We start from the raw sequence: 56,413 nt of genomic DNA on the forward strand, positions 1-56,413 counted from the left end.
TGACGGGCGCGGTTCATCTCCTGGACCCAGCCCAGCCGGACGAACCGGGCGCACATCCAGTCGCTGATGACGATCAGGTCGCGGCCGGTGGACTGGTGGTTCATCAGCGCGGGACTGATCTTGCCGAAGAACTCGTCGTTGTCGTTGATCTCCTCGACGTAGTCCACCCGGATCCCGGTGCGCTTCCCGAACGCCTCCAGCGTGGGCCGCCGGTTCGGGTTGTCGTCGTCGGTGTCGATGTACAGCGGCCAGTTCGCCCAGGTCAGCTTCTTGTCGGCCGCGGACTCGTCGGCGACGGCCCGGTCGCCGGGCGCGACATAGGCGGCGGGCACCCCGCAGCCGGCGAGGGCACCGAGCGCGGCGGTGCCGCCGAGGGCGCGCAGGAGGGAACGGCGGGACGGCACGGTCGTACGGGGGGAAGTCTGGGGCACCTCGGAAGGATGCCGTCCCACGCGGTGGGCGGGCAATCGACGCTGCGTCGAGCAAGGCCCGGCCTGTCCGACACCTTGTCGATCAGTGCTGTTCACGCACCGTCCGGTCCCCAGCTGCCGACCAGCCCCAGCGCCTCGCCCGCTCCGGTGTCCGGCGCTGGAAGATAGCTGACCAGGACCTGGCCGGGTTCGTTGGTGTGCAGCACCTCGAAGTCCAGGGTGAGCGGGCCGACCAGCGGGTGGTGCAGGGTGTAGCGGCCGGGGCCCTTGTCCGCCACGTCCTGCCTGGCCCACAGCGCGGCGAACTCCTCGCTCCTCATGGCGAGCGTGCCGATGAGCGAGGCCAGCGCCGGATCGTCGGGGTACCGGCCCACGCTCATCCGCAGAAAGGCCACGGTCGACTCGGCCTTCGACCGCCAGCTGTCCGCGAACAGCTCGAGGTAACGGGCGTCGAAGAAGACCAGGTGCGCGAACGTCCGCCGCTCACGGGGCAGTTCACCGAAGTCGCCGAAGACGGCGGCGGCGAGCGGGTTCCAGGCGAGCACCTGGGTGAGGTGACCGCAGACGTACGCGGGTCCGGGCTGGGAGTCGATCAGCCGGCGCAGGGAGGGCCGTACGGTCTCGGTGGCCGGTGCCGTGTCCGGCAGCGCGCGGTCGGGGCGGGCCAGGTTGCGCAGGTGCGCGCGCTCGGCCGGGTCCAGGCGCAGCGCCCGGCCGACGGCCTCCAGCACGCCGTCCGACACATGCGGGTTGCGTCCCTGCTCCAGGCGCACGTAGTACTCGACGCTCACCCCGGCCAGCTGCGCCAGTTCCTCGCGCCGCAGCCCGGGCACGCGCCGGGTCCCGTACGCCGTCAGCCCCACGTCGGCCGGGGTGAGCCGGGCCCGCCGGGACCTGAGGAACTGGCTGAGTTCGGAGCGCCGTTCGCCGGGTGTCGTCATGCCCCGAGTATCCGGGACGCGCGCCGAACCAGGGTGGTCAAGTCTTTCCCCCCTATAAAACGTGCCTGTTGAGGGGGGGTACCGGGGGCGCAGAGTCATGGACGTCAGCCAACGACGAGTGCGACAAGGACGTACGACGATGACTCTCCCCCTCCGCCCCCTCGGCACCTCCGGCCTCGACATCTCCGTGATCGGGCTCGGCGGCTGGACGTTCGGCGGCGACGGTTGGCGCTTCACGTGGGGCGCGCAGGACGACCGGCGGTCGATCGAGACCGTGCACCGGGCGGTCGAGCTGGGCGTCAACTGGATCGACACGGCGGCCGTGTACGGGCTCGGCCACTCCGAGGAGGTGGTCGGCAAGGCGCTGGCCGAGCTGCCGCGGGCCGACCGCCCGTATGTGTTCACGAAGGTGGGGCTGGTCTGGGACCCGGAGAACCCGGCTGCGGCGCCCCTGCGGATCATGCGGCCCGACAGCGTACGGCGCGAGGTCGAGGACTCGCTGCGCCGGCTCGGTGTCGAGGCGATCGACCTGTACCAGGTGCACTGGCCGGACACCGGCGCGTCCCTGAACTGGGACGGCACCGAGCCCCCCGAGGACGCGCGGACCACCCCGCTGGAGGAGTACTGGCAGGTGATGGCCGACCTGAAGGCGGAGGGCAAGGTGCGGGCGATCGGGTTGTCCAACCACACGCCCGAGCAGCTCGCGGCGGCGCACCGCATCGCTCCGGTCGACGCCGTCCAGCCCCCGCTGTCCCTCCTCAACCGCTCCGCCGAACCGGAGATCGACTGGGCCGCCGACCACGGCGTCGGTGTGATCCCCTACCAGCCGCTCCACTCGGGCCTGCTGGGCGGCACCTTCACCCGGGAGCGGCTCGCCTCGCTGGACCCGTCCGACTGGCGCCGCACCCACCCGGACTTCACCACGCACCTGGACACCCACCTCCGTACGGTGGACCGGCTGCGGAAGGTCGCCCAGGCGCACGGGACGACGGTGGGAGCGGTGGCGATCGCCTGGGTGCTGGCCCGCAGGGGCGTCACGGGGGCGATCGCGGGAGCGCGGCGCCCGGAGCAGACGGCGGACTGGGAGCAGGCGGCACGGCTGGAACTGACCGGCGGGGAACTGGAGTTCGTCGTCCAGGGAGGCGCGGGGGAAGGCGCGGCGGAATGAGACGGCGCGGCCCCGGACGGTGAGGTGAACCCGTCCGGGGCCGCGCTGTCGTGCGCCGTGCTGTCGCGCGCCGTGCCTATGCGTCCAGGGACGTCATCACGTGCTTGATCCGCGTGTAGTCCTCGAAGCCGTACGCCGACAGGTCCTTGCCGTAGCCGGACTTCTTGAAGCCGCCGTGGGGCATCTCGGCGACCAGCGGGATGTGGGTGTTGATCCACACGCAGCCGAAGTCGAGCTTCTTGGACATCCGCATCGCGCGGGCGTGGTCCTTGGTCCACACCGAGGAGGCGAGGGCGTACTCGACGCCGTTGGCCCACTGAACGGCCTGGTCCTCGTCGGCGAAGGACTGGACGGTGATGACCGGGCCGAAGACCTCGTTCTGGATGATCTCGTCGTCCTGCTTCAGGCCGGAGACGACGGTCGGGGCGTAGAAGTAGCCCTTGTCGCCGACCTGCTGGCCGCCCGCCTCGACCTTGGCGTGCGCGGGCAGGCGCTCGATGAAGCCGGCGACCTGCTTGAGCTGGTTCGGGTTGTTCAGCGGGCCGAAGAGCACGTCCTCGTCGTCCGGCTGGCCGGTCTTGGTCTCGGACGCCGCCTTGGCGAGCGCGGCCACGAACTCGTCGTGGATCGACTCCTGGACGAGGACGCGGGTCGCGGCCGTACAGTCCTGGCCGGCGTTGAAGAAGCCCGCGACGGAGATGTCCTCGACGGCCTTGGCGATGTCGGTGTCCTCGAAGACGACGACCGGGGCCTTGCCGCCCAGCTCCAGGTGGACCCGCTTGAGGTCCTTCGAGGCCGACTCGGCCACCGACATGCCGGCGCGGACCGAGCCGGTGATGGAGGCCATGGCCGGGGTGCCGTGCTCGACCATCAGGCGGCCGGTGTCACGGTCGCCGCAGATGACGTTGAAGACACCCTTGGGCAGGATCGAACCGATGATGTCGGCGATCAGGACCGTGGAGGCCGGGGTGGTGTCCGACGGCTTGAGGACGACCGTGTTGCCCGCGGCGATGGCCGGGGCGAACTTCCACACGGCCATCATCATCGGGTAGTTCCAGGGGGCGACCTGGGCGCAGACGCCGACCGGCTCGCGGCGGATGATCGAGGTCATCCCCTCCATGTACTCGCCGGCCGAGCGGCCCTCCAGCAGTCGCGCCGCGCCCGCGAAGAAGCGGATCTGGTCGACCATCGGCGGGATCTCCTCGGAGCGGGTGAGCCCGGTCGGCTTGCCCGTGTTCTCCACCTCGGCCGCGATCAGCTCCTCGGCGCGCTCCTCGAACGCGTCGGCGATCTTCAGGAGCGCCTTCTGCCGCTCGGCGGGGGTCGTGTCGCGCCAGGCCGGGAAGGCGCGGGCGGCGGCCTCCATGGCGGCGTCCACGTCCGCCTCGCCGGACAGCGGCGCGGTCGCGTACGCCTCGCCCGTCGCGGGGTTGACCACCTCGGTGGTCCGTCCGTCGGCGGCGTCCCGGAACTCACCGTCGATGTAGTTGCGCAGACGACGCAGCTCGGTGCTCACTGCCGGCCTCCTGATCAGGTTCTTTGCGTCCACTTACTGAGACACCCACCCTAGCCGCCGGGCCCACGTTTTCAACACCCCCGCCGCCCACACTTCTGCGAAATCCGCAAGACATGGACTCTTAAACAACGAATTTCATCGATCGGGCCTTGCGAAACTGTCGAGACGTCGTGCACAGTGAGGTCGTGGCCAGTCGAAGCGCAGACCAGAGGGACTCCTCCCGCGAGTCCAGGAACGGCAACAGCCCCCAGCTGGACGCCGTCTCCCTCGCCATCATCCAGCAGCTCCAGGAGGACGGCCGCCGGCCGTACGCCGCGATCGGCAAGGCCGTCGGCCTGTCCGAGGCGGCCGTGCGCCAGCGCGTGCAGAAGCTGCTGGACCAGGGCGTGATGCAGATCGTCGCCGTCACGGACCCGCTCACCGTGGGCTTCCGCCGGCAGGCGATGGTCGGGATCAACGTCGAGGGCGATGTCGAGTCGATCGCGGACGCGCTGACCGGCATGTCGGAAGTCGAGTACGTGGTGATGACCGCGGGCTCGTTCGACATCCTCGCCGAGATCGTCTGCGAGGACGACGACCACCTGCTGGACGTCATCAACAAACGCATCCGGTCCCTGCCCGGAGTGCGCTCCACCGAAAGCTTCGTCTACCTGAAGCTGAAGAAGCAGACCTACATGTGGGGAACCCGATAACCGTGAGGACCCGATAACCGTGAGCAGCAAGGACCTCAGCCGCACCGCGTACGACCACCTGTGGATGCACTTCACCCGCATGTCCTCGTACGAGAACTCCCCCGTCCCGACCATCGTCCGGGGTGAGGGCACCTACATCTACGACGACAAGGGCAAGCGCTACCTCGACGGTCTCGCGGGTCTGTTCGTGGTCCAGGCCGGTCACGGCCGCACGGAACTCGCCGAGACCGCCTTCAAGCAGGCCCAGGAGCTCGCCTTCTTCCCGGTGTGGTCCTATGCCCACCCCAAGGCCGTCGAGCTGGCCGAGCGTCTGGCCGACCACGCCCCGGGCGACCTGAACAAGGTCTTCTTCACCACGGGTGGCGGCGAGGCCGTCGAGACCGCCTGGAAGCTCGCCAAGCAGTACTTCAAGCTGCAGGGCAAGCCGACCAAGTACAAGGTCATCTCGCGTGCGGTCGCCTACCACGGCACCCCGCAGGGCGCCCTGTCCATCACGGGTCTGCCCGGTCTGAAGGCGCCGTTCGAGCCGCTCGTCCCGGGCGCGCACAAGGTGCCGAACACCAACATCTACCGCGCCCCGATCTTCGGCGACGACCCGGAGGCCTTCGGCCGCTGGGCCGCCGACCAGATCGAGCAGCAGATCCTCTTCGAGGGCCCGGACACCGTCGCCGCGGTCTTCCTGGAGCCGGTGCAGAACGCCGGCGGCTGCTTCCCGCCGCCCCCCGGCTACTTCCAGCGCGTGCGCGAGATCTGCGACCAGTACGACGTCCTGCTCGTGTCGGACGAGGTCATCTGCGCCTTCGGCCGCCTGGGCACGATGTTCGCCTGTGACAAGTTCGGCTACGTCCCGGACATGATCACCTGCGCCAAGGGCATGACCTCGGGCTACTCCCCGATCGGCGCCTGCATCATCTCCGACCGGCTCGCCGAGCCGTTCTACAAGGGCGACAACACCTTCCTGCACGGCTACACCTTCGGCGGCCACCCGGTCTCCGCGGCCGTGGGTCTCGCCAACCTCGACCTGTTCGAGCGCGAGAACCTCAACCAGCACGTGCTGGACAACGAGGGCGCCTTCCTGCAGACCCTGCAGAAGCTGCACGACCTGCCGATCGTCGGCGACGTCCGCGGCAACGGCTTCTTCTACGGCATCGAGCTGGTGAAGGACAAGCACACCAAGGAGTCCTTCAACGAGGAGGAGACCGAGCGGGTCCTGTACGGCTTCCTCTCCAAGGCCCTCTTCGACAACGGCCTGTACTGCCGTGCCGACGACCGCGGCGACCCGGTCGTCCAGCTCGCCCCGCCGCTGATCTCCAACCAGGAGACCTTCGACGAGATCGAGCAGATACTGCGCGCCACCCTCACGGAGGCGTGGACGAAGCTCTGAGCCTTCCCGGGAGGTCTGCACCTCCCCCTGGAAGGTCCGATCATCCGACCGGCTGATCGACACCGGCCCCGGTGCCTCCGTTCGAGTGGGAACGGAGGCCCGGGGCCGTGTGCTGTCCGGGCTGCCGCAGGGGACCTGCCTAGCGTTCCAGTGACCGATCGGCCCAGCCTTCGTTCCCCCGCACGAGGGACCAGGCAGGGAAAAACGGATCAGAACCGAGGTGTACGCACATGGAGGCCCCGCCGGACAACGACGTGCTCTGGGCACGCTCGCTGCACTTCAGGTACCCGGACGGGTCGCCCGGGCTCGCCGGGGTCGCGCTCGCCGTGCGCGAGGGCGAGATCGTCGCCGTAGCCGGACCGCGGGGCAGCGGCAAGACGACCCTCCTGCGCTGTCTGTCGGGCCTGCTGCCGGTGCGGCACGGCGAGGTGTGGTTCAACAGCACGCCCCTGCACACCCTCGGCCCGATGCGCCGGGAGCGGCTGCGCCGGGACCGCTTCGGCTGGATCGACTCCGCACCCGTCCTGGTACCCGAGCTGAACGCCTGGGAGAACGTCGCGCTGCCGCTGATGCTGCGCGGTGCCGGCCGCCGCAGGGCCAAGGTGGCCGCGCTGGAGTGGCTGGAACGGCTCGACGTCGGTGAGAAGGCCCGCAACCGCCCGCACGCACTCCAGCAGGCCGAACGCCAGCGGGTGTCCATCGCCCGGGCGCTGGCCGCCGCACCCATGATCCTCTTCGCCGACGAGCCGACGGCGCCGCTGCACCGCGCCGACCGCATCCAGGTCCTGCGCACTCTCATCACGGCCGCGCGCTCGCACGGCATCACCGTGGTCCTCGCCACGCACGACCCCGAGACCGCCGCCCTCGCCGACCGGGCCGTGGGCCTGCTGGACGGCCGGAGCGTGCGCACCGTACACCTGCCGGAGGCACCCGAGACGGAAGGCCGCGCCGCGTGGTCGCTCTCCGTCTGACCCGTACGGGTCGCCCCGCCGTCCAGCTGCGCCGCCTGCTGGTGGTCGCGGCCTCGGCGGGCACCGGCTTCCTGCTCCTGTCCTGCCTCGGCTACGCCCTGGACCACCCCGAGTCCGCGGACGCCGCCACGCTGCGCCTAGCCTGGTGCACGGTGCCGCTCGCCGCGGCGGTCTACCTGGCGCTCGCCGTCGCCCGCACCGACCCCGGCACCCGGCCACGCCCCGGCCTGTCCGCCGTGGGCCTCGGCCCGGCACGCCTGATGGCCGTCTCCGCGCTGACGACGGCCCTGTCCTGCGCCCTGGGCTCGCTGCTGGCGCTGCTGGTCTTCCTCCATCTGCGCGGCGACCCGACGGGCATGCCCTTCGACGGCGCCGCGGCGGACGTCCTGGCCGCGGACCAGCCCCTCCCCGCCCCGGCCGCCCTGACCCTCCTGGCCCTGCCCCCCGCCGTGGCCTCGGCGACGGTGGCCCTGGCCCTGCGCCCGAAGGACCCCCGGCCCGCCGCCCCGGCTCCCCACAGGTACGGCCGCTTCGGGGCGTACGGCTCGCTGGCCCGGGAGACGTTCGGCACGTACGCGCGGTTCGGCGCCCGGTTCGGCCGACAGAGCGGAACCGACGGCGAGCGCCCCGGAGCCCGGCCCGCGGGCGACCGCACCGCCGGGACGGCCGACGGCGGCACACAGGCCCGTCCGTATCCGGCGGCCACTCGTGCCACCGGGCCGGCCGACCACGACGCACAGCCCCCACCGCACCCCACGCGCGACCGCGCGACCGGGCCGGCCGGCCACGGCGCACAGGCCCACCCGTATCCCGCGGGCAACCGCGCCACGGGGGCGGCTGCCGACCCCGAGCAGGGCGGCACCCCGCCGGCGCCGGGCAGCGCGACCCACCCCGAGCCCCAGGCACCGGCCACCGACTCGGCCGACGTCGCCCCCGGGCCTCCCAGGGAAGCCCCCGTCGGCTTCCCCTGGGGCATCGCCCTCCTCGCCACCGGTCTGACGGCCCAGGCGTACGCCGACCGGTCGGCCCTCGCGGTACTCACCGGCTGGCTCCTCACCACCACCGGCCTCGTCCTCACCGCCCCCGGCCTCACCCACCTGTGCGGCCGACTCCTGCAGTCCGCCCGCCCCGGCGCCCTCCGCCTCCTCGCCGGCCGGGTCCTCATGGCGGAGGCCACCCGCATCGGCCGCCCCCTGGGGGTCGTCTGCGCGGTCGCGTCCGCCGGCCTGGCCAGGACCACCCCGTACGCCGGCTCGGTACCGGCGTTCGGCCCGCTGACCACCTTCGGCACCCTGTTCGTCGCCGCCTGCACGGTCGCCACCCTCCTCACCGCGGCCGTGGAGACCCGCCAGGCCCGGGCCGGCACGACCGCCGCCCTGCTCCGCCTCGGCGCTCCGGCCACGATGCTGCGCACGGCCGCGGCCCTCCGTGCGGCGGCCCTGCTGGCGTTCTTCGGCCCCCTCACGCTCGGCGTGGCCGCCCTGGCGGCGCTCCCCGTGACCCGCTGAGCGGCCCGCCGCAAAAAAATCTCCCGCGACCGATGAGTTCTCCCGGGGCCCGGGGTCTACCCCGCCGAACACGCCGACCCCAAGGCGACACACGGAAGCGAGCACCTCATGTACCAGCAGATGATCTTCGTGAACCTGCCCGTGAACGACCTCGACGCCTCGAAGAGGTTCTTCACCGAGCTCGGCTACACGATCAACCCGCAGTTCAGCGACGAGAACGCCGCATCCGTGGTGATCAGCGACACCATCGTCGCGATGCTGCTCACCAGGCCGTTCTACGCGACCTTCACCAAGAAGGAGATCGCCGACGCCACCACGACCAGCGAGGTGCTGGTCTGTCTGAGCGCCGAGAGCCGCGAGAAGGTCGACGAGCTGGTCGACAAGGCCATCGCGGCGGGCGGCACACCGAGCGGCCCGACCCAGGACCACGGCTTCATGTACGGGCGCGCCTTCGACGACCTCGACGGCCACACCTGGGAGATCATGTGGATGGACCCGGCCGCGATCGAGGGTCAGGGCTGAACCGGGATCAAACGTAACGGCGGTTAATAAACAGGTAAAGCCAACTGCCCTGGGCGGCATATGCATTGACACTGCTTACGGAGCGCTTATAGACCTGTGAGCCTCCTGGGGGTGATGGGGCCTCACCTCATCCGTAGCTCCAACTCCCCCTTCAGCCCCCCGCAGTTGTGCACTCTGTAAAGGACAAACGTGTCCATAACTCGCCGTAGCGCGCGCCGTTCCGTGCGCATCCTGGGTGTCGCCTCCGCCTCGGCCGCCGTGGTGCTGGGTCTGTCCAGCTCCGCGCTCGCCTGCAACATCCGTGACTTCAAGGCCGAAGCCAAGTGCGACGGCGAAAAGGGCGTCATCGTCGTCACCGACACCGACGCCTCCGCCACCCCCGCCACCATCTCGGTGTTCCTCAAGGGCGGCAGTGGCGTCGAGACCAAGGTGGGCGAGCAGAAGGCCAAGGGCTCGGCTCTGGGCACTCCGGTCAGCTTCCCGGGCGACTGGAAGCCGAACGCGACGTACCGCGTGCACGTCACGGCCGCCCACAAGGTCGTCGACGAGGACATCCAGCCCGACCTGGTGACCCCGTCGACCGCCTGCGCGACCAAGAGCTCGACCCCGACGCCCCCGGCCAAGACGCCGAAGCCGAAGCCGAAGCCGAAGCCGTCGACGTCCGCCCCGGCGGAGTCGGCGACCCCGACTCCGTCGGCCTCCGAGTCCAGCTCCGCCCCGGCGACCGCGCCGAGCAACGCGCCGTCCCCGGCGGCCGGTAGCTCCAACCTCGCCGAGACCGGTGCCAGCTCCAACACCGGCCTGATCGCCGGCATCGCGGGCGCGCTGGTCGTCGTCGGCGGTGGCGCGGTCTTCTTCGGCATGCGCCGTCGTGGGACGCGCGGCAACGGCTGACGCCTCGCCCTCCGTACACCGCCGCGGCCCGTCCTCCTATCCCCAGGGGACGGGCCGCGGTCGTTTCCCCGTCCGGCTCAGCCGAAGGTCGCCCGCTCCAGCCAGAACTCCAGTACCGCCCGCTCGCCGAGGACTTCGAGGCCGGGGCCGTCCAGCGGCAGCCGCCGGTAGAAGGCCAGCAGCACGGAGGTGAGCGGGCCGCGCAGGGCGACCGTGGCCTTCTCATGACCGCGCCGCCAGCGCGCCCCCTCCTCGGCCAGTTCGATCAGCCACTCCGCGTTCAGCGCCGGGTCGGCGTCGGTGGCGTGCAGGTGGATGCTGCTGCCCGGCCGGCGCAGGTCCCTCCCGGGGTCCCGCGGCAGCGTCCGCTGTCCCCACTCCACGATCTGGAGCCACTCGTCCACCGCGTCGGCGGCGATGTCGGGGGCGACCTCGTAGGGGAGCCCGGCGGCGAGCGTGGCATCGGCACGGTGAACGGTGATCTCGTGGGCCATACGGCGCGCCCAGAAGCCGGAGTTCAGCACCCCGGCCCACGCCCACACCGAGGTGTCCGGTCCCGCCTCCCGCAGCGCGCCCACGACCAGCTCGCCGGTCTCCGCGAGCCACGTGTCCAGGGCGGCCCCGTCGCCCCGCGCCTCCGGTCCGCCCACCAGCGGGATCCCCTCCTCCGGGAGGTGCTCCTGCGCCCGGCTGCGCACCAGGGCGTCCACCCAGCGCAGGGCGCCGCCCACATGCCGCACGAGGTCCTCCAGCGACCAGTCCGGGCAGGTCGGCACGGTCGCGGACAGGTCGGCCCCGGAGGTGACCACCTCTCTCAACTGCTCTGTCTGATGGGCGATTTCGTCGCAGTACCGGTCATGCGCGAGAACGGTCATGCCCCTCACCCTAGGGGCCCGGTGATCAGTCGAGTACGACGGTTTCGGCCGCGTCGAACTCCACACCCACCCCGTCCCCGACCTCCGGCGCGTCCCGCAGCGCGCAGGCCGCCTCCAGGCGCGGCCCGTCCTGGGGCTGGAGGTGCACGGCCACATGGGTGCCCTTGAAGGTGCGGGCGGTCACCGTGCAGGGCAGACCGGTGCCGGCCGCCACGAGCCGTACCCCGGCGGGCCGGACCAGCAGGCTGCGGGCACCCTGCGGGGAGCCCTCCGGCACCGGCAGCTTGCCCCAGGGGCTGTCGGCGGCCGTCCCCACGACGGTCGCCGGGACCACGTTGTCGAAGCCGAGGAAGCGGGCCACGAACGCGTCGGCGGGCCGCTGCCACACCTCGAGCGGTGCGCCGGACTGCGCGATCCGCCCGTCCCGCATCACCACCACCCGGTCGGCCAGCGCGAAGGCCTCACCCTGGTCGTGGGTCACGGCGAGCACGGTGGTGCCGAGCCGGCCGAACAGCTCCCGCAGTTCGACCACCAGCCGTTCCCTGAGCGAGCGGTCGAGCTGGCCGAGCGGCTCGTCCAGCATGAGCAGCCGGGGCCGGGGCGCGAGCGCCCGGGCGAGGGCCACGCGCTGCTGCTCGCCGCCGGACAGCGAGGCCACGGCCCGCCGGGCGGCCCCCGGCAGCCCGACCAGCTCCAGCAACGTGCCGACCTCGGCGTCCCGTTCGCCCTTGGCGACACCGTGCATGCGCAGCCCGAACGCCACGTTCGCGCCGACGTCCCGCTGCGGGAAGAGCTGGTGGTCCTGGAACATCAGGCCCACGCCGCGCTTGTGCGCGGGAACGCCGGACTGGTCGCGGCCGTCGAGCAGCACCCGTCCGCCGGACAGGGCCTGGAGCCCGGCGACCGCCCGCAGCAGCGTGGACTTCCCGCTCCCGCTGGGCCCCAGCACACACACCACCTCGTGCTCGGCGACGTCGAGGCCGACCGCGTCCAGCACGGCCCGCCCGCCGAAGCACACGGTCGCGGCATCCAGGCTCAGCAGCATCGGGAACTCCCCCGTCGGGCCGGCAGCATCTAGAACTCTCCCGTCCGGTCGGTGCGCAGCCGCTCCAAGGTCAGCAGCGCGGCGGCGCACACCACCATGAGAATCGTCGAAAGGGCCATCGCCTGGCCGTAGTTGAGGTCTCCGGGGCGGCTGAGCAGCCGGGCCACGGCGACCGGGAGGGTCGGGTTGTCGGGCCGGGCGATGAACACGGTCGCCCCGAACTCACCGAGCGAGACGGCGAACGCGAACCCGGCCGCGACCAGCAGCGCCCGTCGCACCAGCGGCAGGTCCACCTCCCGCCACACCCGCCAGGGCGAGGCACCCAGCACGGCGGCGGCCTCCCTCAGCCGCGCGTCCACCGCGCGCAGCACCGGCAGCATCGTCCGTACGACGAAGGGGGCGCCGACCAGCGCCTGCGCGAGCGGGACGAGCATCCAGGACTGTCTGAGGTCCAGCGGCGGCCTGTCGAGGGCGATCAGGAAACCGAAGCCCACGGTCACGGCGGACACGCCGAGCGGCAGCATCAGCAGCGCGTCGAAGCCCCGCACCAGCCGTCCGGCGTCCCGGCGGGCCAGGGCGGCGGCGGCGAGACCTCCGATCAGGACGGCGACGGCGGTGGCGGCGACGGCGTACTGCAGGGAGGTCCACACCGCGTGCACGGGCGCCACCAGGAACGTACCTCCGTCGGAGTGCGCGAGCGCCCGGTAGTAGCCGAAGCCGGGCGCGTCGAGGGAACGGCGGACGAGGACGGCGAGGGGCAGGACGAGGAGCAGCGCGATGGTGGCGAGGACACCGGCGAGCAGGGCCCACTGTCCGGCGCCGCGCGGCCGGCGGGCGGTCGCCTTCGGGTCGACGAGCCGCAGGGCGGCCTCCCGCCGCCGTACCGTCCAGGCGTGCACGGCGAGGATCGCGCCGACGGCGACGAACTGGACGAGCGTGAGGACGGCGGCGGCGGAGAGGTCGAAGACCTCGGAGGTCTGCCGGTAGATCTCCACTTCGAGGGTGGAGAAGGTGGGGCCGCCGAGGATCTGGACGACGCCGAAGGAGGTGAAGGTGAACAGGAACACCATCAGGGCGGCGGCGGCCACGGCGGGCGCCAGGGCGGGCAGGGTGACCTTCCGCCAGGCGTGCCACGAAGACGCGCCCAGCATCCGGGCCGCCTCCTCCTGCCGGGGGTCGAGCTGGGACCACAGCCCGCCGACGGTCCGTACGACGACCGCGTAGTTGAAGAAGACATGGGCCAGCAGGATCGCCCACACCGTGGTGTCCAGCCGTACGCCCCACAGCTGGTCGAGTAGTCCGCCGTGCCCGACGAGGGCGAGGAACGCGCTGCCGGCGACGACGGTCGGCAGCACGAACGGGACGGTGACGACGGCCCGCAGCAGCCGCTTGCCCGGGAAGTCGAAGCGGGCGAGGACATGGGCGGCGGGCAGGGCGAGCAGCAGGGTGAGCGCGGTGGACGCCAGCGCCTGCCAGGTGGTGAACCACAGCACGTGCCGGATGTCCGGCTGGGTCACCACGTCCGCGAGCCGCCCCAACCGCCAGGCGCCGTCCACCTTCAGCCCGCGCGCGACGATCGCGGCGACGGGCCAGGCGAAGAACAGCGCGAAGAACGCGACGGGCAGGGCCATGAGCCCGAGCCGCGCCGCGTTCCCCCGCCGGGGTTTCGCTACTTCAGTACGAGCGAGGTCCACGACTTGACCCACTGGTCACGGTTGGCGGCGATCTTGCCGGGGGCCATGGTCTCGGGGTGCTCGGCGGCCTTGCCGTACTCGGTGAACTCGGCGGGCACCTTCGCGCCCCGCACCACCGGGTAGACGTACATGTTCAGCGGCATGTCCTCCTGGAACTCCTTGGAGACCAGGAAGTCGATGAACGCCTTGGCGCCCTTGGGGTTCTTGGCGTTGCCGAGCAGCCCGGCGAACTCGATCTGCCGGAAGCAGGTGCCGTACGCCACCCCCGTCGGGGCGGTGCTGGGCCGCTTCTTGGCGTAGATGACCTCGGCGGGCGGGGAGGACGCGTACGACACGACGAGCGGCCGGTCACCGCCGGCCTTCCTGCCCTCGGACGATCCCGAGAACTCCTGGTAGTAGGCCTGCTCCCAGCCGTCGACGACCTTGACGCCGTTGGCCTTGAGCTTCTTCCAGTAACCCTGCCAGCTGTTGTCCCCGAACTGGGCGGCGCTGCCGAGCAGGAAGCCGAGGCCCGGCGAGGAGGTGGCGGCGTTCTCGGTGACGAGGAGGTTCTTGTACTCGGGCTTGGCGAGGTCGGCGAAGGTCTGCGGCGGGGTCAGACGGTGGTCGGCGAAGTACTTCTTGTCGTAGTTGACGCAGATGTCGCCGTAGTCGATCGGCGTGACCCGGTGCTTGGCCTGGTCGAGCTGGTAGGCGGCGCCGGTCCTGTCGAGGCCCTTGGCGGTGTACGGCTGGAAGAGGCCGTTGTCGAGGGCGCGGGACAGCAGGGTGTTGTCGACGCCGAAGAAGACGTCTCCCTGCGGGTTGTCCTTGGTCAGGATCGCCTTGTTGACGGCCTGCCCGGCGTCGCCGTCCTTGAGGACGTGGACCTTGTACCCGGTCTTCTTCTCGAAGTCCTGGAGCACGTTCTTGGACACGGCCCACGAGTCGTGGCTGACGAGGGTCACGGTCTTGGAGTCCGCGGACGACGTACTGTCGCCGGAACCGCACGCGGCCAGGCTGATCAGGCCGAGCCCGACCGCCACGGCCACGAAGGTCTTGTTCTGCACTGGATGTCCTCCTGGGGTTGGCCAGGAAGAGACGCGGCCCTGCCCGGGCTCCACGAGGAAGGCCCGGGCAGGGCGCAACAGCTTGAGTGATGACCGAACTCCCTACCCAGAATGACCTGGGCGAGGTTCAGAGGGTCTGCGGCCCTGTCCGCCGCACTCTCAGCGCTGTGGCGCTCCCCTGTCGGAATGTGAAGATGTGTGGACCCGGCCAGATTACCGCTCGGTGGCGGCCAGCTGACCACAGGCCCCGTCGATCTCCTGCCCCCGGGTGTCCCGGATGGTGACGGGCACCCCGTGAGCGGCGATGGCCTCGACGAACGCCTTCTCGTCCTCCGGCCGGGAGGCGGTCCACTTCGACCCCGGCGTCGGGTTCAGCGGAATGAGATTGACGTGCACGGGCTTGCCCTTGAGGAGCCGCCCGAGCCTGTCCCCCCGCCACGCCTGGTCGTTGATGTCCCGGATGAGGGCGTACTCGATGGACAGCCGTCGTCCGCTCTTCTCCACGTACTCGAACCCGGCGTCCAGCACCTCGCGCACCTTCCACCGCGTGTTCACGGGGACGAGGGTGTCGCGCAGCTCGTCGTCGGGAGCGTGCAGGGAGATCGCGAGCCGGCACTTGAAGCCCTCGTCGGAGAACCGGTGGATGGCCGGCACGAGCCCGACGGTGGACACGGTGATCCCGCGCTGCGACAGCCCGAGCCCGTCCGGGGCGGGGTCGGTCAGCGCCCGGATCGCACCCACGACCCGCTTGTAGTTGGCGAGCGGCTCGCCCATGCCCATGAAGACGATGTTGGACAGCCGGGCGGGTCCGCCGGGCACGTCCCCGTCCCTCAGGGCCCGCATCCCGTCGACGATCTGGTGGACGATCTCGGCCGTGGACAGGTTCCGGTCCAGCCCGGCCTGCCCCGTGGCGCAGAACGGACAGTTCATGCCGCAGCCCGCCTGCGAGCTGATGCACATGGTGACCCGGTCCGGATACCGCATCAGCACGGACTCGACGAGGGTCCCGTCGAACAGCCGCCACAGCGTCTTGCGGGTGGTCCCCTGGTCGGTGGACAGATGCCGTACGACGGTCATCAGCTCCGGGAACAGCGCTTCCTGCAGCCTGCCGCGCGACCCGGCGGGGATGTCGGTCCACTGCTCCGGGTCGTGCGCGTACCGCGCGAAGTAGTGCTGCGAGAGCTGCTTGGCACGGAACGGCTTCTCACCGATCTCGGCCACCGCGTCCTTGCGCTCGGCGGGCGTGAGGTCGGCGAGATGCCGCGGCGGCTTCTTGGCTCCGCGCGGCGCGACGAAAGTGAGTTCTCCGGGCTTAGGCATAGCCTTACCAGTGTCGCAGATCCAAATGGGTGACCTGCGGGTGTCGCTCGCTACGACTGCCGTTAGTAGGCGTCACCGGTCGCCACCGAGCGGCCTCGGACGGCCCAGGGACGATCACTCGTCGGCTGCCCGCCACTCATCGAGCCGGACCCTGACCTGGTGGTTGTGGCCATGCCAGAAGACCTCACCCTGACGACGGCCCCGAGGGCCGGGAGTTCCATCCCCTGTGGCATGGCTGTAACCTCCGCCAGCGCCACAGCGGGCGGTCCAGGGCCCGTGGGCCATGCGTACTCATCCATCGCTCGATCTTGAGGCCCTGGACGACTGGGGGCCAAGACGTGTTGATCACGACCCGTGCAAGAGGGCTGGTGTCGGCTCGCCGCGGCAAGGACGATGGCCCGAAGCGCCGAAGAACAGCACCTCGGTGATGACGCTGACGACTGCGATGTCTCGGGTGGCGTCAGTGATGATCGCCATGATGATCCCACCAGAGACCCAGGCGAACCAGATCCGGAACACCCCGTTCATGGCGATCAGCAGCCGGTCTACTGATCACCGGTCCCGCCGACCAGCGAGGCTGAGGAAGCCCACGGCTCTGAACTGCTCAGATGCCGTGGGCTTCTGTCGTTGTCGGTCAGCGTCAGCTGACCTCGGACGGCCCAGAGACGGCCCAGGGTCGGCTGGCGCCAACGCCGGTCGCACCAAGCCTTCTCGAGCTACTCGTCGATCGGGCGCACGAATTCCAGGGTCCATGTCTGCTGGAACTCGGGCTTGGGTGGAGTGAGTTCGATCTGCGCGCCGCGGTGGCTAGCGGACCAAGCTAGGCCCTTCTCCGAGAGGATCTTGACGCCGCCGAGAACCGGCTCGAAGGTGAACCTCGCCCACTCGCTGCTGGGGACGTTGTTGACCCAGAGTTTGTCCTCGGCGATCACCAGCCCCGCGGTCTCGTGGGCGGCGAGGCGAATCATGTAGGGCGCTCCCGGCTCCGGCTCGACGGGCTCGATGACCCACTCCTGTTCGATCGGGAGGGGATTGAGGCGGTCGGTGATGACAGGGGCGCCGTGCTTCGTGGCGTACTCGGTGGCAGTCACCAAGGAGCTGGGGCCAATGATGTGGGCGTGAAGCTTGTAGACGCCAGGTTTCAGTGGGATCGGAGGCATGGGCAGGCTTCCCTTTCTCGCGGCTTGTTGTGAATGAGTGACTTAATGTCACCAACACAGTCCCAACATCACCATGAGTCCAGCGCCAACGCACGAGGGGTACCGCCATGCTGGGTACGGCAGGCTGTGCTGCGACGCCAGGTCGGCGGAACGATTTTTGGGCGGGAGCTGCCTCGGCGCGAGTGATCATGGCCCCTTACGCTGGCCCGCGGATCGGGCAGGCGTGTGGACCTGCCCGTTAGTGCCCGATGTGGGGCCATGATCTTCGAGGCTCGCGCCAAGGTGGCTTCCTGAAAGCCGTGGAGCCGACCGCCCCAGCCACGACGTGTTCTGGCCTCATGCGCTGTGCGCCCGGAGGAGCGGAGCGACGACGGGTGCTTGATGAACCGCCCTGGTCGACACCAGGCCGATGCGGGTCCCGGTCGCCCTTGGGCGGCGTGCCAGATGACCGCACTTCCGTAGCGATCCGGCAAGCACGCCGGTCGTCTCACCTCGCCTGGTAGAAATACCGAGAAGGCGAGACTGGCGGTCCTGACTGAACTGCTTTCTCATAAGCGTCATGCACTATGCGGACGAACTTCCGGTGGCCTCTCTCCTTGGAATGTTCAGCTTCTGCTATCCAGTGGGGCCCACGAAGCTGTCAAGCTCAAGGGCCAGATCAGCGTCGGAGGAGATGTCGAGCATGTAAGCCGAGTACATTCCCAGGGTGAACAGCCTGATGGATCAGCGATGCCGCAACACCAATGAGAGCCAAGGCGGCGAAGGTGGACGTGTATATCTGGCTCCTTAACGATGATCGGCACTGTGATCAACAGAAGTGTTGCAGGGGTACTGGCAGCCCCGGCCGGGGCCGTGATGACCACACTCATCGGAGTGTTCGCCGGGAGCATGGCATGCCGGCCCCGACCACAGTGGACTCGCGCTGTACTGCCACGGCCCGGAGATGACCCCGACCACACTGAGCTGAGGGGATGGATGGTGTCGCTACCGGGGGGTGAGCTTCACCTGAACACCGCCGATGGTCGAACCCCATGCTTGACCGCTCTCCAGCGCTTTCGCGCCCTCATCCAGTAGTTGGATCTTCACGGCATCGGCCGACGTCTTCAGCGCCTGCCACGCTCGATCGGAGTCGAAGACCCGTCGTGATCGTGCCACTGAGATGTCCAGTGCTCGGATAGCAGTGTCTACGTCAGCCACGTCCTCCCCCGCGCTGCCGACGCCATCGAGGGACCAGTCCAGCCAGAAGCCCATGCACTTACGTTCCCATGGCAGCCTCACAGTAGCGAGTTCGGATGATCCTTCGATGCCTCGCCACGGCCTCCACCACCACTCGCCCCAGCTCCCCTCCCGTACGCCGTCGACCCAGACACCGTGGACCGGGCACGGGCCGCGCCTGCCGTCGGCCGGTGGCCTGGTGCGGGATCAGCGGGCCGTGCGAACGCCCGCGCGTCTGGCAGCGTCGGCCCGCATGCCGCCGCCACCACGATCCGACTTCTCGATAAAAAAGGAGTGCGCGGTGACCCCGGTAGCGGGGCGTTGGGTCGAGCTGCTGTTGCGTCCTTCCCTTCCTGAGGCCGGATCGTGGTGGCGGCGGCGTGAGGGCCGGGCGCGGCCGTTGATGCGCTTGGGCGGATGGTGCGGGGGCCGGGTTGGCGATGATCCAAGAGTGCCGTTGGCCGCCGGACCAGCGAGCGAAGCGAGCCTTGACTGGTCTCGCTGATCCCTCAACTGCCTAGAACCCGTTCTGCGTTCGGCTTCCTGGGAGACCACTGGCGCGGCAACAATGCCGGTTGTGGACGCCTGGGTGACGCTGCTCGCGACTGTTGTTGGTGCTGCCATCGCGTTGCTGGGGCAACACCTCATGAAGCGCGCTGAGGATAGAGCACGCCTGTCGGAGTTGCTCTTGGAGCAGTGTTCGTTGGTCGCGGCGTCGGCAGCAGACTTCGAGAATGTAATCAGGCGTTATGACCGGCACCACACCGCCATAGCGGAGTTCATCGCTGTGAGTGGCGAGGTGGTTCCCCGCCGTCTCGCGTCGGCGTAACTCGGAACACTCTCACGGCCCAGGCACGGCCCAGCTGCGGGCGATCCACTTCACCGACCGCTCCGGATCCAGGGCGACGGCCTCCAGGTCCCCGGACGCGTCGCGGATCTGCTGGAGAGTCCACCCCGGCGGGAGCTGTGCGTCGGCCATCCACGGATGATCCCATCCAGCGGGAGGTGCCGAGGGCGAGGGGCAGGGGGCGGAGGCCGGGGGACGACGATCACCGGAAGCAGGAGCGGCAGCGCTGTGAGCTGTCGGTCAGACCCTCGCTCGGATCGCCCACGGTCAACTCCGGCCGTCGCGCGAGCGCCTCGGCGTGCCGCAGGTCCCGTCGGGTGGCCCCGCTGTGCGTGTGTGACGGGTGCGGGTGGTGAGCTGTGAAGTTCTGCTGACGAACGGTCGGGTTTCCTGGTCGGGCCTTGTCCCGCCCCGTGGCCTGCCGTAACCACATGATCCATGAACCTTTTCGGCCGCAACTCCTTCCAGCGGCGCGCGCAGCCGTCCCCCACCCCTGTGACGACCGCCGGCCCGGTGGCCAGAGACACCGCCGTCCTGCCCGATCCCGAGCTGGCGGGACTCAGCGGCGAGTGGCTGATCGATCCCGCACACAGCAGGATCGGGTTCTCCGTGCGGCACGCGATGGTGACGACGGTGCGCGGCGCCTTCACGGAGTACGAGAGCCGTCTGTACTTCGACGGCCGTGACCCGGCCCGCTCCCGTGCCGACCTGGTGCTGTACACCGCCAGCGTCGACACGGGTGTCGAGCAGCGCGACGCCCATCTGCTCGGCCGCCAGTTCCTGGACTCGGCGACGTACCCGCGGATGACCTTCACGAGCACCACGGTGCGGCTCGCGGGCAGGGACGTCTATCTGATGACCGGCGACCTCACCATCAAGGACACCACCCGCCCCGTCGACCTGGAGCTCACCTACATCGGCCATGTGACCGACGCGTTCGGTGACGAACGGGTCGGCTTCGACGGCACCACCACCATCAACCGTTCCGACTGGGGCCTGTCCTACGACGCCAGGCTGGCCCAGGGCGGCTCCATGGTGAGCGAGAAGGTCCGCCTCCAGTTCGACATCGCCGCCATCCGGACCACGCCATCGGCCTGAGAGCCCCGAGAGCCCGAGAGACCTGAGCGCCGGAGAGCCTGAGCGCCTGAGGGCCTTGGAAGCTGCCGTACGCAACGGGCCCCCGCCCTGCACCAGGGACGGGGGCCCGTACACGTAAGCCGTACGGCGCGGGACTCACGCCTCACGCGGAGCCGACGAAGAGCACCAGCAGGAGCCAGACCACCGGCGCCGTCGGCAACAGTGAGTCCAGCCGGTCCATGATGCCTCCGTGGCCGGGGAGCAGGGTGCCCATGTCCTTGATCCCCAGGTCCCGCTTGATCATGGACTCCCCGAGGTCGCCCAGCGTGGCGCTGGCCGCGACCGCGAGGCCCAGCAGCAGGCCCTGCCACCAGGAGCCGTGGTTGATCAGGAACTGCATGCACAGCGCGCCCGCCACCATCGCGAACAGCACCGCTCCGAGCAGGCCCTCGCGGGTCTTGCCGGGGCTGATGCGCGGGGCCAGCTTGTGCCTGCCGAACCGCCAGCCGACCGCGTAGGCGCCGGTGTCGCTGACGACCGTGAGAAGGAGGAAGGTCAGGACACGCCAGGGACCGTCCGCAGCCGTCAGCATCATCGCGACGAACGTGGCCAGGAACGGCACGTAGAACGCCGCGAAGACCCCTGCCGTGACGTCCTTGAGATAACCCTCCGGGGACTCCGTCATGCGCCAGACCAGGACGGCCAGGGCCGTGAGGGCCATGGCGACCCACGCGCCCTCGGCACCGCGGACGTACCCGGCGACGACCATCGCGGCACCGCCGACCGCGAGCGGCACCAGTGGCGCCTTGATGCCCTTGCGCTCCCGCAGCCTGCTGGTCAGTTCCCACAGGCCGACGACGACGGCGACCGCGATGACGCCGACGAACACGGGCTTCCAGACGAACAGGGAGGCGACGATCACCACACCGAGCCCGACGCCGACCCCTATGGCCGCGCTCAGGTCACGGCCCGCGCTCTTCTTCTGCGGCGCTGGCGCCGGCTGGTGGGCGTCGGGCATGGGCTCCGGATTCTGGTTCTCGGCCGGGACTGTCCGGGTCGGCGCGGACTCGGAGCGGAACTCGTCCTGGAACAGGGAGCCGCTCACCCGAGCGGCCCCCCGGTCGTCGGCTCCGCCCTGGGCGGATTCGTCGGGCACGATGGGCATGGGGCGAGTCTGCTGCGCCACAGGCGCATCGTACGCGGGACCCGCCGGGGCGGCCCCCTGGACAGGCCCACCCTCGGTGGGCCCCCAGTAGCGGGCCTGCCCCGCCGGTGGCGGTGCCCCCCAGGAAGAGTCGCTCATCAGACTTCGAGCAGTTCCGCTTCCTTGTGCTTCAGGAGCTCGTCCACCTGGGCAACGTACTTCGCCGTGGTGTCGTCGAGCTCCTTCTCCGCACGACGGCCCTCGTCCTCGCCGACCTCGCCGTCCTTGATCAGCTTGTCGATGGCGTCCTTGGCCTTGCGGCGCACGGAACGGATCGAGACCTTCGCGTCCTCGCCCTTGCCCTTGGCGACCTTGATGTACTCGCGGCGGCGCTCCTCGGTCAGTTCGGGGAACACCACACGGATGATGTTGCCGTCGTTGCTGGGGTTGACGCCCAGGTCGGAGTCGCGGATCGCCTGCTCGATGTTGCGCAGGGCGCTCTTGTCGAACGGCGTCACGACCGCCATGCGCGGCTCCGGCACGGAGAACGAGGCCAGCTGGTTGATCGGCGTCGGGGCACCGTAGTAGTCGGCCACGATCTTGTTGAACATCGCCGGGTGCGCACGGCCGGTGCGGATCGCGGCGAAGTCCTCCTTGGCGACCACGACGGCCTTCTCCATCTTCTCCTCGGCCTCGAGGAGGGTCTCTTCGATCACCACTTGCTCCTGCGTGTCTTGAGTAAGGCCCGGCTGCGGTTCCTGAAGTGGGTCTGCGGCCGGCTGCGTCGCGTCTTCTTCCTGCACGGTTCCCGACCGGCAGGACATTGTCCATCCCCCGGCCAGGGTCCGGCCCCTTACAGGGCCGCACAGCACCGGCCGGGTTGATCCCGGGTCAGTCCCGGCTGCCCTGGTCACCCACCAGGGTGCCGATCTTCTCACCCTTGACGGCGCGGGCGATATTGCCCTCCGCGAGAAGCTCGAAGACGAGGATCGGGAGCTTGTTGTCGCGGCACAGCGTGATGGCGGTGGCGTCGGCGACCTTGAGGTCGCGGGTGATGACCTCGCCGTAGCCGAGAGCGTCGAACTTGACGGCGTCCGGATTGGTCTTGGGGTCGGAGTCGTAGACCCCGTCCACGCCGTTCTTGCCCATGAGCAGCGCCTCGGCGTCGATCTCCAGGGCGCGCTGGGCGGCGGTGGTGTCGGTGGAGAAGTACGGCATGCCCATACCGGCGCCGAAGATGACCACGCGGCCCTTCTCCAGGTGGCGCACGGCGCGCAGCGGGATGTACGGCTCGGCGACCTGGCCCATGGTGATGGCGGTCTGCACCCGGCTGTCGATGCCCTCCTTCTCCAGGAAGTCCTGGAGGGCGAGGCAGTTCATCACGGTGCCGAGCATGCCCATGTAGTCGGAGCGGGCGCGGTCCATGCCGCGCTGCTGGAGTTCGGCGCCGCGGAAGAAGTTGCCGCCGCCGATGACGACCGCGATCTCGGCGCCGTCCCGGACGACGGCCGCGATCTCACGGGCGATCTTGTGCACCACGTCCGGGTCCACGCCCAGGCCCCCGCCGCCGGAGAAGGCTTCTCCGGACAGCTTCAGCAGAAACCGGCCGCGTACTTTGCCGTCGTCGCTCTTCTGGGCCTTGGTGGTCATGGGGATCCCGCCTCTTTCACGTGTTGCACATACGAAGAAGGCCATTGCCGATGGGGTCGCTTTTCGCTCCCATGCGCGGCAATGGCCTCCTCGTCAGATCTGCTGCCGTCCGCCCCACGCCGGGGTGTGGCGGTGTGCGCGGACGACTGCTTACGACCCTATCCGGATTTCTCCCGGGATTGGTCCCGAAATCTCTCCGTGGGTCGTGCGTCGATCGCGGTACGGGCTCAGATGCCGACCTTGATGCGCGAGAAGCGCTTCAGGGTGACACCGGCCTCGTCCAGCACCTTCTGGACCGACTTCTTGTTGTCCAGCGCGTACGGCTGGCCGAGCAGCGTGGCGTCCTTGAAGAAGCCGTTGAGGCGACCCTCGACGATCTTGGCGATCGCGGCCTCGGGCTTGCCCTCGGCGCGGGTGGTCTCCTCGGCGATACGACGCTCGGACTCGACGACGTCGGCCGGCACCTCGTCCTTGGAGAGGTACTTCGGCGCGAAGGCGGCGATGTGCTGGGCGACGCCCTTGGCGACCTCGGCGTTCGGCTTGTCCAGCTCGACCAGGACACCGATCTGCGGGGGCAGGTCGGGCATGGTGCGGTGCATGTAGGCGAGCACGAAGCCGTCGGCGAACTGCGCGAAGCGGTCCAGGACGATCTTCTCGCCGAGGTTGGCGTTGGCCTCGTCCACGAACGCCTGGACGGTCTTGCCGGCCTCGATCTCGGAGGCGAGCAGGGCCTCGAGGTCCGCCGGGTTCGTCTTGGCGACGTGCTCGGCGATGGCCTTGGCCACGGCCTGGAACTTCTCGCCCTTGGCGACGAAGTCCGTCTCGCACTTCAGCTCGACCAGGACACCGGAGGAGTTGTCGTCGGCGATGATGGAGACCACGGCGCCGTTCTCGGCGGAGCGGCCCTCGCGCTTGGCGACGCCCTTCTGGCCCTTGATGCGCAGCGCCTCGACGGCCTTCTCGACGTTGCCCTCGGCCTCGTCCAGCGCCTTCTTGCAGTCCATCATGCCGGCGCCGGTGAGCTCACGGAGCTTCTTGACGTCGGCGGCGGTGTAGTTCGCCATGAGTCTGTGAGTCTTTCTCGAAGTCTGGAGGTCTTCAGATCCGCACGGTTCGTGATCCACATGTAGCCGCGGATCCCGTACGCAGTGCCGACCTACGGGTGAACAGCGGGGGCGGACTTGATGTCACCGCCCCCGCCGTCAACGCTGACGTCAGGCCTGCTCGCCCTCGGCGGCCTTCTCGCCCTCGGCGGCCTTCTCGCCCTCGGCCGGAGCGGCCTCGGCAGCCGGAGCGGCCTCGGCGGCCGGCGCCTCGTCCTTCTTCTCACCCTCGAGCAGGTCGCGCTCCCACTCGGCGAGCGGCTCGCCCGCGGCCTTCTCGCCCTTGTCACCGGTGGCGACACGGGAGCGGGAGATGAGGCCCTCGGCGACCGCGTCGGCGATCACGCGGGTGAGCAGGGTGACGGAGCGGATCGCGTCGTCGTTGCCCGGGATCTTGTAGTCGACCTCGTCGGGGTCGCAGTTGGTGTCGAGGATCGCGACGACCGGGATGTTCAGCTTCCGGGCCTCACCAACGGCGATGTGCTCCTTCTTGGTGTCCACGATCCAGACGGCGCTGGGCACCTTCTGCATCTCGCGGATACCACCGAGGGTCTTCTCCAGCTTGGCCTTCTCGCGCGAGAGCACGAGAAGCTCCTTCTTGGTCAGACCGGACGCGGCGACGTCCTCGAAGTCGATCTGCTCGAGCTCCTTGAGGCGCTGCAGACGCTTGTAGACGGTCGAGAAGTTGGTGAGCATGCCGCCCAGCCAGCGCTGGTTGACGTAGGGCATGCCGACGCGGGTGGCCTGCTCGGCGATGGCCTCCTGCGCCTGCTTCTTGGTGCCGACGAACATGACCGTGCCGCCGTGGGCGACGGTCTCCTTGACGAACTCGTAGGCGCGGTCGATGTACGACAGCGACTGGAGCAGGTCGATGATGTAGATGCCGTTGCGCTCGGTGAAGATGAAGCGCTTCATCTTCGGGTTCCAGCGACGGGTCTGGTGACCGAAGTGGACGCCGCTCTCCAGCAGCTCCCGCATCGTGACGACGGCCATGGCCGTTTCTCCTTGTTTTTCTCGGTTGTGCCGCGGATGCCGGACGGCTCCCGCGCCTGACGCCCGCGTGCGCCGTGCCACGAAGGACCGAGGGGCGCTGACAGGGACCGTTGCCGGCCGCCGTGTCGGGGCGTGCGAAGTCGACCCGGTGACCCGGATCGCCAGAAGAAGTGTACGGGACCGCCGGGGCGCCGGGTGACGCCGATGTCCACAACCGGGGAGTGGTCCACAGACTCCAGCCATGATCGGCGGGGGTGCGGGACGGTTGTCGCATGCGACGAGTGAGGCGATGCGTGTCGGTGTGGGCGGTGGTGTTGCTGGGCCTGCCGGCGGCGGTGCTCACCCCGCCGGCCTGGGCGGATCCCCCGCCCCCGGGGGCACCGCCGCCCCCGCGGGCCCCGGTCCCGGCCATCGCCCGCACCTGGCCGGTGGGCGTACACCCCTTGGTGGTACAGGGCTGGGAGCCCCCGGAGACGGCGTACGGCCCCGGCCACCGCGGAGTGGACCTGTCGGCGCCGGCCGGTTCTCCGGTACGGGCGCTCGCCCCGGGCCGGGTGTCCTTCGCGGGCCGGGTGGCGGGCAGGGGGGTGATCTCGGTCGACCTGACGGGCACGGATCTTCGTACGACCTACGAACCGGTGACGCCGTCGGTGCGCGCGGGGGACGCGGTGGGGCCGGGCGAGGTCGTGGGGACGGTGGAGCGGACGGGCTCCCACTGCGCCACGGTGACCTGCGTCCACTGGGGCCTGCGGAGAGGTGGGACGTACCTGAATCCCCTGTCCCTCCTCCCGCCGTGGCTCCTGCACAGGGGGCCGCCGAGACTGCTGCCGGTGCTGGGGGTGCCGCTGCCGGGGTAGCCAGGCGCTCGGCTGCGGCCCAGTGGGGCTGATCGAGCGGTTCCCCGCGCTCCTTCGAAGCGCTGGCGCGGCTGCGTCCGCCCAACGGCAGCTCACCAGCAGCCCAGAGGCAGCCGGGGTCAGCCCTTCACACCTCGCAGCACCATCGCCACCGCCGCGTCCGTCACCACGGAAGGATCCTCGGCGGCACCCAGCTCGATGCGCCGCACCGCCGCATCCACCACGCCCTGCAGCAGCATCGCCCCCAGTCGGGGCTGCTCGTGCCCGATCTCCCCGAGCGCCTCGACGATCATCGCGACCAGCCCCCCGTGGGCCGCCCGGATCTTCTCCCGCGCCCCGGCGTCCAGCTCACTCGCGGAGATGGCGACGACCGCGCGGTGCCGCCGGTCCCCGACCAGCGCCAGCTGCTGCCGTACATACGCCTCGACCTTGTCCTCGGCGGTCCCGGCCCGCTCCATCGCGGCAGCCACCTCGGCCGCCCACAACGGAAAGTCGACCTCGCACAGTTCCTCGACCACGGCGGCCCGCGACCTGAAGTACTCGTACACGGAGGACCGCGCCAGCCCCGTCCGCTCGGCCAGCGCGGGAAAGGTCAGGGCTTCGGTCCCGCCCTCGGACAGCAGGGACCGAGCCGCGTCCAGCAGGGCGGCTCGCTGCATCGACCGGTGCTCGGCCACGGAGGCCGCTCGAATCCTTGGCACGTCAACCACTTTACGGACGACCCCACCCGAACGGGAGCCTCTCACCACCGCGCCGCCGGTTCTCACACCCGCGCCGACGCCCCTCAGCGCCCGAAGCTCGCCAGCTTGGCCCGCAGCTGCAGTACCGACTTGGTGTGGATCTGGCTGACCCTGCTCTCGGTGACTCCGAGCACATTGCCGATCTCGGCGAGGGTGAGCCCTTCGTAGTAGTACAGGGTGACCACGGTCTTCTCCCGCTCGGGCAGCGTGTTGATCGCCCGCGCGAGAAACCTCCGCAGCTCCCGGTCCTCGGCCACCTCGACCGGGTTGTCCGCGGCGGTGTCCTCCAGCGTGTCCATGAGGCTGAGCCGGTCCCCGCCCTCACTGCCGACGTGCAGCAGCTCCTCCAGCGCGACCACGTTGGCCAGTGACAGCTGGCTGAACACGGCATGCAGCTCATCGACCTCCATGCCCAGCTCCGCGGCGACCTCGCCCTCGCTCGGGGTGCGCCGCAGCCGGGCCTCCAGCGTGGCGTAGGCCCGCTCCACGTTCCGCGCCTTCTGCCGCACCGAGCGCGGGATCCAGTCCAGCGCCCGCAGCTCGTCGATCATCGCGCCCCGGATCCGGGTGATCGCGTACGTCTCGAACTTGATCTCCCGGTCGATGTCGAACTTCTCGATCGCGTCGATCAGCCCGAAGACCCCCGAGGAGACGAAGTCGGCCTGCTCCACATTGGGCGGCAGACCGACACTCACCCGCCCGGCCACGTATTTCACGAGCGGTGAGTAGTGCAGGATCAGCTGCTCCCGCAGCCGTTCGTCCCCCGTCGCCTTGTACGACCGCCACAGCTCGTCGAGCGTCGAGGGAGCGGGCGGCCGCACGCTGCCACCGTCGCGGGCGGCTGGGGGGATCGCCGCCCGGTCGGACCCGGAGGTGTGCTGGGGCATTCGTCGCCTTGTGCCGTTCTGCCGTGAAGTGCCGTGAAGTGCTGTGAAGTGTGCGGAGGTGGGACTGGCTGGGGTGAGGTGGGCCGGCTGGGTGAGCTGTCGGTCTGGTGTCGAGTTGGCGGGATCTGGGTGCCGTCTTCGTGAGCGTAGCGTGACTGAGCTGTCGCGGTGTGCGAACAACGAGGCACCACCCGTGCGCGGGGCGCTCCCTCCGGCCTCGCGCGCGCCTTGCGCAGCTCGCTCTGCGTGACCGGCTGGAGCGCCAACTCCGGGAAACCTCAAGGGCGTCGGGGATTCCCCCGGACGGCCGAACACGCCCGGTCAACACGGACCGTGACCGGCGCGGACCGACATCACCGCCTGGCGTGTCAACTTCCAGCCGTCGCCGTGTCGTTCGACGTATCCAAGTGCTCGGAGTTCGTACAATCTCGCGATCGCCTCGTCCCGGGTGGTCGGCGTGCCGAGCGCGATCTCCTCGACGGTGGCCGCGCGGTTGCCGGGCAGGGCGGCGAGGACGGCCCGGACGGCGGGTTCCAGCAGGTCACGTGGGAGGACGGGGCCCCGGCGGGCCGGTGCCAGTTCACCCATGTCACCGACGAGTTCCACGACTTCCGCGGCATCCGTGACCAGCGTGGCCTCCGCGCGCAGCAGTTCGTGCACGCCGGCGGAGAGCGCGCTGGTGACGGGGCCGGGCACGCCCATGGTGAACCGTCCGAGGCGCCCTGCGGCCCGCGCGGTGGACAGCGAGCCGCTGCGGGCGGCGGCCTCCACGACGACGGTGCCTCTGGTCAGCGCGGCGATGACGCGGTTGCGCTGGATGAACCGGCTCGGCGTCGGATGATCCCCCGGCGGCAACTCGCCGACCACCAGTCCCTGTTCCGCGATCCGGCTGATCAGGGCGGCGTGGCCGCGGGGGTAGGGGCGGTCGACGCCGCAGGCCAGGACGGCGGCGGTGGCTCCGCGGGCGGCGAGGGCGCCCCGGTGGGCGGCGCCGTCGATGCCGTACGCGCCGCCCGAGACCACGACCCAGCCCCGTTCGGCGAGCCCCGCGGCGAGGGTGGCGGCCATGTGGGTGCCGTACTCGGTGCAGGCACGTGCCCCCACCACGGCCACCGATCTGAGCGCCCACATCCGCAGGCTGGGCCGGCCGCGCACCCACAGCCCGAGGGGGCGCGCGTCCCCGAGGTCGTCGAGCTGCCGGGGCCACTCCGCGTCGTCGGGGCCCACGAACCGTGCCCCGGCGGCCCGCGCCACCGCGAGATCCCGCTCCGGCTCGGCCCGCCGGGCCCGCGCGACCAGCCCGGCCCACCGGGCGTCACTCACCCCCGGCAGGGCCCGCACCCCCGCCCGCAGCCGCCGCACCACCTCCCCCACCCCGAACTCCCGAACCCACCGCCCACCCGCCTCGTCCCCCGGCTCCACAACCCGACAGAGAAGGACCCGCCCGAGCAGTCCGTCTCCAGGGTCCTCGTCCGTGGTCATGTCAGCGCCCCGATGGCCATCGGCACCCCTCGGGGGACTCCGGTGCGCAGTTGCAGGGCCAGGGTGACGTCGGTCGCGTCCGGACGGTCGTGCCCGACGAGGTCGGCGACGGTCCAGGCGACGCGCAGGACACGGTCGATCCCGCGGGCGGTGAGCACACCCCGTTCGAGGTTGCGCTCCGCCTCGTCCATCGCGCCGGCGACCGGTTGGTAGCGGCTGCGCAGTTCCCGACCCGGCACCTCGCTGTTGGTGCGCCACGGGGTTCCGGCCAGGCGGGCCGCCGTACGCTCGCGGGCCTGCCGCACCCGCTCGGCCACGGTCGCCGTGGACTCGCCCCGGGCCTCGGGTTCGCTGAGCTGGGCGCGGGTGACCGGGTCGACCTCGACGCGCAGGTCCACCCGGTCCAGCAGGGGACCGGAGAGCCTCGACTGGTAGCGGCGGATCGCCGACGGCGGGCACTCGCACAGGGAGTCCCGTTGGGAGAAGCGTCCGCAGGGGCAGGGGTTGGCCGCCAGCACCATGAGAAAGCGTGCCGGGAACCGGACGACGCCCGCGCTGCGTGCGATCACCACGTGCCCGGACTCCAGCGGTTGCCGCAGGGCGTCGAGGGTCTGGCTGTGGAACTCGGGTGCCTCGTCCAGGAACAGCACGCCACGGTGGGCGAGGGAGACCGCGCCGGGCCGGGCGATGCCGGGGCCTCCGCCGACGAGTGACTGCATCGTGGCCGAGTGGTGCGGGGCGCAGTAGGGAGCCACGTCGATGAGCGGCTTGCCCGGCGGCAGCAGTCCGGCCACCGAGTGCACCGCCGTGACCTCCAGCGAATCCGCCCTGGTGAGCCGGGGAAGGACGGCGGGCAGCCGCTCGGCGAGCATGGTCTTGCCCGCGCCGGGCGGCCCCTCCAGGAACAGGTGGTGTCCGCCGGCGGCGGCCACTTCCACGGCCGTGCGGGCCGAGGTCTGGCCCACGACGTCCGCCAGGTCGTGATCGTGGTCGTGGTGTGCGGCGCCGACGCTGTGCATGCCGGTGGCCGCGCCCGTGCCGGGCACGCGCAGCCCGGCCAGCAGGGGGTCGGGGCGCCCCTGCTCGTCCGGTTCCTCGTCGGGGACGGGCTCTTCGGTGAGGACCGCGACGAGTTGCCGCAGACTGCGGACGCCGAGCACCGAGACTCCGGGGACCAGTGAGGCTTCGGCGGCGGCGCATTCGGGCACGACCACCTGCTCGTAGCCCGCCTCGGCCGCGGCGAGGACGGCCGGCAGGATGCCGCGGACCGGTCGGACCCGGCCGTCCAGGCCCAGCTCCCCGATCATGACGATGTCCGCGAGGACGCGCGGATCGATCCGTTCGGCGGCGCCGAGCACCGCGCAGGCGACGGCGAGATCGAAGCCGGAGCCGGCTTTGGGCACCGACGCGGGGCTGAGTCCGACGGTGAGCTTCTTCTGCGGCCACTCGCCACCCGAGTTCACCACCGCCGCCCGGACCCTGTCGCGGCTTTCCGTCAGGCTCTTGTCCGGGAGGCCGACCAGGGTGAAGGCCGCGACGCCGGGTTCCAGGTCGGCCTGGACCTCGACGACGACTCCCTCGACGCCGACCAGGGCCACGGAGCACGTGCGGGCGAATCCCATTCAGGCCACCCCCCGCGCGTGCTCGACGGACGGGGCGCCCCGGTGCGGCAGCAGGACGCCGACCAGGTCGATGCGGACCCCTCCCGGCGGGGCTCCTCCGTGGGCCTGCGCCCAGCGTTCCGCCAGGCCGCGCAGGCGTTCGGCCTTCTCGGGTGTGATCGCGGCCATCGGATGCTGGAAGGTCCCGGCCCTGCGGGTCTTCACCTCGCAGACGACCAGGACGTCTCCGTCCCGGGCCACGATGTCGATCTCACCGAAACGGCCGCCGCGCCAGTTGCGCTGCAGGACCGTCATTCCGGCCTCGGCGAGCCGCCGGGCGGCCAGGTTCTCGCCGTACGTGCCGAGTCCGTTGCGTGCCTTGCTCATGTCGGCACCACCTCCGGCGCCAACGGTCACGCATCCCACCCAGCAGTGTTGATCTTGGTGGACTACCCGGCGGTTGTGGAAAACTCCGTCACCTGCGCGAGAACAGCGGGATCACCCGCCCGGCAGCTCCAGGTCGCTCTTGTTCAGCTCCTCGATGTTCACGTCCTTGAACGTGAGGACCCGGACCTGCTTCACGAAGCGGGCCGGCCGGTACATGTCCCAGACCCAGGCGTCAGCCATGGACACCTCGAAGAACACCTCACCCTGGACCGAGTGCACCTGCATCTCGTAGTCGTTGGTGAGGTAGAAGCGCCGCTCGGTCTCGATCACGTATTTGAACAGACCGACGACATCTCGGTACTCCCGGTAGAGCTTCAGCTCCATCTCGGTCTCGTACTTCTCGAGGTCCTCGGCGCTCATGGCATGTTCCCCTTCAGCCGTGCGATCCCACCATTGTGCGCCAGTCCGACGGCCCCTCAGACTATTTCCGGGTCGAGGATCACGGGACTGGCCGGGGGACCCTCGTCGAGCAGCGTGCGCAGCAGCTCGGCGAGTCTGGTCGGATACACCGTCTCATGCGCCCGGGTCAGTTCCTGACACGTCCACCAGCGTGCTCCGGCGACACTGCGCCGCTCCAGTTCCGTGAGCCCCTGCGCCGCGGTGGCCGTCTGCGTCGTACGGGCCAGGTAGTACCACTCGTCCTGGTCCCAGCGGCGGCCCGCGAACGGGAAGGAGCACCTGCGCCGCCACAGCACCGGGCCGAGGTCGACTTCGGTGATGCCGGTCTCCTCGGCGAGTTCCCTGAGGGCGGCCTCCTCGCGCGTCTCGGCGCCCTCCAGACCGCCGCCGGGGGTGAACCACCAGTCGTCGGCCTTGTCGTCCGGCTCATGGCCGTGGAGGAGGAGGATGCGGTCCTGCGGGTCCAGCAGGACCACTCGGGCCACCCTGCGCAGGGTGCCCTCGTCGGCGTCCCCGCCCGTCCGCGCGGGCTCAGCGGACACCGGCCGCCTCCGGGCGGGCGGCACGCGCGCGGGAACGGCTCATGCGCCCCGCGATCGGGCCGTAGGCACCGCCGACCAGGACCAGGACGGCGCCGGCGGCGATCAGCAGTTCGATCCTGCCCAGCGGGCCGGGCCGCGAAAGGGAACCGAGCGCCTCGAAACCGGTGGGGCGCTTGAGCGGGCCCTTCCAGGGCCATACGACGGCTTCCACCCGCGCGGTCACGGCGTCCCGGGAGACCGTGCCCCTGGCGGCGTCGGTGAGGTGGGCCGTGGAGTCCAGGGAGCCCTGGCGCTCGTCACCGAGGAGGAACAGGCGGCCCTCGGGGACGGTCACCGTCGGGATCTTCTTGGTCTCGGCAAGGCTGCCCTTGGGCAGATAGGGCTCGTCGATCTGTTTGCCGTTGACGGTCAGCTTGCCGTCGGTGCAGCAGGAGACGGTGTCGCCGCCGACCGCGACCACGCGCTTGACCACCTTGGAGCCCGCGATCCAGCTCTTGTCCTCGAAGACGACGACGTCTCCGCGCTTGACCTCGCCGCCGTCGACCTTCTGCGCCAGCACCCGGTCGCCGGCGTCGATCGTGGGGGTCATGGAGCTGGTGGGCACGGTGTACGGCCGGTAGCTCACCGCCGCCCAGCCGAATCCGCCGAGGAACAGCACCAGCCCCAGCGCCACGGCCACCCCGGACAGCCGCTGTCCGAGTCTCTGCCTGCTCTCACCACGACCACTCATGGCCCCGGACCCTACCCGGCGGTACCGGACCTTGCCCACCCACCCGGGTGACTCGGTGGACCGATCGTCCCTGGGGCTCCGCCCCTGGCTCCCGCCTCGCCCGCCACCCGACTCGGTCGGCGGGAAGAGCGCCGCCGCTCAGCCGCGCTCGGCCTTCACCGCCCTGCGGCGCCGCCACACCGCCACCGGCAGCACCGCCGCGATCGCCACGCCCTGCGGGGCCACCGTCAGGGCGGCGGACGCCGAGGTCTGCTGCCCGAGGCCGGGCTGGTCGAAGGTGTCCGGGATCGGCAGGGTGCCCCAGCGGTTGATCGGCCAGGCCTTGACGATCGCGCGGCCGACGACCTTGTCGACGGGGACCATGCCGTGGTTCTTGTCGGACTGGTTGTAACGGGAGTCCTTGGAGTTCTGGCGGTGGTCGCCCATCACCCAGATGTAGCCCTTGGGGACCTTCACCTTGAACTGGCCGCCCACCTCGTCGTCGGTGCACGGGGTGTTGCCGGGGTAGACGTACGGCTCGTTCAGGGCCTTGCCGTTGACCGTCAGCGGGCCGGTGCCCTTGCACTGGACGGTGTCGCCGCCGACGCCGATCACGCGCTTGATGAGGTCCTTCTCGTTGGCGGACGGCATCAGGCCGATCCAGCTGAGGACCTGCTGCACCGCGTTCGGGGTCGGCGCCGGTTCGCCCGCCAGCCAGTCGTCCGGGTCGTGGAAGACGACGACCTCGCCGCGCTCGGGCTTGGAGCCGAACCACGGGGTGAGCTTGTCGACCAGGACGCGGTCACCCACCTGGAGGGTGTTCTGCATCGAGGCGGACGGGATCGAGAACGCCTGCACCAGGAACGTCTTGATCAGGAGCGCCAGGACCAGCGCGATGACGACGAGGATCGGCAGCTCCTTCCAGAAGGAGCGCTGCTTCCTCGGCCGGCCGGCGGCCTCGCCGGCACCCGCGTCCCCGGTCCGGGACCGCGGCTCGTCCTGCGGCGTGCCCTCGCCGCCCGCCGGGTCATTCCCGGAGGTCATGGCGCCGTCCGGGACGGGGACGTTCGCTTCCACGGGGTGCCCGCGGTGCTCCTCGCCGTCGTGCCCCGACCGTGCGCCAACCGCCACATCCCCCACGCCAACTCCTTACTCTGTGCCGCCGCCTGCCCCACATACGACGCAGGCCCACCACTCCCATAACGAGCGGGAGTTCCGCAGGGGTCGGGAGCTGGGTCGTTCCGTTCGGATTCTCGGGGGCAACCCTATGCGACAGCCGGGGACCGGCGGTCACCCCCGACACGGAGTCGGAGACGCTTGCGAAGGTTTTAGGTTCCCGCAGACGTGTCCAGTGACCGACCGGCCAGCCGATGACGACGGCCCGGCCGACGACGGAGTCCTCGGAGACCGTGCCGCCGTAGGAGGTGTTCTGGTGGGCGCGTGAGTCGGCCGAGTTGCCCCGGTGGTCGCCCATCACCCACAGCCGGCCCTTGGGCACGGTGATGTCGAAGGGGGTGGCCGAGGGCGAGTTCCCCGGATAGAGGTAGTCGCCTTCGGTGAGGGGTACGCCGTTGACGGTGACCCGGCCTTGCGCGTCACAGCACTTGACGTGGTCGCCGCCGACTCCGATGACCCGCTTGATCAGGTCCTTCTCGTTGTCGGAGGGCAGCAGGCCGATGAAGGTGAGGCCTTCCTTGAGCTGCTTGACGACGACCGGGTCGTGCTTCTTGGCCGTCTGCTCGTCGGCCAGCCAGCCGCCCGGGTCGTGGAAGACGACGACGTCCCCGCGCTGCGGCTTGGAGCCGAACCACGGGGTGAGCTTGTCGACCAGGACGCGGTCACCGATCCGGATCGTCTGCTCCATCGAGCCGGACGGGATCACGAACGCCTGGACGAGGAAGGTCTTCAGGACCAGCGCTATCAGGACGGCCACGCCGACCAGGAGAGGGATCTCGCGAACCGCTGAACGCCGGCGCTTGCGTTTGACCTTGCGCTGGAGTTTCCGCCGCTCCGCGCGCGTACGGCCGCCGCCGGGCGCGGAGGCGCGGCGCGACCCGGTGGGCAGCAGATCCTCGGCGGGACTGGTGGGCACCCCGCGCCGTTTGCCGCGGTTACCCATGGGCCCGCTCCGGCGAAGCGGCGGGCACGCGTGCGTAGGCGTACGGCCGGGTCAGGTGCGTCCAGTGGGCGTACGGCCACAGGATCCAGTCGGCGCGGCCGATGACGTCACCGACCGGGATCATGCCGCCGCCGGGCGAGCCGAGATGGTCCCGGGAGTCGCTGGAGTCGCCGCGGTGGTCGCCGAGGACGAACAGACGGCCGGCGGGGACGGCGACGTCGAAGGGCACACTGGAGGCGCTGTCCCCCGGATAGAGGAACGCCGACTCGTCGACCGCACGGCCGTTCACCTCGATCCTTCCCTTCTTGTCACAGCAGACGACATGGTCTCCCCCTACCCCGACCACGCGCTTGACGTAGTCCGCGTCCCCGAAGTACCCGGTGCCGTCGAAGACGATCACATCACCGCGGCGCGGCTGGGCACCGAAACGGTACGCCAACTTATTTACGAGAACGCGATCCCCGATCCTCAAACCCTGTTCCATGGATCCGCTCGGAATCTGGAACGGTTGCATCACGAAAGCGTTGAGGACCAGCAAAAACGCCAGGCAGGCGAAGAGGGTGAGGGTGATCCGGCCGCCCGGCAGCCAGTCGGCGATCCGTGCCACCAACGCGAAACGCGACCGTTCCTCCGGACCCGGGGAATCCGGGTGGGAGGAGCGGTCGCGTTCCGTCGGCTGTGCTTCGGTGTCCATCGGAGCCAGATGCTATCCGGCTCCGCTGTGAGCCCGGTGAGGGCCGTGACACCGGGGAAGCGCTCAGCTCTCGCGCTTCTCCTTGATCTTCGCGGCCTTGCCGCGCAGCTCACGGAGGTAGTACAGCTTGGCGCGGCGCACGTCACCACGGGTGACCAGCTCGATCTTCTCGACGATCGGGGTGTGCACCGGGAAGGTGCGCTCGACGCCGACGGAGAACGAGACCTTGCGGACCGTGAAGGTCTCGCGGACACCGGCGCCCTGGCGACGGATCACAACGCCCTTGAACTGCTGCACACGGGAGCGGTTGCCCTCGATGACGCGGACGTGGACGTTGACGGTGTCACCCGGACGGAAGGCCGGGATGTCGCTGCGCAGCGACGCGGCGTCGACGGAGTCGAGCAGGTGAGACATTTCGTCTGCTTTCTTCGCTGATGCCACAGGTCATCAACGGAAACTAGGTGTACGGGAAGTCTGCCGTGCGGGTCGGGGCGGGCGTCGTCTCCCCCTGTGGCAGGGGCGCACACCGGACGGGCGCACAACAGCGGTCTATTCTTCCACGCCCTCGGCCCGCCGCCAAAATCGGCCGTACGGCTCCCCGTCCGGATCGGGCTCCCAGCCCAGGATGGAGAGCATCTCGCGGTCCTTCTTGTCGAAGGCCTTCGGGTCGCAGCGCTCGATCAGGTCGGGCCGGTTGGCGGTCGTGCGCCGCAGGGCCTCGTCGCGGCGCCAGCGGGCGATCCTGCCGTGGTGGCCGCTGAGCAGCACGTCCGGGATGTCCCGGCCGCGCCAGAGGGGCGGCTTGGTGTAGACGGGGCCTTCGAGGAGGCTCGCCATCGCGCCGGGCGCGAAGGAGTCGTCGCGGTGGGAGTCGGCGTTGCCGAGGACTCCGGGCAGCAGCCGGGCGACGGCCTCCGTGACGACCAGGACGGCCGCCTCGCCGCCGGCGAGCACGTAGTCGCCGATGGAGACCTCGTAGACGGGCATCCGGGTCGCGTACTCGTCCATCACGCGCCGGTCGATGCCCTCGTAGCGGGCCGGCGTGAAGATCAGCCAGGGGCGCTCGGAGAGTTCGACGGCCAGTTCCTGGGTGAAGGGGCGGCCGCTCGGGGTGGGGACGATCAGTGCGGGGGCCTGGGCGCCGGACTCGTAGCCGTCGGCGAGGACCGTGTCCAGGGCGTCGCCCCAGGGGCCGGTCTTCATGACCATGCCGGGACCACCGCCGTAGGGGGTGTCGTCCACCGTGTTGTGGCGGTCGTACGTCCAGTTCCGCAGGTCGTGCACGTGGACGTTCAGCTGCCCACGCGCGCGTGCCTTGCCGACGAGGGAGACGTTCAGGGGTTCCAGGTACTCGGGGAAGATCGTGACGACGTCGAGGCGCATTACGACTCTTCTCCGGAGGCTTCCCGGGCGGACGCGATCTCGGCGCGGTCGTCGATCAGACCCGGCGGCGGGGCGATGACGGCCTTCTGCTCCTCCAGGTCGATCGCGGTGACGATCTCCTCCACGAAGGGGATCATGACCTCGGTCCCGTCCGGGCGCTCGACGATGAACAGGTCCTGCGAGGGCAGGTGCGAGATCTCGGTGATCCGGCCGACCTCCATGCCGTCCTCGGTGACCACGTCGAGGTCGATGAGCTGGTGGTCGTAGTACTCGTCCTCGCCCTCGGGCAGTTCCTCCGGGTCGATCTCGGCGATCAGGAGGGTGTTGCGCAGGGCCTCGGCCGCGTTGCGGTCGGTGACGCCCTCGAAGCGCAGGAGGAGGCGGCCGCTGTGGACGCGCCCCGTCTCGATGGTCAGCGGTCCCGTGGAGGCGGGATCCGTGGCGAGTACGGCGCCGGGCGCGAGCCTGAGTTCCGGCTCGTCGGTACGTACCTCGACGGTGACCTCGCCCTTGATGCCATGGGCACGGCCGATCCGTGCGACTACCAGCTGCACTGTGCCTGATCTCCTGTCATACGACTGCGGGCCGGGGACGGCCCAGTGGCCCTCCCCGGCCCGAGCCGGTTGCGATGAAGCGTCAGCGGACGTGGTCCACGTCGACGAGGTCGACGCGGACACCGCGACCGCCGATGGCGCCCACGACGGTGCGCAGGGCACGCGCGGTGCGGCCGTTGCGGCCGATCACCTTGCCGAGGTCGTCCGGGTGGACCCGGACCTCGAGCACGCGCCCGCGGCGCAGGTTGCGCGAGGCGACCTGCACATCGTCAGGGTTGTCGACGATGCCCTTCACGAGGTGCTCAAGCGCCTCTTCGAGCATGCTGCTCAGGCCTCGGTCGACTCGGACTCGGCAGCCGCCTCGTCCTTCTTCTCAGCCTTCTTCTTCTGGGTGATCGCCTCACCCTTGCCCTCGTCGTCACCGCCGAGAGCCTCGAACGACGGACGGGCCGGCTTCGGCTCGGCGACGAGCAGCGGCGCGGGAGCCGGCTCGCCCTTGAACTTCTGCCAGTCGCCGGTCTTCTTGAGGATGGCGAGGACGGGCTCGGTCGGCTGCGCGCCGACACCCAGCCAGTACGCCACACGCTCGGCGTCCACCTCGATGACCGACGGGTTGTAGGTCGGGTGGTACTTGCCGATCTCCTCGATGGCCCGGCCGTCACGGCGGGTACGGGAGTCGGCGACGACGATGCGGTAGTGAGGCGAACGGATCTTGCCCAGACGCTTCAGCTTGATCTTGACTGCCACGGGAGTGGATTCTCCTGGATTTGACGTGGTTGGGCACGGCGAGCTGCCGCGTGGGGTTGCGGTACCCGAGTGCCCGATGGACGCGTCAGCCGGAGGAGAGAGGGGTCCTGTGCGGCTGTCGAGTACAGCTAGCCATTGTGCCACACCCCGCGGGGCGCCTCTGGCCGAGGGTGCGTGGGCCGGGCCGGGGCATGCGTCAGCGGCACCCGGCGTGGAGGTGAGGTCACGTCGGGTGCGCTGCCCGGTGCTGTGAAGTTGCCGCTCGGCCACCAACCGGCACCCACGAGATGCCGGTGCTCGCGGCCGGCGATCACGCCGCTCCCGCGACCTCCGGGATCCTGAACGGCTTGCCGCAGCCGCCGCAGACGATGGGGGCCTGGGCCAGGACCGAGGGGACCACGCGGACGTTGCGGCCGCAGTCGCAGACCGCCTTGACACGGACGCCGCCGCCGGAGGATCCGTGCCGGGCGGCCGGGCCGCGGAAGGTGCGGGAGGTGTCCGACGAGGTGGCCGCCGTGTGCGCCCTCAGCGCGCGCTGCAGCCGCTCGATGGTCGGGCGGTAGCGTCGCTTGGCCTCGGGATTGAGCGTGACCAGGGAGAAGCCGCTGCTCGGGTGCGGCTCCTCGGGATGGTCGAGGCCCATTTCCTCGGCGATCGCGAGGAACCGGCGGTTGTGGTAGCGGCCGGCGCGGGAGGTGTCGCGGATCCCGCGGGCGGCGGCGATGCCGTGGACTGCCTCATGGAGCAGTCGCTCGAAGGAGAGTTCGTGACCGCACGCGGACGACGACTCCCCGATCAGGGACTCTGGCGCGGCGAGGTCCGGCAGCTCGGGGTGGTACCGCTGAATGTCGGCCCACGCCTGCGCCAGCTCTGCGGCGAGAACAGGTGGTGTCTGTGTCGTGCTCACGTAATGACAACGAGCGGGAGCTCGAATGTGTTCCTATTCCGGGTCATCTCAAATAATTTGCACGTACCCGTCAGTTGCCACTGATGCGTCCGGACGAGGGCGGGTGCGCTGATCTGCGGAGAAGCCGCACAGCTCATACCAAGCTGGTGCGTAGTCCGCCGTACGACCCGGCGTGTACGACCCGGTGCAGCCGGTGGCGGCGGTTGCGCAAGAGACGTTTCGGCCGCTCTCCTCACGATGCCTCACCTCGGTCAGCGTCCGGGACGGCCGTGACGTTACCGCTCGCCGTCCGGCGCCAGGCACCGGCCGGTACCCCGGAAGCGGACACCGTATGGCCTTCCAGATGACCGGGATGTGAAATCTCGCCACACCCGCGTCCCGGGCCCAAGCGGAACCCCACACCCCCTGGACGGGGCCGCGAGGCGGGAGTTACCTGGCATACGTGGGAAGTACGCGCGCACGGCACGGGGACCACGCAACCGGGCACAGCGGCGAACTGTCGGCGGATTGGGGCGCTTACCTATGACACCTACGCTCGTGCGGCAACACGCATCTCACGCGGATTCCGCACCCCGCGTGGACCTGTGCGCACGCGCGCGTGACTGGTCCGAGATCCAGGAGCGGATGCTGGTGCCGCTCTACGAAGCCGTCTACGAACGACTCGAAGTGGGCCCCGCGACCCGGCTGCTGGGCCTGCGCTGCGGTTCCGGGCTGGCCCTGCTGCTGGCGGCGGGCAGAGGTGCCGCGGTGACCGGGGCCGACACCTCCTCCCCCGAACGGCTGGCCCTCGCCCGCGAACGGCTGCAGCCGGCCGCCCCGCGGGGCGGCGGCGTGACCGCGCACGGCGGAAGAACCCGCCCACACGCGCGTGCGACCGCGCGCCTCGTCGACGGTTCGCCCCGTGACGCGGACGGCGCTCAGACGGCCGCGTACGACCTGGTGACCGTCTTCGAACCGATCGGCTGCCTCGCCGGAGACTCCGAGGGGCTCGGTGACCTGCTCGCGGACGTGCTGCCCCTGGCCGCGGCCGGCGCCGCCGTGGTGCTGACCGGCTGGGGCCCGCCGGAGCGCTGCGCCACCTCCTCGGTGCTGCGGGTGGCGACGAAGCTGGCCGATCCCCTGGGCAGTGCGCGCAGCTGGCGGCCCGCCCTGCGGGACGACCTGGAGGAGGTCGCCCAGCGGGCGGGGCTGAAGCCCGACGGCTCGGGGCGGGTGGCGTGCCCGTTCGGCTACGCCGATGTCGACAGCGCCGTACGCGGGCTGCTGTCGACCGGCCTGTTCGACGCGGCGACCGCGGCGACGGACGCCAAGCAGGTCGACAAGGAGCTGACGGAGGCCCTGCATCCGCACCGGCGCCCGGACGGGACCGTGTGGATGCCGAACGTCTTCCGCTACCTCGTCGCCCGGCTGCCCTAGGGGTTTCGTCTGGATCAGCCCGGGTCCACCTGATCCGAGTCAAGCCCCCTAGACCTCGTCGAGGCCCTTGGTCAGGCGTGTGATGCCGGCGATCCGGTACGCCTCCGCCTCCTCCAGCGTCTCGTTCTCCAGCAGCGCCTGCGTCAGGGCGTCCAGCTGGCCGCGGTGGTCGCGGAGTTTGCGGCGGGCCTCCTCGTAGCACTCGTCCACGATCCGCCGCATCTCCGCGTCGATCACGTCGAGGGTCTGCGGGGCGGCGGACAGCCCGTAGGCCTGCTGGGCGTCGCTCGGCAGGGCGGACAGGCGGCCGACCCGATCGCTCATGCCCCAGCGGGCCACCATCCCGCGCGCGATGTTGGTGACCTGTTCGAGGTCGTTCTCCGCACCCGTGGTGACCACTCCGTAGACGACCTCCTCCGCCGCCATCCCGCCCAGGGCGCCGATGATGCGCCCGCGCAGGTACTCCTCCGAGTGGGCGTACCGCTCCACCTCGGGCGTGGACATGGTCACGCCGAGAGCCCGGCCGCGCGGCACGATGGTGATCTTGCGAACCGGATCGGCGCCGGGCTGCAGCATGCCCAGGAGGGCGTGGCCGCTCTCGTGGTACGCGGTGCGGCGGCGGTCCTCCTCGGGCATCACCAGAGTGCGCTCCGCTCCCAGCTGGACCTTTTCCAGCGCCTCGGACAGGTCCGGCCCGGTCACCTGCTGCTGCTTGCGCTTGACCGCGAGCAGGGCGGCCTCGTTGGCGAGATTGGCCAGGTCCGCGCCGGTCATACCGGGGGTGACGCGGGCCAGCTGGGCCAGGTCGACATCGGGCGCGAGCGGTATCTGCCGGGTGTGGATCCGCAGGATCGCCTCACGGCCACCGCGATCCGGCGGGGCCACGTTGACCACCCGGTCGAAGCGGCCGGGACGGGTCAGGGCGGGGTCCAGGATGTCCGCGCGGTTGGTCGCGGCGATGACGATCACACCCTCGGAGCCCGAGAAGCCGTCCATCTCCGTGAGGATCTGGTTCAGCGTCTGTTCGCGCTCGTCGTGCCCGCTCATCGAGGCACCGCCGGCGCGCGCCCGGCCGATGGTGTCGATCTCGTCGATGAAGATGATCGACGGCGCCACCTTCCGGGCCTCGGCGAACAGTTCGCGGACGCGGGAGGCTCCGACGCCGACGATCATCTCGATGAACTCGGACGCCGAGGCGGAGAAGAACGGCACGCCGGCCTCGCCCGCGACCGCGCGTGCGAGCAGTGTCTTGCCGGTGCCGGGCGGCCCCGCGAGCAGCACCCCGCGGGGCAGCTTCGCACCCATACTGCGGTAGACGTCGGGGTGCTCCAGGAAGTCGACGACATCGTCGAGCTCGCCCTTGACCTCGTCGATACCGGCCACGTCCGCGAAGGTCGTGCGCTCGGTGCCCGGCCGCAGCCCGACCGGCCTGGGCGGCGCCCGGCGGCCGAACAGGGCACCCGCGCCGCCGGGCAGGGCCCCGCCCATCCGCCGCGCGAAGAAGATCCACACGGCGACCAGGATCACGATCGGGATCAGCGAGATCAGCACGTTGGACAGCAGGCTGCGCTCCTGCACGACCGGCCGTGCCGTCACCGTGACACCGTGACTGCTCAGGCTCTGCCAGAGCCGGTCGTCCGCGAAGGCCGGGCGCTGTGTCCTGAACCGGGTGTACTTCCCGCCGCCCTCGGGATTGGCCCGCGCGTGCTTGAGCTCGCCCTGGATGGCGTCGCCCTTGGAGTAGAGCTTGGCGACGTTGCCGGTGGCGACCTGTCTGCTGAACTCCGTGTACGAGATCGTCGGCTGGTTCCCCTCGCCCAGGTAGTTCAGCCCGGCGTAGGCCAGCAGGAAGACGATCACCGCAGTGACGAGAAGCCCCCACCACTTTCCGCCGCGGATCCGTCCGCCGCCGGGCCGCCCGGGCGATTCATCGGGATTGCCCTCGGTGCGCCACGGCTGATCAGGGGACTTGCGCGGTGGCACCGCATCGCTCATATCTGGACGTTAAGGCACATGGCGGACATTGGCATGCGCTGAGGGCGCCCCTCGGCCGAGGGGCGCCCTCAGGGACGTACGAGCGGGGCTCAGCCCATGAACTTCTTGAACTCGTCCGGCAGCTCGAAGTCCTGGCCGCCCTGCTGCGGCACCCCGAAGGCGTTCCCGCCCTGCGCGGCGGCCTCGCGGCGCTGGGCCTCCTCCAGCTCCTGCTGCTTGCGCTTCATCGGGTTGCCGGAGCGCTGCTTGCCCTTGGCCTTCTTCTGCTGCTTCTTCTGCCGGCCGGGGCCGCCGCCCATGCCCGGGATCCCCGGCATGCCCGGCATACCGCCGCCCTGCGCCATGCGCGACATCATCTTGCGGGCGTCGAAGAACCGCTCGACCAGGTTCTTGACCGCGCTGACCTCGACACCGGAACCCTTGGCGATACGGGCGCGGCGCGAGCCGTTGATGATCGTCGGATCCTGGCGCTCGGCCGGGGTCATCGACTTGATGATCGCGCCCACGCGGTCGACTTCCCGCTCGTCGATGTTCTGGATCTGGTCCTTGATCTGGCCCATGCCCGGGAGCATGCCGAGCAGCTTGCTGATGCTGCCCATCTTCCGGACCTGCTCCATCTGGGCCAGGAAGTCGTCCAGGGTGAAGTCCTGGCCCTTCTTGGACGCCAGCTTCGAGGCCATCTTGGCGGCCTCTTCCTGGCTGAAGGTCTTCTCCGCCTGCTCGATCAGGGTGAGCAGGTCACCCAGGTCGAGGATGCGGGAGGCCATCCGGTCCGGGTGGAAGGCGTCGAAGTCGTCCAGCTTCTCGCCGTTCGACGCGAACATGATCGGCTTGCCGGTGATCTGCCGGATCGACAGGGCGGCACCACCGCGGGCGTCACCGTCGAGCTTGGAGAGCACCACACCGTCGAAGCCGACGCCGTCGCGGAAGGCCTCGGCGGTGTTGACGGCGTCCTGACCGATCATCGCGTCGACGACGAACAGGATCTCGTCCGGGGAGACCGCGTCGCGGATGTCCGCGGCCTGCTGCATCATCTCGGCGTCGATACCGAGGCGGCCGGCGGTGTCCACGATCACGATGTCATGGACCTTGGACTTCGCGTAGTCGACGGAGTCCTTGGCGACCTTGACCGGGTCGCCGACGCCGTTGCCCGGCTCGGGCGCGTAGACGGCGACACCGGCGCGCTCGGCGACGACGCTCAGCTGGTTGACGGCGTTCGGGCGCTGGAGGTCGGCGGCGACCAGCAGCGGGGAGTGGCCCTGCTCCTTGAGCCACTTGGCGAGCTTGCCCGCGAGGGTGGTCTTACCGGCACCCTGCAGACCCGCCAGCATGATCACGGTGGGCGGCTGCTTGGCGAAGCGCAGGCGCCGGGTCTCGCCGCCGAGGATGGTCACGAGCTCGTCGTTGACGATCTTCAGGACCTGCTGGGCGGGGTTCAGCGCGCGCGAGACCTCGGCGCCGAGGGCACGCTCCTTGACGTTCTTGATGAACGTGCGGACGACCGGCAGGGCGACGTCCGCCTCGAGGAGCGCGATGCGGATCTCGCGTGCGGTGGCGTCGATGTCCGCCTCGCTCAAACGCCCCTTGCCGCGCAGATTCTTGAAGGTCGCTGAGAGGCGATCGGAAAGAGTATCGAACACGGCGGCGTCGGTCCTCGGAGTCGGGGGCAGTCTGAGCGTCTTCCAGGGTATCCGGCCCCGCAAGCTCTTCGTCCTCGCGCGCCCTCCCGAGAGGGCGCGCGGGGACGACCGGGCCGCGGGGTCAGGCCCGCAGCGTCTCCTCCAGCGCCCGCGCCGTCGACGCCGCGTCCGCCGCCGGCAGCGGGGCACCCGTGCCGGTGGTGACGTAGAACGCATCGACGGCGTTGGAGCCCAGCGTGCTCACATGCATGCTCCGCACCCGTACCCCCGCTTTCTCCAGGGCCATGCCGATGCGGTGCAGCAGACCCGGGGCGTCCTGGGCGCGGACCTCGATCACCGTGGCGTGGTGGGAGGCCGCCGGGGCCACCGTCACGCGCGGCGGCGGGGCGACCCAGCCGCGTCGGCGGGGGTAGGCCGCGTCCCGTTCGGCGAGGCGGCCGGCGATGTCCAGGGTGCCGTCCAGGGCGCGGACGAGGTCGGCGCGCAGCCGGGTGGCCTGCGGCAGGGAGCCGTACTCGGCGGCGACACGCCAGTTGAGCAGCAGGACCGAGCCGTCTTCGACGTCGTCGGGCAGTCTCAGGGCGCGGAGTTCCGCCGTACGGACCGTGAGGCGGTGCACCGCGAGGACGCCGGCGACCGCCGGGAGCACGGCGGGCTGGTCGGGTACGGCGATGAGCAGCTCGACGCCGAGGGGTTCGCCGGAGCCGCCCTCCTGCGCGAGCGGTTCCGTCTGGGCGCGCAGCGCGAGGACCGGGCCCGACGTGCGGTACGCCTCGATCGCCAGCCGCTCCTGCTCGGCCGTGGGCGCGGCGGGCTCCGGCTCGTGGGGGGCGTCCCCGGCGAGCACGGCGGAGGCCCGGCGGACCAGGTCCGCGACGAGGGAGCCGCGCCAGGAGGACCAGGCCGCCGGTCCGGTGGCGAGGGCGTCGGCCTCCGTCAGCGCGTGCAGCAGCTCCAGAGTGCTCTGGGTGCCGACCGCCTCGGCGACCGCGCGGACTGTGGCCGGGTCGTCCAGGTCACGGCGGGTGGCGGTCTCGATCAGCAGGAGGTGGTGGCGGACGAGGGTGGAGAGCACGGCCACGTCCGCGCGCTCGAAGCCGATCCGCGCGGCGACGTCCTTGGCGATGATCTCGCCGGCCACCGAGTGGTCGCCGGGCCAGCCCTTGCCGATGTCGTGCAGCAGGGCGGCGACCAGGAGCAGGTCGGGGCGGCTGACGCGGCGGGTCATTTCCGAGGCGCGGACGGCTGTTTCGATCAGGTGCCGGTCGACCGTCCACAGGTGGACGGCGTTGCGCTGGGGACGGAAACGGACCCGCTCCCAGTCCGGCAGGAGGCGGCTGATCAGGCCCTCCGCCTCCAGCGCCTCCCAGACGTCCACCGTCGGGCGTCCGGAGCCGAGCAGCGTCACCAACTGCTCGCGGGCCTCGGCGGGCCAGGGCGTGGGCAGGGGGTGTGCGGCGGCGGCCATGCGCCGTACGGCGTGCAGGGAGAGCGGGAGGCCGGCCTGCGCGGCGGCGGCCGCGGCGCGCAGGGGGAGTACGGGGTCGCGCTCCGGGCGTGCGGCACGGGCGAGCACCACCTCGCCGTCCTGCTCCACCACGCCCTCGGCCAGCGGCGACCGCTCCGCGACCGGCTTGCCGCCGCCCAGGAAGGCGCGCAGGCGCGGCCGGGCGGCGCGTGAACGCAACACGCGCCCCACCTCGCGCCAGGTGACGTCACTGGCGTACGAGATGACCCCCGCCGCCTCGTAGACCTGCCGCAGCAGCGTGTCCGCGTCCAGCAGACCCAGCTCGGCGGCCACCTGGTCCTGTTCCTGCAGCGCGAGCCGGTCGGTCGCGCGCCCGGTGGCCAGGTGCAGCGCGTCCCGTACGTCGAGCAGGCGCCGGCGGGCGTCCGCGAGGCCCTCGCGCGGGGCGTCGGCGAGCCAGGAGGCGGCGACCGCACGCAGGGCGGTGGCGTCCCTCAGCCCGCCGCGGGCCTCCTTGAGGTCGGGTTCGAGCAGGTACCGCAGCTCCCCCTGGCGTTCGGCGCGCTCGGCGCAGAGTTCCTGGAGTTCGGGGAGGCGTTTGGGGGCCTGGTTGCGCCAGTCGGCGAGGACGGCCGTACGCAGGGAGGCGGTGAGGCCGAGGTCGCCGGCGAGATGGCGGGCGTCCAGAAGGCCGAGCTGGACCTTCACGTCCTCCGCGGCCGTCTTGCGGGCCTCCGCGGGGGTGCGCACGGAGTGGTCGAGGGCGATACCGAGGTCCCAGACGGGGTACCAGAGGCGGTCGGCCAGGGCGGCGACCGCGCTCGGGTCGGAGCCGTCGTGCAGCAGCAGGAGGTCGAGGTCGCTGCGCGGGGACAGCTCGCCGCGGCCGTAGCCGCCGACGGCGACCAGGGAGACGCCCCTGAGATCGCGGGCCGACGCGCCGAACAGTCCGGCCAGCCAGTCGTCCGTCAGCTCCGCGAGGGCGGCACGGCGCGGCGGCCCGGACCGCGCCCCCTCGGTGAGGAGGCGCAGCCGGGCCGCCGCGTAGCCGCTGGGTCCCGAGTCCTCTGCTTCCGTACGCACGTCCGTTCCCGTCACCCAGCGACTCCCGTTCACCCGTTGTGGTCAGAGCGCGTCCGGACCGCGCTCGCCGGTGCGGACCCTTACGGCCGTCTCGACCGGCAGGGACCAGACCTTGCCGTCACCGATCTTGCCGGTGCGGGCCGCCTTGACGATGACCTCGATCAGCTGCTCGGCGTCGTCGTCCTCGGCCAGCACCTCGATGCGGATCTTGGGGACGAGGTCGACGGTGTACTCGGCACCGCGGTAGACCTCGGTGTGGCCCCGCTGCCGACCGTAACCGCTGGCCTCGGTGACCGTCAGTCCGTGGACGCCGAAGGCCTGAAGCGCCTCCTTGATCTCGTCCAGCCGGTGGGGCTTGACGACGGCGGTGATGAGCTTCATGCGTCCACCTTCTTGGTCTGCGCGGCGGCCAGGGCCGGGGCGTGGGCGACGGAGCCGAGGACACCGCCGCCGGTGCCGCTGAAGTCGTAGGCACTCTCGGCGTGCTCGGCCTGGTCGATGCCGGAGATCTCCTCGTCCTCGGTGACCCGCATGCCGATCGTCTTGTCCAGCAGGAAGGCGAGGACCGCGGAGACGACCAGGGAGTAGCCGAGGACCGCGCCGACACCGGCGCACTGCTTCCACAGCTGGGTCCAGGTGTGGTCGCCGTAGAAGACGCCCGTGGCGGTGGACTGGCCCTTGCCGGTGGCGAAGAAGCCGATGAGCAGGGAGCCGATGATGCCGCCGACCATGTGGACGCCGACGACGTCCAGGGAGTCGTCGTAGCCGAACTTGAACTTCAGGCCCACGGCCGCGGCGCAGGCGACACCGGCGATGGCGCCGACGGCGATCGCGCCGAGCGGGGAGACCGCGCCACCGGACGGGGTGATCGCGACCAGGCCGGCGACCGCGCCGGAGGCGGCGCCCAGCGTGGTGAACGCGCCGTGCCGGATCTTCTCGTAGGCGAGCCAGGCCAGCATGGCGGCACCGGTGGCGACCTGCGTGTTGACGAACATCAGCGCGCCGACGCCGTCGTCGTTGCCGAGCCAGGAGCCCGCGTTGAAGCCGAACCAGCCGAACCACAGGAGGCCCGCGCCGAGCATGACCAGCGGGAGGCTGTGCGGGCGCATCGGGTCCTTCTTGAAGCCGACGCGCTTGCCGATGACGAGGATGACACCGAGGGCCGCCGCACCCGCGTTGATGTGGACCGCCGTACCACCCGCGAAGTCGATCACGCCGAGCTTGAAGGCCCAGCCGTCGGCGCCCCACACCCAGTGGGCGACCGGGACGTAGACGATCGTGGCCCACAGGGCGATGAAGAGCGACCAGGCCGAGAACTTCACGCGGTCCGCGAGGGCGCCGCTTATCAGGGCCGGGGTGATGATGGCGAACATCATCTGGAAGACCATGAAGACGAAGACCGGGATGGTGTAGCCGGGCCACAGCTCCGTCAGCCCGATCTTGCTGAGGCCGAACCAGTCGGGGTTCCAGCCGATGAGGCTGTTGTGCTCACCGAAGGCGAGGGAGAAGCCGTAGAGCACCCACAGGATGGTGACGATGCCCATGCTGATGAAGCTCATCATCAGCATGTTGAGGGTGCTCTTGACGCGGACCATGCCTCCGTAGAAGAAGGCCAGGCCCGGGGTCATGACCAGCACCAGGGCGGAACAGATGAGCATGAAGCCTGTGTTCGCGGCAGACAGCTTGGGTGCCTCCGCGGCAAGCATGATGGCTGGGGCCATCGGCGTCTCCTCGTCGGTTGAACGGCCCCGTGCGGGCGGTGCCTGAGCGGTCCGGCGGGTCGGGGGGTGCAGGCCGGTTATGGGCCATGAGACTGGCGCAGCGCGGTTTCGGTGGAAGCCCCGCGTTGTTTCGCCGGGGTGACAAGGGCGCCCTGCTTGTTACGCCTGGATGAACCGCCGGCTTCCGGGCTCGCCGATCGTTATCGTGACGCAACCTCCGCCGGAGGGTGTCTCCGGAGACAGGCCGGCCGCGGCGGGCCTCTCCGATGACCTGGCGCGGGGGAGCCGAGTCGGGCAGTTCGGGAGGACCGGCCGCGGCCGGGGCTCGGTGCCGGAGGTGTCAGACCGCTTCGGCGGTCTCCGGCAGGTCGACGGCGAGCTGGTCGGTGAGGTCGACGACGGCGGCGAGATCGCCGTAGTCCCGCACGGCTGTGTCGACCGTCTTTCGAATACGAGTGTTCACACGCTCGGAGCGGACCTTCTTGGCGATCTCCATGGCCCGGGAGGCGTGGGCCGTGCTCTGTTCCGGCTCGCGCTGGAGCAGGTGCACGGTGGCCATGCCGATCAGGTTGAGCGCATACGACCGCTGGTGCTCACTGTCCTTGGCGAACAGCTCCACCGCGCGCTGCATCAGCGGCTCGGCCAGGGAGGCGTAGGCGGGGCTGCGCCCGGCGACGTAGGCGAGGTCGCGGAAGGAGTGGGAGTTCTCGCCGTACAGCTCGGCCTCGGAGAAGAAGCGGATCCAGTCGGGGTCCGGCTCGTCCCACTCGTCGGCCTCCGAGAAGGTGTCCTCGGCCATGCGGACCGCGCGCTTGGTCTTGCCGGGCTGCCCCATGTTGGCGTAGGCGCGGGCCTCCATCGCATACAGCATGGACTGGGTGCGCGGGCTGGCGCAGTCGCGGCTGCCGTACTGGGCGAGGTGGATCAGCTCCAGGGCGTCGTCGGGCCGGCCGAGATGGATCATCTGGCGGCTCATGCTGGAGAGGATGTACGAGCCGAGGGGCTTGTCGCCGGCCTCCTTGGCCGCGTGCAGGGCGAGGACGAAGTACTTCTGCGCGGTGGGCTGGAGCCCGACGTCGTACGACATCCAGCCGGCCAGTTCGGCCAGCTCGGCGGCGACCTTGAAGAGCTTGCGGGTGGTGGCCTCCGGCTGGGGTTCCTGGAGCAGGTCGGTGACCTCGTGCAGCTGGCCGACGACCGCCTTGCGGCGCAGACCGCCGCCGCACTGGGCGTCCCACTGCCGGAACATGCGCGTCGTGGACTCCAGCAGGTCCAGCTCGGGCTTGGAGAGCCGGCCGGGCCTGCGGGAGTCGAGGACCGGCTCCGGCTCGGGCGGGACCGGGGAGGCGGGGGTGGGCACCAGCCAGCGCTGCATGGGCTCGATCAGGGACGGGCCGGCGGACAGCGCCAGGGAGGTGCCGAGGAAGCCGCGCCGGGCCAGCATCAGGTCGCTGCGCGAGAACTCACTGAGCAGGGCGACGGTCTGCGGGGCGGTCCACGGCAGGTCGACTCCGGACGCGGAGGGTGACTGGCGGGCGGCGCGCAGGCCGAGGTCCTCGATGGAGACCACGCAGCCGAAGCGCTCGGAGAACAGCTCCGAGAGGATGCGCGGGATCGGCTCCCGCGGATTCTCCCCGTCCAGCCAGCGGCGTACGCGCGAGGTGTCCGTGGAGATGTGGTTGGCGCCCAGCTGGCGGGCCCGGCGGTTCACCTGGCGGGCCAGCTCGCCCTTGGACCAGCCGCTGCGCACGAACCACGAGCCGAGCAGCTCGTTGGGGCGCTTGTCGGCGTTCGCCCCACTACCGCCGTTGCCGCTCACTGGAACGCCCCCATCCCTGAGACCACTTGCCGTCGTTGCGACCCTCGGTCGCCCCCGGAGGGAGACCGCCGCGCGCCAAGCCCTATCAGAATGCCGGTAAATACGGCTTCCCGTCCGCGGGTTCTCACCCTTCGAACGAGCTGACGACTCGCCTCCGGCATACCCATGGGTGCATATGCCCCCCGGACTCGCACACTCACAGTAATCCTACGATCACCCGCTCAGCCACGGGGATCCCAGAAACGCCACCATTCGCCACCCCTTCGAATGAACTCACGGCCGCTCGCACAGGATTCACTTGACACAGGACCGCCGGAAGTGGGCGGAGTGAAGCGCGCGGGGGCGCGTCGCCTTCTTTGCGCCACCCCTTCGCGCTTCAAGGCGCCGCCTTGGCCTGGCGTCGGCACGGGAAGGCGGAGCCGTAGCGTTACGTTCCGCTTCCGTCTCGTTCCGTGTCGTAACCACCGGCGCGCAGGACCCGTTGGAGGGGGCATGGGCTTCACGATCGGCGGCATTCGCGAGATCCGCACCGGCACGCGCCGGCGCGGTCGTTCGTCGGACTGCACCACCGTCGCCGAGTTCACCGGGCTGTGGGGGTGGGACGTGGTGCCGGGCGCGCGGGCCGCGGCGGGCGCCTGCTCGTGCGGGCACGCCGACTGCCCGGTGCCGGGCGCGCATCCGCTGGACTTCGCGCCGCAGGTGCCGGCCGGGGCCACCCTGGACGAGGTGAGCAAGGCCTGGTCCGAGTTCCCGGGCGCCGCCGTGATGCTGCCGGTGGGCCGGGCGTTCGACGTCATCGAGGTCTCCGAGGCCGCCGGCCGCCGCGCCCTGGTCCGCCTGGAGCGCATGGGCCTGCCCCTCGGCCCGGTGACCGCGACCCCGGACGGCCGCGCCCACTTCTTCGTCGCCCCGGGCGCCGCCGCCGAGCTTCCCCGACTGCTCTACCGCATGGGCTGGGACGACCCCTCGGCCCTGGACCTGCGCGGCCTCGGCCCCGGTACCCACATCACGGCACCGCCCTCCGACCGGGGCGGGCTGGGCCCGGTGCGCTGGCTGCGCCCACCCGCGCTGGACTCGGCGACACGGCCTCCGGCGGCGCGGTTGCTGCTGGGGACGCTGGCGTACGTGGCGCACCGGTCGCGCACGCGGGCCTGAGCCACGCCGGCAAGGCGAAGCGCCCGTCCCCCGGCTGTCCGGGGCGGGCGCTTCCGGTCGGCTACCGCGTTCGGTAACCGCTCAGTCACCGATCAGCGCGTCCACGAACGCCTCCGGCTCGAACGGCGCCAGATCGTCCGCGCCCTCGCCGAGCCCGACCAGCTTGACCGGCACGCCCAGCTCGCGCTGGACCGCGACGACGATGCCGCCCTTGGCCGTACCGTCCAGCTTCGTCAGCACGATGCCGGTGATGTCCACGACCTCGGCGAACACGCGGGCCTGCACCAGGCCGTTCTGCCCGGTGGTGGCGTCCAGGACGAGCAGCACCTCGTCGAGCGGCGCGTGCTTCTCCACGACCCGCTTGACCTTGCCCAGCTCGTCCATGAGGCCGGTCTTGGTGTGCAGTCGGCCGGCGGTGTCGATGAGGACGACGTCGACCCCCATCTCCTTGCCTTCCTTGACCGCGTCGAAGGCCACGGAGGCGGGGTCGCCGGCCTCGGGTCCGCGCACGGTGTAGGCGCCGACCCGCTCGCCCCAGGTCTGCAGCTGGTCGGCGGCGGCGGCGCGGAAGGTGTCGGCGGCGCCGAGGACGACGGTGCGGCCGTCGGCCACGAGCACGCGGGCGAGCTTGCCGGTGGTGGTGGTCTTACCGGTGCCGTTGACCCCGACGACCATCACGATGCCGGGCTTGCGGTCCTCGGGCTCGGTCCTGACCGTACGGTCGAAGTCGGTGCCGACGAGCTTGAGCAGCTCCTCGCGCAGCAGTCCGCGCAGCTCCTGGGGGGTGCGGGTGCCGAGTACCTTCACTCGCTCGCGCAGCCCCTCGACCAGCTCCTGGGTGGACTGCACACCGACGTCGGCGGTGAGCAGGGTGTCCTCGATCTCCTCCCAGGTCTCGTCGTCCAGGTGCTCGCGCGAAAGCAGCGTGAGCAGGCCCTTGCCGAGGGCGTTCTGGGAGCGGGACAGGCGGGCGCGCAGCCGGACCAGCCGGCCCGCGGTGGGCTCCGGGATCTCGAGTTCGGGAACCTCGACGGCGGGGCCACTGGGGGGCTCCTCGACGACGACCGCGGGGCCGCCCGGGAGATCCACCTCCTCGATCGTCCGGCGCGGTTCGTCGCGCGGCGTCTCGGCCTCGTCGCCGACGTGCGGCTCGGCCGGGGGCGCGGTGATGTCGGGCGTCTTCGGGGGCGGCGGGGGCAGCGGCTTCCGGCGCCGGCTGCCCACGACCAGCCCGCCGAGGGCGACGAGCACGACCACGGCGATGACTACAGCAAGGATGACGGTTTCCATAACTCGTCCAGTATCAGCCATGGGGTACGACGAGAGGCTGTTTGTGGCTTCCTCTGAGAGACAAACGCCACTTAAAGCGAGGAGTCGGAGCAAAGTACGATGGTGGCGATTCGGTTGACGCGCGTAGAGTCCCGATCGTCCACTGTCCCCCCACGTCTGGCCCCTTTTCCATGAGCAAAACCGTCGAGACCGAGGGCGCTCTCGAGACCCGTGGCATCGAGCAGGTCCCGGAGCACGAGCGCACCGCGAAGACCCGTGAGCTGTTCCCCACCTGGGTCGGCGCCAACATCAGCGTGCTGCTGCTGACCATGGGCGCGAGCCTCGTCGTGGCGTACCACCTGGACATCTGGCAGGCGCTCGTCGTCGCGGTGGCCGCGCCGGTCGTGTCGTACGGCCTGGTCGGTCTGATCGGCATCGCCGGCAAGCGGGGCGGCGCGCCCGGCATGGCGCTGTCGCGCGCGGTCTTCGGCCAGCGCGGCAACCTGCTGCCCGGCTCGCTGATCTGGGTCGCGCGCTGGGGCTGGGAGACGATCAACGCGGTGACGGGCGCCTACGCGATGCTCACCATCCTGGACATCGTGTGCGGGCTGAAGGCCAACAGCGTGCTCGACATGGTGATGCTGCTGGTGTTCGTCGTCGCGACCTTCGCGATCTCGGGTCTCGGCATCAACGCCGTACAGAAGTGCAACAAGTACGCCACGTACCTCTTCGGCGTCTTCTCGGTGCTGGTCCTGGTCTACCTGGCGGTGAACACCGACTGGTCGAAGGTGCTGCACCACGGCGGCGGCTCCACGGCCGCGGTGATCACCGGAGTCGGCATGATCGCGGCCGGTGGTGTCAGCTGGATCCCGACCGCGCCCGACTTCACCCGCTACCTGCCGCGCACCGCGTCCTCCAAGGCGATCGTCGGTACGGCGGTGGGCGGCGCCGGCATCGTCGTCCTGCCCATGGTCCTGATGGGCGCGGTGATGGCGGTCTCCACGCCGGACCTGGCCTCGGCCACCGACCCGGTGTCCTTCCTCGGCGAGATCCTGCCGACGTGGATCGCGGTGCCGTACCTGTTCATCGCGCTGATCGGCATGCTGCTGATCAACTCGATGTCGATGTACTCGGCGGGCTTCACCGCGCAGACCCTCGGCTTCAAGGTGCCGCGGCACTGGGCGGTCTCGGTGAACGCGGTGATCTCGCTGGTCTTCGGCGGTGTGCTGATGCTGGTGGCGACGAGCTTCATGGGCTCGTTCATCGCCTTCCTGTCGCTGCTGGCCGTCGCCTTCTCCGCCTGGGTCGGCGTGTTCGGCGCGGACATGCTGCGCCGCACCGAGTACGACGGCGAGGCCATGGCCGACACGACCCGCGCCAGCGCCTACTGGTACCGGGGCGGCTTCTCCCCCGCGGCCGTGGCCGCCTGGGCCATCGGTCTGGTCTCGGGTCTGATGTTCACGACCTCGGACTGGTTCACCGGCCCGCTCGCGAAGAACAACGTCATCGGCGAGTACGGCCTCGGCTGGGTCGCCACGATCGTGATCTCGGGCGCGCTGTACCTGGCGCTGCCGAAGCCGGCGGTGACCAGGCCGGCGGAGGCCGCCGAGCCGGCGGACGAGCCGGCGGCCGTCACCGTCTGACGGCTCTCGGACCGGCCCGACACCATGGCCATCTGACGCTGTGTCAGCTACCGTCCCCCTCCACCGCACCGCACCGGAGGGGGACTTCCCATGCCCGTCACGGTCGTCCGTTTCAACCTCGTCGCTCCCGGCGCCGCCCCCGCCGCCCTCTCCGCCCGCTACCGGGCCGCCCTGGAGATGGCCGCGTACGCGGACGAGCACGGGATCAGCACCGTGCAGACCGAGGAGCACCACGGCGCCGCCGACAACTGGCTGCCGTCGCCGTTCGCCTTCGCCGGCGCGGTGTTCGGGGCGACCCGGCGCATCGCGGTGACGGTGTCGGCGGTGATCGGCCCGCTGCACGAGCCCCTGCGGCTGGCCGAGGAGATCGCCGTACTGGACCTGCTGAGCGGCGGGCGGCTGGTGACGGTGGCCGGGATCGGCTACCGGCCCGAGGAGTACGCCCTGTTCGACGTCGACTTCAGGCGCCGGGGCCGGCTCCAGGACGAACTGCTGGAGACCCTGCTGAAGGCGTGGACCGGCGAGGAGTTCGAGCACCGGGGCCGTACGGTACGGCTCACCCCGCGCCCGTTCACCGAACCGCACCCCCTGCTCCTGGTCGGCGGTTCCTCGAAGGCCGCCGCCCGCCGGGCCGCCCGGCTCGGCCTGCCGTTCTTCCCCAGCGCGTATCTGCCCGAGCTGGAGGCGTACTACAAGGAGAAGCTCAGCGAGTACGGCACCGAGGGCTGGGTCATGATGCCGGCCGCCGAGACCCCCCTGCTGCACATCGCCGAGGACCCGGACCGGGCGTGGGCGCACTACGGCGGGCACTTCCTGCACGAGGCCCGGACGTACGCCTCCTGGCAGGCGGGCCGGATCCGCTCGGCGGTGAGGTCGGCGGCCACGACGGTGGAGGAGCTGCGGGCGGAGGGCGTGTACCGCATCCTCGCGCCGGAGCAGTGCGTGGCACTGGCCGCCGACAGTCTCGTACTGCATCCGCTGGTGGGCGGGATGCCGGTGGAGGAGGGCTGGCGCAGCCTGCGGTTGTTCGTGGAGCGGGTGCTGCCGGGGGTGGGCGGCTGAGGTGCGCGGCGGCTTCGGGCGGATCCGTTCCGGGGCGGGGCGGCGAGCGGGGCGGCGAGCGGGGCGGTCGCCGCGGCCTTGCGCGGGTCGGATGGCCGGGGGCTTTCGGCGCGTGGGGCGAGTCCGCCGATCGCCCCTGCCGGCGGGCAGGCCGCCGCCCCCGGACCGGGCAGTGGCCGGTGCGGGGGCGGCGGGTGGTACGAGGAGAGGGGCAGCGGGGTCTTGGGCCCCTGCTCCTCGGTCTCGGGGGCTGTCCGTACGGGTCAGCCCATCTCCTCCAGCGACTTGCCCTTCGTCTCCTTGACGAACTTCAGGACGAACGGGATGGAGAGCGCGGCGCAGACCGTGTAGATCACGTAGGTGCCGGAGAGGTTCCAGTCGGCCAGCGACGGGAAGCTCGCGGTGATGGCCCAGTTGGCGATCCACTGCGCGGAGGCGGCCACGCCCAGGGCGGCGGCGCGGATCTTGTTCGGGAACATCTCGCCGAGGAAGACCCAGACCACCACGCCCCAGGACAGGGCGAAGAAGAGGACGAAGATGTGCGCGGCGATCAGGGCGGTCCAGCCCTGGGTGCTCGGGAGCTTGCCGTCGACCAGGTGGTAGCTGAAGGCCCAGGCCTCCAGCGCCAGGCCGACGACCATGCCGACCGAGCCGATGAGGGCGAGCGGCTTGCGGCCGACGCGGTCCACGAAGATCATCGCGATCACGGTGCCGATGATGTTGATGATCGACGTCGTGAAGGAGTAGAAGAACGAGTCCGTCGGGTCGACACCGACCGACTGCCACAGCGTCGAGGAGTAGTAGAACGCGACGTTGATGCCGACGAACTGCTGGAAGACCGACAGGCCGATGCCGATCCAGACGATCGGCTTGAA

General features: G+C 70.7%; 55 protein-coding genes (2 of these 55 cut by a window edge). 13 read left to right on the forward strand and 42 right to left on the reverse strand.

All coding sequences use genetic code 11. The features are described from left to right. Positions 1-431, reverse strand: the 5' end (the start) of a protein-coding gene (locus ACWC94_RS15120; protein ID WP_450796987.1) for an ABC transporter substrate-binding protein. The gene continues 763 nt to the left of window position 1, outside the view; only the first 431 of its 1,194 coding nucleotides appear in the window; its start codon is at positions 429-431; its stop codon lies beyond the left edge, outside the window. Positions 432-523: 92 nt separating this feature from the next. Continuing rightward, positions 524-1,372, reverse strand: coding sequence for a helix-turn-helix transcriptional regulator (locus ACWC94_RS15125; protein WP_450796988.1), 849 nt, complete (start codon positions 1,370-1,372; stop codon positions 524-526). 139 nt (positions 1,373-1,511) lie between these two features. Here ACWC94_RS15125 and ACWC94_RS15130 point away from each other — a divergent pair, with 139 nt between their 5' ends. Further along, the gene (locus tag ACWC94_RS15130; protein WP_450796990.1) at positions 1,512-2,540 is read left to right on the forward strand and encodes an aldo/keto reductase; all 1,029 of its coding nucleotides are present in this window, start codon (positions 1,512-1,514) and stop codon (positions 2,538-2,540) included. Between the two features lie 76 nt (positions 2,541-2,616). On the opposite strand, the gene ACWC94_RS15135 is transcribed toward ACWC94_RS15130, so the two are convergent. Then, a complete protein-coding gene (locus tag ACWC94_RS15135; RefSeq protein ID WP_450796991.1) occupies positions 2,617-4,056 on the reverse strand; it encodes a gamma-aminobutyraldehyde dehydrogenase in 1,440 nt (479 codons plus the stop codon). A gap of 170 nt (positions 4,057-4,226) precedes the next feature. Between ACWC94_RS15135 and ACWC94_RS15140 the strand changes: the two genes are divergently transcribed. The 6 genes from ACWC94_RS15140 (at position 4,227) to ACWC94_RS15165 (ending at position 10,027) form a co-directional block, all read left to right on the forward strand. After that, on the forward strand, positions 4,227-4,748 hold the full coding sequence (locus ACWC94_RS15140) for an Lrp/AsnC family transcriptional regulator (protein WP_450796992.1): 522 nt from the start codon (positions 4,227-4,229) through the stop codon (positions 4,746-4,748). 19 nt (positions 4,749-4,767) lie between these two features. Beyond that, positions 4,768-6,132 (forward strand): aspartate aminotransferase family protein, encoded by a 1,365-nt coding sequence (locus tag ACWC94_RS15145; RefSeq protein ID WP_450796993.1) that lies wholly within the window; start codon positions 4,768-4,770, stop codon positions 6,130-6,132. A gap of 230 nt (positions 6,133-6,362) precedes the next feature. Further along, on the forward strand, positions 6,363-7,103 hold the full coding sequence (locus ACWC94_RS15150; protein WP_450796994.1) for an ABC transporter ATP-binding protein: 741 nt from the start codon (positions 6,363-6,365) through the stop codon (positions 7,101-7,103). Beyond that, positions 7,085-8,611, forward strand: a complete 1,527-nt coding sequence (locus tag ACWC94_RS15155; RefSeq protein ID WP_450796995.1) for a hypothetical protein — start codon at positions 7,085-7,087, stop codon at positions 8,609-8,611. Before ACWC94_RS15150 ends, ACWC94_RS15155 begins: the two co-directional genes overlap by 19 nt. Positions 8,612-8,719: 108 nt before the next feature. After that, entirely contained in the window at positions 8,720-9,133 is a 414-nt protein-coding gene (locus ACWC94_RS15160) for a VOC family protein (RefSeq protein WP_450796996.1), read from the forward strand. A gap of 189 nt (positions 9,134-9,322) precedes the next feature. Continuing rightward, positions 9,323-10,027, forward strand: a complete 705-nt coding sequence (locus tag ACWC94_RS15165; protein ID WP_450796998.1) for an LAETG motif-containing sortase-dependent surface protein — start codon at positions 9,323-9,325, stop codon at positions 10,025-10,027. 77 nt (positions 10,028-10,104) lie between these two features. Here ACWC94_RS15165 and ACWC94_RS15170 read toward each other — a convergent pair whose 3' ends face one another. From ACWC94_RS15170 to ACWC94_RS15210, 9 genes are all read right to left on the reverse strand, one after another. Beyond that, complete coding sequence (locus tag ACWC94_RS15170; protein WP_450796999.1) at positions 10,105-10,902, reverse strand: maleylpyruvate isomerase family mycothiol-dependent enzyme; 798 nt, start codon at positions 10,900-10,902, stop codon at positions 10,105-10,107. Between the two features lie 25 nt (positions 10,903-10,927). After that, positions 10,928-11,947, reverse strand: coding sequence for an ABC transporter ATP-binding protein (locus tag ACWC94_RS15175; RefSeq protein WP_450797000.1), 1,020 nt, complete (start codon positions 11,945-11,947; stop codon positions 10,928-10,930). Between the two features lie 29 nt (positions 11,948-11,976). Further along, positions 11,977-13,578 (reverse strand): ABC transporter permease, encoded by a 1,602-nt coding sequence (locus ACWC94_RS15180; RefSeq protein WP_450797001.1) that lies wholly within the window; start codon positions 13,576-13,578, stop codon positions 11,977-11,979. 38 nt (positions 13,579-13,616) lie between these two features. Continuing rightward, positions 13,617-14,690, reverse strand: coding sequence for a thiamine ABC transporter substrate-binding protein (locus tag ACWC94_RS15185; RefSeq protein WP_450797002.1), 1,074 nt, complete (start codon positions 14,688-14,690; stop codon positions 13,617-13,619). A 213-nt stretch (positions 14,691-14,903) separates the two neighbouring features. Then, positions 14,904-16,010, reverse strand: a complete 1,107-nt coding sequence (gene rlmN / locus ACWC94_RS15190; RefSeq protein WP_450797003.1) for a 23S rRNA (adenine(2503)-C(2))-methyltransferase RlmN — start codon at positions 16,008-16,010, stop codon at positions 14,904-14,906. Between the two features lie 345 nt (positions 16,011-16,355). Next, entirely contained in the window at positions 16,356-16,538 is a 183-nt protein-coding gene (locus ACWC94_RS15195; RefSeq protein WP_450797004.1) for a hypothetical protein, read from the reverse strand. Positions 16,539-16,726: 188 nt separating this feature from the next. Continuing rightward, positions 16,727-17,170: a hypothetical protein gene (locus tag ACWC94_RS15200; protein WP_450797005.1), complete on the reverse strand. Its 444-nt coding sequence runs from the start codon at positions 17,168-17,170 to the stop codon at positions 16,727-16,729. 984 nt (positions 17,171-18,154) lie between these two features. After that, positions 18,155-18,421 (reverse strand): hypothetical protein, encoded by a 267-nt coding sequence (locus ACWC94_RS15205; protein WP_450797006.1) that lies wholly within the window; start codon positions 18,419-18,421, stop codon positions 18,155-18,157. 805 nt (positions 18,422-19,226) lie between these two features. After that, entirely contained in the window at positions 19,227-19,364 is a 138-nt protein-coding gene (locus tag ACWC94_RS15210; RefSeq protein ID WP_450797007.1) for a hypothetical protein, read from the reverse strand. 306 nt (positions 19,365-19,670) lie between these two features. Between ACWC94_RS15210 and ACWC94_RS15215 the strand changes: the two genes are divergently transcribed. Beyond that, positions 19,671-20,330 carry a YceI family protein gene (locus ACWC94_RS15215; RefSeq protein ID WP_450797008.1) on the forward strand — a complete coding sequence of 220 codons (660 nt, stop codon included), beginning with the start codon at positions 19,671-19,673 and terminating at the stop codon, positions 20,328-20,330. A gap of 142 nt (positions 20,331-20,472) precedes the next feature. Here the strand turns inward: ACWC94_RS15215 and ACWC94_RS15220 are convergent, their stop codons facing one another. From ACWC94_RS15220 to rpsB, 5 genes are all read right to left on the reverse strand, one after another. Then, entirely contained in the window at positions 20,473-21,612 is a 1,140-nt protein-coding gene (locus ACWC94_RS15220) for a phosphatidate cytidylyltransferase (protein WP_450797009.1), read from the reverse strand. After that, positions 21,612-22,169: a ribosome recycling factor gene (gene frr, locus ACWC94_RS15225; protein WP_014675285.1), complete on the reverse strand. Its 558-nt coding sequence runs from the start codon at positions 22,167-22,169 to the stop codon at positions 21,612-21,614. Before frr ends, ACWC94_RS15220 begins: the two co-directional genes overlap by 1 nt. A gap of 175 nt (positions 22,170-22,344) precedes the next feature. Continuing rightward, complete coding sequence (gene pyrH, locus ACWC94_RS15230; RefSeq protein WP_031167360.1) at positions 22,345-23,103, reverse strand: UMP kinase; 759 nt, start codon at positions 23,101-23,103, stop codon at positions 22,345-22,347. Between the two features lie 227 nt (positions 23,104-23,330). Further along, a complete protein-coding gene (tsf, locus tag ACWC94_RS15235) occupies positions 23,331-24,167 on the reverse strand; it encodes a translation elongation factor Ts (protein WP_450797010.1) in 837 nt (278 codons plus the stop codon). A 150-nt stretch (positions 24,168-24,317) separates the two neighbouring features. Continuing rightward, positions 24,318-25,199: a 30S ribosomal protein S2 gene (gene rpsB / locus ACWC94_RS15240; protein ID WP_450797011.1), complete on the reverse strand. Its 882-nt coding sequence runs from the start codon at positions 25,197-25,199 to the stop codon at positions 24,318-24,320. Between the two features lie 272 nt (positions 25,200-25,471). Here rpsB and ACWC94_RS15245 point away from each other — a divergent pair, with 272 nt between their 5' ends. Further along, positions 25,472-26,056 carry a murein hydrolase activator EnvC family protein gene (locus tag ACWC94_RS15245; RefSeq protein ID WP_450797012.1) on the forward strand — a complete coding sequence of 195 codons (585 nt, stop codon included), beginning with the start codon at positions 25,472-25,474 and terminating at the stop codon, positions 26,054-26,056. Between the two features lie 119 nt (positions 26,057-26,175). On the opposite strand, the gene ACWC94_RS15250 is transcribed toward ACWC94_RS15245, so the two are convergent. The 17 genes from ACWC94_RS15250 to ACWC94_RS15330 form a co-directional block, all read right to left on the reverse strand. Further along, complete coding sequence (locus tag ACWC94_RS15250) at positions 26,176-26,733, reverse strand: TetR/AcrR family transcriptional regulator (RefSeq protein WP_450797080.1); 558 nt, start codon at positions 26,731-26,733, stop codon at positions 26,176-26,178. Positions 26,734-26,840: 107 nt separating this feature from the next. Further along, positions 26,841-27,683: an RNA polymerase sigma factor WhiG gene (whiG, locus tag ACWC94_RS15255; protein WP_360091223.1), complete on the reverse strand. Its 843-nt coding sequence runs from the start codon at positions 27,681-27,683 to the stop codon at positions 26,841-26,843. A 321-nt stretch (positions 27,684-28,004) separates the two neighbouring features. After that, on the reverse strand, positions 28,005-29,165 hold the full coding sequence (dprA, locus tag ACWC94_RS15260) for a DNA-processing protein DprA (RefSeq protein ID WP_450797013.1): 1,161 nt from the start codon (positions 29,163-29,165) through the stop codon (positions 28,005-28,007). Next, positions 29,162-30,787, reverse strand: a complete 1,626-nt coding sequence (locus ACWC94_RS15265) for a YifB family Mg chelatase-like AAA ATPase (protein ID WP_450797014.1) — start codon at positions 30,785-30,787, stop codon at positions 29,162-29,164. Before ACWC94_RS15265 ends, dprA begins: the two co-directional genes overlap by 4 nt. Continuing rightward, the gene (locus ACWC94_RS15270) at positions 30,788-31,153 is read right to left on the reverse strand and encodes a YraN family protein (RefSeq protein WP_450797015.1); all 366 of its coding nucleotides are present in this window, start codon (positions 31,151-31,153) and stop codon (positions 30,788-30,790) included. It abuts the gene before it with no gap. A 111-nt stretch (positions 31,154-31,264) separates the two neighbouring features. Beyond that, complete coding sequence (locus ACWC94_RS15275; protein ID WP_003965949.1) at positions 31,265-31,573, reverse strand: DUF2469 domain-containing protein; 309 nt, start codon at positions 31,571-31,573, stop codon at positions 31,265-31,267. Positions 31,574-31,629: 56 nt separating this feature from the next. Then, positions 31,630-32,154: an NUDIX hydrolase gene (locus ACWC94_RS15280; RefSeq protein ID WP_450797016.1), complete on the reverse strand. Its 525-nt coding sequence runs from the start codon at positions 32,152-32,154 to the stop codon at positions 31,630-31,632. After that, positions 32,144-32,884 (reverse strand): signal peptidase I, encoded by a 741-nt coding sequence (gene lepB / locus ACWC94_RS15285; protein WP_450797018.1) that lies wholly within the window; start codon positions 32,882-32,884, stop codon positions 32,144-32,146. The genes ACWC94_RS15280 and lepB (ACWC94_RS15285) overlap by 11 nt, the downstream gene beginning before the upstream one ends. A 138-nt stretch (positions 32,885-33,022) precedes the next feature. Next, positions 33,023-34,003 carry a signal peptidase I gene (lepB, locus tag ACWC94_RS15290; RefSeq protein ID WP_450797019.1) on the reverse strand — a complete coding sequence of 327 codons (981 nt, stop codon included), beginning with the start codon at positions 34,001-34,003 and terminating at the stop codon, positions 33,023-33,025. Beyond that, positions 33,891-34,982 carry a signal peptidase I gene (lepB, locus tag ACWC94_RS15295; protein ID WP_450797020.1) on the reverse strand — a complete coding sequence of 364 codons (1,092 nt, stop codon included), beginning with the start codon at positions 34,980-34,982 and terminating at the stop codon, positions 33,891-33,893. Before lepB (ACWC94_RS15295) ends, lepB (ACWC94_RS15290) begins: the two co-directional genes overlap by 113 nt. Further along, on the reverse strand, positions 34,975-35,676 hold the full coding sequence (gene lepB / locus ACWC94_RS15300; RefSeq protein ID WP_450797021.1) for a signal peptidase I: 702 nt from the start codon (positions 35,674-35,676) through the stop codon (positions 34,975-34,977). The genes lepB (ACWC94_RS15295) and lepB (ACWC94_RS15300) overlap by 8 nt, the downstream gene beginning before the upstream one ends. Before the next feature lie 63 nt (positions 35,677-35,739). Next, the gene (rplS, locus tag ACWC94_RS15305; RefSeq protein WP_450797022.1) at positions 35,740-36,090 is read right to left on the reverse strand and encodes a 50S ribosomal protein L19; all 351 of its coding nucleotides are present in this window, start codon (positions 36,088-36,090) and stop codon (positions 35,740-35,742) included. Between the two features lie 135 nt (positions 36,091-36,225). Continuing rightward, positions 36,226-37,059, reverse strand: coding sequence for a tRNA (guanosine(37)-N1)-methyltransferase TrmD (trmD, locus tag ACWC94_RS15310; protein ID WP_450797023.1), 834 nt, complete (start codon positions 37,057-37,059; stop codon positions 36,226-36,228). Further along, a complete protein-coding gene (gene rimM, locus ACWC94_RS15315; RefSeq protein WP_450797024.1) occupies positions 37,059-37,613 on the reverse strand; it encodes a ribosome maturation factor RimM in 555 nt (184 codons plus the stop codon). The genes trmD and rimM overlap by 1 nt, the downstream gene beginning before the upstream one ends. 82 nt (positions 37,614-37,695) lie before the next feature. Beyond that, positions 37,696-37,935 (reverse strand): RNA-binding protein, encoded by a 240-nt coding sequence (locus ACWC94_RS15320; RefSeq protein ID WP_003973401.1) that lies wholly within the window; start codon positions 37,933-37,935, stop codon positions 37,696-37,698. A gap of 5 nt (positions 37,936-37,940) precedes the next feature. After that, complete coding sequence (rpsP, locus tag ACWC94_RS15325) at positions 37,941-38,360, reverse strand: 30S ribosomal protein S16 (RefSeq protein WP_030785131.1); 420 nt, start codon at positions 38,358-38,360, stop codon at positions 37,941-37,943. 310 nt (positions 38,361-38,670) lie between these two features. Continuing rightward, positions 38,671-39,267: a hypothetical protein gene (locus ACWC94_RS15330; protein ID WP_363218174.1), complete on the reverse strand. Its 597-nt coding sequence runs from the start codon at positions 39,265-39,267 to the stop codon at positions 38,671-38,673. 522 nt (positions 39,268-39,789) lie between these two features. On the opposite strand from ACWC94_RS15330, the gene ACWC94_RS15335 reads away from it, so the two are divergent. Next, on the forward strand, positions 39,790-40,683 hold the full coding sequence (locus ACWC94_RS15335) for a class I SAM-dependent methyltransferase (RefSeq protein WP_450797025.1): 894 nt from the start codon (positions 39,790-39,792) through the stop codon (positions 40,681-40,683). A gap of 48 nt (positions 40,684-40,731) precedes the next feature. Here the strand turns inward: ACWC94_RS15335 and ftsH are convergent, their stop codons facing one another. From ftsH to nsdA, 6 genes are all read right to left on the reverse strand, one after another. After that, the gene (gene ftsH, locus ACWC94_RS15340) at positions 40,732-42,678 is read right to left on the reverse strand and encodes an ATP-dependent zinc metalloprotease FtsH (protein ID WP_450797026.1); all 1,947 of its coding nucleotides are present in this window, start codon (positions 42,676-42,678) and stop codon (positions 40,732-40,734) included. A gap of 89 nt (positions 42,679-42,767) precedes the next feature. Then, positions 42,768-44,318 (reverse strand): signal recognition particle protein, encoded by a 1,551-nt coding sequence (ffh, locus tag ACWC94_RS15345; protein ID WP_450797027.1) that lies wholly within the window; start codon positions 44,316-44,318, stop codon positions 42,768-42,770. Between the two features lie 121 nt (positions 44,319-44,439). Then, the gene (locus tag ACWC94_RS15350) at positions 44,440-46,884 is read right to left on the reverse strand and encodes a [protein-PII] uridylyltransferase (RefSeq protein WP_450797028.1); all 2,445 of its coding nucleotides are present in this window, start codon (positions 46,882-46,884) and stop codon (positions 44,440-44,442) included. A 27-nt stretch (positions 46,885-46,911) separates the two neighbouring features. Next, on the reverse strand, positions 46,912-47,250 hold the full coding sequence (locus ACWC94_RS15355) for a P-II family nitrogen regulator (RefSeq protein ID WP_030990174.1): 339 nt from the start codon (positions 47,248-47,250) through the stop codon (positions 46,912-46,914). Further along, positions 47,247-48,590, reverse strand: coding sequence for an ammonium transporter (locus ACWC94_RS15360; protein WP_450797029.1), 1,344 nt, complete (start codon positions 48,588-48,590; stop codon positions 47,247-47,249). The genes ACWC94_RS15355 and ACWC94_RS15360 overlap by 4 nt, the downstream gene beginning before the upstream one ends. 340 nt (positions 48,591-48,930) lie before the next feature. Then, positions 48,931-50,409, reverse strand: a complete 1,479-nt coding sequence (nsdA, locus tag ACWC94_RS15365) for a transcriptional repressor NsdA (RefSeq protein ID WP_450797030.1) — start codon at positions 50,407-50,409, stop codon at positions 48,931-48,933. Positions 50,410-50,901: 492 nt separating this feature from the next. On the opposite strand from nsdA, the gene ACWC94_RS15370 reads away from it, so the two are divergent. Then, a complete protein-coding gene (locus ACWC94_RS15370; RefSeq protein WP_450797031.1) occupies positions 50,902-51,564 on the forward strand; it encodes a bifunctional DNA primase/polymerase in 663 nt (220 codons plus the stop codon). Between the two features lie 81 nt (positions 51,565-51,645). On the opposite strand, the gene ftsY is transcribed toward ACWC94_RS15370, so the two are convergent. Further along, entirely contained in the window at positions 51,646-52,854 is a 1,209-nt protein-coding gene (gene ftsY / locus ACWC94_RS15375) for a signal recognition particle-docking protein FtsY (RefSeq protein ID WP_450797033.1), read from the reverse strand. A gap of 170 nt (positions 52,855-53,024) precedes the next feature. Here ftsY and ACWC94_RS15380 point away from each other — a divergent pair, with 170 nt between their 5' ends. Together ACWC94_RS15380 and ACWC94_RS15385 are read left to right on the forward strand one after the other, a co-directional pair. Next, on the forward strand, positions 53,025-54,476 hold the full coding sequence (locus ACWC94_RS15380; protein WP_450797035.1) for a cytosine permease: 1,452 nt from the start codon (positions 53,025-53,027) through the stop codon (positions 54,474-54,476). Positions 54,477-54,566: 90 nt separating this feature from the next. Next, on the forward strand, positions 54,567-55,538 hold the full coding sequence (locus tag ACWC94_RS15385) for an LLM class flavin-dependent oxidoreductase (RefSeq protein ID WP_450797037.1): 972 nt from the start codon (positions 54,567-54,569) through the stop codon (positions 55,536-55,538). 263 nt (positions 55,539-55,801) lie between these two features. On the opposite strand, the gene ACWC94_RS15390 is transcribed toward ACWC94_RS15385, so the two are convergent. Then, positions 55,802-56,413, reverse strand: partial view of a sugar porter family MFS transporter gene (locus tag ACWC94_RS15390; RefSeq protein ID WP_450797038.1) — the 3' end only. Its footprint extends 807 nt past the window's final position; 612 of the gene's 1,419 nt are visible here — the last part of the coding sequence; its start codon lies off the right edge, out of view; it ends in the stop codon at positions 55,802-55,804.

The sequence above is a fragment of the Streptomyces sp. NPDC001135 genome, assembly GCF_053598395.1.

Coding starts and splice junctions, on each gene's coding strand:
- ACWC94_RS15355 (WP_030990174.1), bottom strand. CDS start 47,250: ATGAAGCTCATCACCGCCGTCGTCAAGCCCCACCGGCTGGACGAGATC.
- ACWC94_RS15210 (WP_450797007.1), bottom strand. CDS start 19,364: ATGGCCGACGCACAGCTCCCGCCGGGGTGGACTCTCCAGCAGATCCGC.
- ftsY (WP_450797033.1), bottom strand. CDS start 52,854: ATGGAAACCGTCATCCTTGCTGTAGTCATCGCCGTGGTCGTGCTCGTC.
- ACWC94_RS15320 (WP_003973401.1), bottom strand. CDS start 37,935: ATGCTCGAAGAGGCGCTTGAGCACCTCGTGAAGGGCATCGTCGACAAC.
- ACWC94_RS15160 (WP_450796996.1), top strand. CDS start 8,720: ATGTACCAGCAGATGATCTTCGTGAACCTGCCCGTGAACGACCTCGAC.
- tsf (WP_450797010.1), bottom strand. CDS start 24,167: ATGGCGAACTACACCGCCGCCGACGTCAAGAAGCTCCGTGAGCTCACC.
- ACWC94_RS15150 (WP_450796994.1), top strand. CDS start 6,363: ATGGAGGCCCCGCCGGACAACGACGTGCTCTGGGCACGCTCGCTGCAC.
- whiG (WP_360091223.1), bottom strand. CDS start 27,683: ATGCCCCAGCACACCTCCGGGTCCGACCGGGCGGCGATCCCCCCAGCC.
- trmD (WP_450797023.1), bottom strand. CDS start 37,059: ATGCGCCTCGACGTCGTCACGATCTTCCCCGAGTACCTGGAACCCCTG.
- ACWC94_RS15265 (WP_450797014.1), bottom strand. CDS start 30,787: ATGGGATTCGCCCGCACGTGCTCCGTGGCCCTGGTCGGCGTCGAGGGA.
- ACWC94_RS15245 (WP_450797012.1), top strand. CDS start 25,472: ATGCGACGAGTGAGGCGATGCGTGTCGGTGTGGGCGGTGGTGTTGCTG.
- ACWC94_RS15180 (WP_450797001.1), bottom strand. CDS start 13,578: ATGGCCCTGCCCGTCGCGTTCTTCGCGCTGTTCTTCGCCTGGCCCGTC.
- ACWC94_RS15125 (WP_450796988.1), bottom strand. CDS start 1,372: ATGACGACACCCGGCGAACGGCGCTCCGAACTCAGCCAGTTCCTCAGG.
- ACWC94_RS15270 (WP_450797015.1), bottom strand. CDS start 31,153: ATGAGCAAGGCACGCAACGGACTCGGCACGTACGGCGAGAACCTGGCC.
- pyrH (WP_031167360.1), bottom strand. CDS start 23,103: ATGACCACCAAGGCCCAGAAGAGCGACGACGGCAAAGTACGCGGCCGG.
- rplS (WP_450797022.1), bottom strand. CDS start 36,090: ATGTCTCACCTGCTCGACTCCGTCGACGCCGCGTCGCTGCGCAGCGAC.
- ACWC94_RS15195 (WP_450797004.1), bottom strand. CDS start 16,538: ATGAACGGGGTGTTCCGGATCTGGTTCGCCTGGGTCTCTGGTGGGATC.
- ACWC94_RS15215 (WP_450797008.1), top strand. CDS start 19,671: ATGAACCTTTTCGGCCGCAACTCCTTCCAGCGGCGCGCGCAGCCGTCC.
- lepB (WP_450797021.1), bottom strand. CDS start 35,676: ATGGACACCGAAGCACAGCCGACGGAACGCGACCGCTCCTCCCACCCG.
- ACWC94_RS15130 (WP_450796990.1), top strand. CDS start 1,512: ATGACTCTCCCCCTCCGCCCCCTCGGCACCTCCGGCCTCGACATCTCC.
- ACWC94_RS15200 (WP_450797005.1), bottom strand. CDS start 17,170: ATGCCTCCGATCCCACTGAAACCTGGCGTCTACAAGCTTCACGCCCAC.
- ACWC94_RS15170 (WP_450796999.1), bottom strand. CDS start 10,902: ATGACCGTTCTCGCGCATGACCGGTACTGCGACGAAATCGCCCATCAG.
- lepB (WP_450797018.1), bottom strand. CDS start 32,884: ATGAGTGGTCGTGGTGAGAGCAGGCAGAGACTCGGACAGCGGCTGTCC.
- ACWC94_RS15220 (WP_450797009.1), bottom strand. CDS start 21,612: ATGAGCGACTCTTCCTGGGGGGCACCGCCACCGGCGGGGCAGGCCCGC.
- ACWC94_RS15205 (WP_450797006.1), bottom strand. CDS start 18,421: ATGGGCTTCTGGCTGGACTGGTCCCTCGATGGCGTCGGCAGCGCGGGG.
- ACWC94_RS15385 (WP_450797037.1), top strand. CDS start 54,567: ATGCCCGTCACGGTCGTCCGTTTCAACCTCGTCGCTCCCGGCGCCGCC.
- ftsH (WP_450797026.1), bottom strand. CDS start 42,678: ATGAGCGATGCGGTGCCACCGCGCAAGTCCCCTGATCAGCCGTGGCGC.
- dprA (WP_450797013.1), bottom strand. CDS start 29,165: ATGACCACGGACGAGGACCCTGGAGACGGACTGCTCGGGCGGGTCCTT.
- lepB (WP_450797020.1), bottom strand. CDS start 34,982: ATGGGTAACCGCGGCAAACGGCGCGGGGTGCCCACCAGTCCCGCCGAG.
- ACWC94_RS15335 (WP_450797025.1), top strand. CDS start 39,790: ATGACACCTACGCTCGTGCGGCAACACGCATCTCACGCGGATTCCGCA.
- ACWC94_RS15380 (WP_450797035.1), top strand. CDS start 53,025: ATGAGCAAAACCGTCGAGACCGAGGGCGCTCTCGAGACCCGTGGCATC.
- rpsB (WP_450797011.1), bottom strand. CDS start 25,199: ATGGCCGTCGTCACGATGCGGGAGCTGCTGGAGAGCGGCGTCCACTTC.
- ACWC94_RS15175 (WP_450797000.1), bottom strand. CDS start 11,947: ATGCTGCTGAGCCTGGATGCCGCGACCGTGTGCTTCGGCGGGCGGGCC.
- ACWC94_RS15275 (WP_003965949.1), bottom strand. CDS start 31,573: ATGAGCGCCGAGGACCTCGAGAAGTACGAGACCGAGATGGAGCTGAAG.
- ACWC94_RS15360 (WP_450797029.1), bottom strand. CDS start 48,590: ATGGCCCCAGCCATCATGCTTGCCGCGGAGGCACCCAAGCTGTCTGCC.
- ACWC94_RS15370 (WP_450797031.1), top strand. CDS start 50,902: ATGGGCTTCACGATCGGCGGCATTCGCGAGATCCGCACCGGCACGCGC.
- rlmN (WP_450797003.1), bottom strand. CDS start 16,010: ATGCCTAAGCCCGGAGAACTCACTTTCGTCGCGCCGCGCGGAGCCAAG.